The organism is Archangium primigenium (assembly GCF_016904885.1).
GTDB classification, from domain to species: Bacteria; Myxococcota; Myxococcia; order Myxococcales; family Myxococcaceae; genus Cystobacter; species Cystobacter primigenius.
This window is the reverse complement of sequence record NZ_JADWYI010000001.1, coordinates 6239494-6295918: the sequence shown is the minus strand read 5'-3', so window position 1 is coordinate 6295918 and position 56425 is coordinate 6239494. Positions and strand designations below refer to the sequence as shown.

At 69.9% G+C, this 56425-nt stretch carries 47 protein-coding genes, 2 tRNA genes, 1 pseudogene and 1 riboswitch (2 of these 51 running past the window's edge); of the genes and pseudogenes, 27 read left to right on the top strand and 23 right to left on the bottom strand.

Going from position 1 to position 56425, the window contains the following annotated elements; all coding sequences use genetic code 11:
- Positions 1 to 408 carry the final stretch of a lipase family protein gene (locus I3V78_RS25720; RefSeq protein WP_204491079.1) on the top strand. It extends 564 nt beyond the left edge of the window, so the window shows 408 of its 972 coding nt (coding positions 565-972); its start codon lies off the left edge, out of view; the stop codon is at positions 406 to 408.
- Between the two features lie 14 nt (positions 409 to 422).
- Here the strand turns inward: I3V78_RS25720 and I3V78_RS25715 are convergent, their stop codons facing one another.
- The 3 genes from I3V78_RS25715 to I3V78_RS25705 all read right to left on the bottom strand — a co-directional run bounded on the left by I3V78_RS25715 (position 423) and on the right by I3V78_RS25705 (position 2513).
- Complete coding sequence (locus I3V78_RS25715; protein ID WP_204491078.1) at positions 423 to 824, bottom strand: MAPEG family protein; 402 nt, start codon at positions 822 to 824, stop codon at positions 423 to 425.
- Positions 825 to 884: 60 nt separating this feature from the next.
- Positions 885 to 1100: a hypothetical protein gene (locus tag I3V78_RS25710; RefSeq protein WP_204491077.1), complete on the bottom strand. Its 216-nt coding sequence runs from the start codon at positions 1098 to 1100 to the stop codon at positions 885 to 887.
- 366 nt (positions 1101 to 1466) lie between these two features.
- A complete protein-coding gene (locus I3V78_RS25705; RefSeq protein WP_239576605.1) occupies positions 1467 to 2513 on the bottom strand; it encodes a helix-turn-helix transcriptional regulator in 1047 nt (348 codons plus the stop codon).
- Positions 2514 to 2738: 225 nt separating this feature from the next.
- Between I3V78_RS25705 and I3V78_RS25700 the strand changes: the two genes are divergently transcribed.
- A complete protein-coding gene (locus I3V78_RS25700) occupies positions 2739 to 3749 on the top strand; it encodes a hypothetical protein (protein ID WP_204491075.1) in 1011 nt (336 codons plus the stop codon).
- Positions 3750 to 3799: 50 nt separating this feature from the next.
- Here I3V78_RS25700 and I3V78_RS25695 read toward each other — a convergent pair whose 3' ends face one another.
- From I3V78_RS25695 to I3V78_RS25675, 5 genes are all read right to left on the bottom strand, one after another.
- On the bottom strand, positions 3800 to 4531 hold the full coding sequence (locus tag I3V78_RS25695) for an alpha/beta fold hydrolase (protein ID WP_239576602.1): 732 nt from the start codon (positions 4529 to 4531) through the stop codon (positions 3800 to 3802).
- Positions 4532 to 4741: 210 nt separating this feature from the next.
- Positions 4742 to 5962, bottom strand: coding sequence for a cytochrome P450 family protein (locus I3V78_RS25690; protein WP_204491073.1), 1221 nt, complete (start codon positions 5960 to 5962; stop codon positions 4742 to 4744).
- A gap of 67 nt (positions 5963 to 6029) precedes the next feature.
- Positions 6030 to 6785, bottom strand: coding sequence for a hypothetical protein (locus I3V78_RS25685; RefSeq protein WP_204491072.1), 756 nt, complete (start codon positions 6783 to 6785; stop codon positions 6030 to 6032).
- A gap of 67 nt (positions 6786 to 6852) precedes the next feature.
- Positions 6853 to 8784 carry an FG-GAP-like repeat-containing protein gene (locus I3V78_RS25680; protein WP_204491071.1) on the bottom strand — a complete coding sequence of 644 codons (1932 nt, stop codon included), beginning with the start codon at positions 8782 to 8784 and terminating at the stop codon, positions 6853 to 6855.
- A gap of 157 nt (positions 8785 to 8941) precedes the next feature.
- The gene (locus tag I3V78_RS25675) at positions 8942 to 10072 is read right to left on the bottom strand and encodes an oxidoreductase (protein WP_204491070.1); all 1131 of its coding nucleotides are present in this window, start codon (positions 10070 to 10072) and stop codon (positions 8942 to 8944) included.
- A 148-nt stretch (positions 10073 to 10220) separates the two neighbouring features.
- Here I3V78_RS25675 and I3V78_RS25670 point away from each other — a divergent pair, with 148 nt between their 5' ends.
- The gene (locus I3V78_RS25670) at positions 10221 to 11186 is read left to right on the top strand and encodes a cupin domain-containing protein (protein ID WP_204491069.1); all 966 of its coding nucleotides are present in this window, start codon (positions 10221 to 10223) and stop codon (positions 11184 to 11186) included.
- Between the two features lies 1 nt (position 11187).
- Entirely contained in the window at positions 11188 to 11745 is a 558-nt protein-coding gene (locus I3V78_RS25665) for a hypothetical protein (RefSeq protein ID WP_204491068.1), read from the top strand.
- Here I3V78_RS25665 and I3V78_RS25660 read toward each other — a convergent pair.
- The 6 genes and pseudogenes from I3V78_RS25660 to I3V78_RS25635 form a co-directional block, all read right to left on the bottom strand.
- Entirely contained in the window at positions 11703 to 12458 is a 756-nt protein-coding gene (locus I3V78_RS25660; protein WP_204491067.1) for a DUF5953 family protein, read from the bottom strand. The two genes, I3V78_RS25665 and I3V78_RS25660, sit on opposite strands and share 43 nt — an antisense overlap.
- A pseudogene (locus tag I3V78_RS25655) lies at positions 12455 to 13380 on the bottom strand (DUF6310 domain-containing protein). The gene I3V78_RS25660 and the pseudogene I3V78_RS25655 overlap by 4 nt, the downstream one beginning before the upstream one ends.
- A gap of 345 nt (positions 13381 to 13725) precedes the next feature.
- Positions 13726 to 15477, bottom strand: a complete 1752-nt coding sequence (locus I3V78_RS25650; RefSeq protein WP_204491066.1) for a tyrosinase family protein — start codon at positions 15475 to 15477, stop codon at positions 13726 to 13728.
- Positions 15474 to 16175 carry a YebC/PmpR family DNA-binding transcriptional regulator gene (locus I3V78_RS25645; RefSeq protein ID WP_204491065.1) on the bottom strand — a complete coding sequence of 234 codons (702 nt, stop codon included), beginning with the start codon at positions 16173 to 16175 and terminating at the stop codon, positions 15474 to 15476. Before I3V78_RS25645 ends, I3V78_RS25650 begins: the two co-directional genes overlap by 4 nt.
- Before the next feature lie 33 nt (positions 16176 to 16208).
- On the bottom strand, positions 16209 to 16715 hold the full coding sequence (locus I3V78_RS25640) for a prepilin-type N-terminal cleavage/methylation domain-containing protein (RefSeq protein WP_204491064.1): 507 nt from the start codon (positions 16713 to 16715) through the stop codon (positions 16209 to 16211).
- Between the two features lie 55 nt (positions 16716 to 16770).
- Entirely contained in the window at positions 16771 to 17637 is an 867-nt protein-coding gene (locus I3V78_RS25635; protein ID WP_204491063.1) for a hypothetical protein, read from the bottom strand.
- A 243-nt stretch (positions 17638 to 17880) separates the two neighbouring features.
- Positions 17881 to 17942: riboswitch (guanidine-III (ykkC-III) riboswitch) on the top strand.
- Between the two features lie 16 nt (positions 17943 to 17958).
- Between I3V78_RS25635 and sugE the strand changes: the two genes are divergently transcribed.
- Both sugE and I3V78_RS25625 read left to right on the top strand, forming a co-directional pair.
- The gene (sugE, locus tag I3V78_RS25630; protein ID WP_204491062.1) at positions 17959 to 18285 is read left to right on the top strand and encodes a quaternary ammonium compound efflux SMR transporter SugE; all 327 of its coding nucleotides are present in this window, start codon (positions 17959 to 17961) and stop codon (positions 18283 to 18285) included.
- Between the two features lie 84 nt (positions 18286 to 18369).
- Entirely contained in the window at positions 18370 to 18990 is a 621-nt protein-coding gene (locus tag I3V78_RS25625) for an SET domain-containing protein (protein ID WP_204491061.1), read from the top strand.
- Here the strand turns inward: I3V78_RS25625 and I3V78_RS25620 are convergent.
- Positions 18960 to 19991: a hypothetical protein gene (locus tag I3V78_RS25620; RefSeq protein WP_204491060.1), complete on the bottom strand. Its 1032-nt coding sequence runs from the start codon at positions 19989 to 19991 to the stop codon at positions 18960 to 18962. The genes I3V78_RS25625 and I3V78_RS25620 overlap by 31 nt on opposite strands.
- Positions 19992 to 20191: 200 nt before the next feature.
- Between I3V78_RS25620 and I3V78_RS25615 the strand changes: the two genes are divergently transcribed.
- From I3V78_RS25615 to I3V78_RS25605, 3 genes are read left to right on the top strand one after another with little or no spacing between them, the layout of a single operon-like run.
- Positions 20192 to 22102: a sensor histidine kinase gene (locus I3V78_RS25615; RefSeq protein WP_204491059.1), complete on the top strand. Its 1911-nt coding sequence runs from the start codon at positions 20192 to 20194 to the stop codon at positions 22100 to 22102.
- Between the two features lie 38 nt (positions 22103 to 22140).
- The gene (locus tag I3V78_RS25610; RefSeq protein ID WP_275583505.1) at positions 22141 to 22668 is read left to right on the top strand and encodes a helix-turn-helix domain-containing protein; all 528 of its coding nucleotides are present in this window, start codon (positions 22141 to 22143) and stop codon (positions 22666 to 22668) included.
- Positions 22646 to 23155: an IS630 family transposase gene (locus tag I3V78_RS25605; protein WP_204496801.1), complete on the top strand. Its 510-nt coding sequence runs from the start codon at positions 22646 to 22648 to the stop codon at positions 23153 to 23155. The genes I3V78_RS25610 and I3V78_RS25605 overlap by 23 nt, the downstream gene beginning before the upstream one ends.
- Positions 23156 to 23170: 15 nt before the next feature.
- Here the strand turns inward: I3V78_RS25605 and ppk1 are convergent, their stop codons facing one another.
- The 3 genes from ppk1 to I3V78_RS25590 all read right to left on the bottom strand — a co-directional run bounded on the left by ppk1 (position 23171) and on the right by I3V78_RS25590 (position 27242).
- On the bottom strand, positions 23171 to 25327 hold the full coding sequence (gene ppk1 / locus I3V78_RS25600; protein ID WP_204491057.1) for a polyphosphate kinase 1: 2157 nt from the start codon (positions 25325 to 25327) through the stop codon (positions 23171 to 23173).
- Between the two features lie 75 nt (positions 25328 to 25402).
- Entirely contained in the window at positions 25403 to 25993 is a 591-nt protein-coding gene (locus I3V78_RS25595) for a hypothetical protein (RefSeq protein ID WP_204491056.1), read from the bottom strand.
- Between the two features lie 178 nt (positions 25994 to 26171).
- Positions 26172 to 27242: a Kelch repeat-containing protein gene (locus tag I3V78_RS25590; RefSeq protein WP_204491055.1), complete on the bottom strand. Its 1071-nt coding sequence runs from the start codon at positions 27240 to 27242 to the stop codon at positions 26172 to 26174.
- Between the two features lie 229 nt (positions 27243 to 27471).
- Between I3V78_RS25590 and I3V78_RS25585 the strand changes: the two genes are divergently transcribed.
- The gene (locus I3V78_RS25585) at positions 27472 to 28728 is read left to right on the top strand and encodes an L-type lectin family protein (protein ID WP_338023745.1); all 1257 of its coding nucleotides are present in this window, start codon (positions 27472 to 27474) and stop codon (positions 28726 to 28728) included.
- 114 nt (positions 28729 to 28842) lie between these two features.
- Positions 28843 to 29727, top strand: a complete 885-nt coding sequence (locus tag I3V78_RS25580; protein ID WP_204491053.1) for an NAD(P)-dependent oxidoreductase — start codon at positions 28843 to 28845, stop codon at positions 29725 to 29727.
- A gap of 21 nt (positions 29728 to 29748) precedes the next feature.
- On the opposite strand, the gene hutH is transcribed toward I3V78_RS25580, so the two are convergent.
- A complete protein-coding gene (hutH, locus tag I3V78_RS25575; RefSeq protein ID WP_204491052.1) occupies positions 29749 to 31275 on the bottom strand; it encodes a histidine ammonia-lyase in 1527 nt (508 codons plus the stop codon).
- Between the two features lie 193 nt (positions 31276 to 31468).
- Between hutH and I3V78_RS25570 the strand changes: the two genes are divergently transcribed.
- The 4 genes from I3V78_RS25570 to I3V78_RS25555 all read left to right on the top strand — a co-directional run bounded on the left by I3V78_RS25570 (position 31469) and on the right by I3V78_RS25555 (position 36630).
- Positions 31469 to 32695 (top strand): aspartate kinase, encoded by a 1227-nt coding sequence (locus I3V78_RS25570; protein ID WP_204491051.1) that lies wholly within the window; start codon positions 31469 to 31471, stop codon positions 32693 to 32695.
- A 3-nt stretch (positions 32696 to 32698) separates the two neighbouring features.
- A complete protein-coding gene (locus I3V78_RS25565; protein ID WP_204491050.1) occupies positions 32699 to 33082 on the top strand; it encodes a ComEA family DNA-binding protein in 384 nt (127 codons plus the stop codon).
- Positions 33083 to 33118: 36 nt separating this feature from the next.
- Positions 33119 to 35350 carry a zinc-ribbon domain-containing protein gene (locus I3V78_RS39980; protein ID WP_204491049.1) on the top strand — a complete coding sequence of 744 codons (2232 nt, stop codon included), beginning with the start codon at positions 33119 to 33121 and terminating at the stop codon, positions 35348 to 35350.
- A 95-nt stretch (positions 35351 to 35445) separates the two neighbouring features.
- Positions 35446 to 36630 carry a glycosyltransferase family 2 protein gene (locus I3V78_RS25555; protein WP_204491048.1) on the top strand — a complete coding sequence of 395 codons (1185 nt, stop codon included), beginning with the start codon at positions 35446 to 35448 and terminating at the stop codon, positions 36628 to 36630.
- A gap of 13 nt (positions 36631 to 36643) precedes the next feature.
- Here I3V78_RS25555 and I3V78_RS25550 read toward each other — a convergent pair whose 3' ends face one another.
- Positions 36644 to 37411 carry a CHAP domain-containing protein gene (locus tag I3V78_RS25550; RefSeq protein WP_204491047.1) on the bottom strand — a complete coding sequence of 256 codons (768 nt, stop codon included), beginning with the start codon at positions 37409 to 37411 and terminating at the stop codon, positions 36644 to 36646.
- Positions 37412 to 37533: 122 nt separating this feature from the next.
- On the opposite strand from I3V78_RS25550, the gene I3V78_RS25545 reads away from it, so the two are divergent.
- The 6 genes from I3V78_RS25545 to I3V78_RS25520 all read left to right on the top strand — a co-directional run bounded on the left by I3V78_RS25545 (position 37534) and on the right by I3V78_RS25520 (position 41865).
- Positions 37534 to 39231 carry a tetratricopeptide repeat protein gene (locus I3V78_RS25545; RefSeq protein WP_239576600.1) on the top strand — a complete coding sequence of 566 codons (1698 nt, stop codon included), beginning with the start codon at positions 37534 to 37536 and terminating at the stop codon, positions 39229 to 39231.
- Between the two features lie 60 nt (positions 39232 to 39291).
- Positions 39292 to 40926, top strand: a complete 1635-nt coding sequence (locus I3V78_RS25540; RefSeq protein ID WP_204491046.1) for an Hsp70 family protein — start codon at positions 39292 to 39294, stop codon at positions 40924 to 40926.
- Positions 40927 to 40934: 8 nt separating this feature from the next.
- Positions 40935 to 41363 carry an SCP2 sterol-binding domain-containing protein gene (locus tag I3V78_RS25535; RefSeq protein ID WP_204491045.1) on the top strand — a complete coding sequence of 143 codons (429 nt, stop codon included), beginning with the start codon at positions 40935 to 40937 and terminating at the stop codon, positions 41361 to 41363.
- Positions 41364 to 41388: 25 nt separating this feature from the next.
- Positions 41389 to 41643 carry a hypothetical protein gene (locus I3V78_RS25530; RefSeq protein WP_204491044.1) on the top strand — a complete coding sequence of 85 codons (255 nt, stop codon included), beginning with the start codon at positions 41389 to 41391 and terminating at the stop codon, positions 41641 to 41643.
- Between the two features lie 52 nt (positions 41644 to 41695).
- A tRNA-Val gene (locus I3V78_RS25525) sits at positions 41696 to 41767 on the top strand.
- 26 nt (positions 41768 to 41793) lie between these two features.
- Positions 41794 to 41865: transfer RNA gene (locus I3V78_RS25520), tRNA-Val, on the top strand.
- Between the two features lie 107 nt (positions 41866 to 41972).
- Here I3V78_RS25520 and I3V78_RS25515 read toward each other — a convergent pair.
- Complete coding sequence (locus I3V78_RS25515) at positions 41973 to 42971, bottom strand: TerC family protein (RefSeq protein WP_204491043.1); 999 nt, start codon at positions 42969 to 42971, stop codon at positions 41973 to 41975.
- A gap of 277 nt (positions 42972 to 43248) precedes the next feature.
- On the opposite strand from I3V78_RS25515, the gene I3V78_RS25510 reads away from it, so the two are divergent.
- The 3 genes from I3V78_RS25510 to I3V78_RS25500 all read left to right on the top strand — a co-directional run bounded on the left by I3V78_RS25510 (position 43249) and on the right by I3V78_RS25500 (position 47172).
- A complete protein-coding gene (locus tag I3V78_RS25510) occupies positions 43249 to 44853 on the top strand; it encodes a Rieske 2Fe-2S domain-containing protein (RefSeq protein WP_204491042.1) in 1605 nt (534 codons plus the stop codon).
- A 123-nt stretch (positions 44854 to 44976) separates the two neighbouring features.
- Positions 44977 to 46437: a hypothetical protein gene (locus I3V78_RS25505; RefSeq protein WP_239576598.1), complete on the top strand. Its 1461-nt coding sequence runs from the start codon at positions 44977 to 44979 to the stop codon at positions 46435 to 46437.
- Positions 46438 to 46572: 135 nt separating this feature from the next.
- On the top strand, positions 46573 to 47172 hold the full coding sequence (locus I3V78_RS25500) for a CAP domain-containing protein (RefSeq protein WP_204491041.1): 600 nt from the start codon (positions 46573 to 46575) through the stop codon (positions 47170 to 47172).
- A 53-nt stretch (positions 47173 to 47225) separates the two neighbouring features.
- Here I3V78_RS25500 and I3V78_RS25495 read toward each other — a convergent pair whose 3' ends face one another.
- Positions 47226 to 48086, bottom strand: coding sequence for a hypothetical protein (locus tag I3V78_RS25495; protein WP_204491040.1), 861 nt, complete (start codon positions 48084 to 48086; stop codon positions 47226 to 47228).
- Positions 48087 to 48405: 319 nt separating this feature from the next.
- Between I3V78_RS25495 and I3V78_RS25490 the strand changes: the two genes are divergently transcribed.
- The 3 genes from I3V78_RS25490 to I3V78_RS25480 all read left to right on the top strand — a co-directional run bounded on the left by I3V78_RS25490 (position 48406) and on the right by I3V78_RS25480 (position 55372).
- Positions 48406 to 53121, top strand: coding sequence for a metallophosphoesterase (locus I3V78_RS25490; protein ID WP_204491039.1), 4716 nt, complete (start codon positions 48406 to 48408; stop codon positions 53119 to 53121).
- A gap of 108 nt (positions 53122 to 53229) precedes the next feature.
- The gene (locus tag I3V78_RS25485) at positions 53230 to 54597 is read left to right on the top strand and encodes an MATE family efflux transporter (RefSeq protein WP_204491038.1); all 1368 of its coding nucleotides are present in this window, start codon (positions 53230 to 53232) and stop codon (positions 54595 to 54597) included.
- Between the two features lie 214 nt (positions 54598 to 54811).
- Entirely contained in the window at positions 54812 to 55372 is a 561-nt protein-coding gene (locus I3V78_RS25480; protein WP_204491037.1) for a hypothetical protein, read from the top strand.
- A 55-nt stretch (positions 55373 to 55427) separates the two neighbouring features.
- On the opposite strand, the gene I3V78_RS25475 is transcribed toward I3V78_RS25480, so the two are convergent.
- Positions 55428 to 56425, bottom strand: partial view of an adenosine deaminase family protein gene (locus tag I3V78_RS25475; RefSeq protein ID WP_204491036.1) — the 3' portion only. The gene runs 478 nt beyond the window's last position; the window shows 998 of its 1476 coding nt (coding positions 479-1476); its start codon lies beyond the right edge, outside the window; its stop codon occupies positions 55428 to 55430.

The window sequence follows — 56425 nt, the reverse complement described above, 5'->3', positions numbered from 1 at the left end:
GCCCTGGCCACCCTGGCGCTGCCGGACATCGTGAACTTCCTGCGGAGCCAGCCCGAGGTGCCCGCGGGGTTGAAGGTCCTGCTCTACAGCCTGGCGAGTCCGCGCGCGGGCCACGCGGACTTCAAGACCTTCTTCAACGCGTGGCTGCCGTGCTGGCGCATCGTCAATACCTGGGACGTGGTGCCCAACGTGCCCCCGGAGCTGCTGGGCTACGCGCACGTGGGCATGCAGTCCACGGTCGACAGCGGGTTCCATCTGAACGCCGCGAGCAACCACGTCCTCGACACCGGCTACCTGCCCGGCATCGAGACGTGGAACCACCACGACCATCCCACCGGGGCCGTCCTGGCCGCGCATCTGGCCACCGCCGCCGAGGGCCGCTACGTGCCGCCCGGCGTCTGTGACTAGGACGGCGCCTGCCGTCAGCCCAGGCGGGAGAGCATCATCATCAGGCCCGCGAGCGACACGCCGAAGGCCGCCGAACGCACCCACGGCACGCCGAGCAGGTAGAGCGGGAGGTAGACGACGCGCGCGCAGAACCACAGCCAGGCGCCCGTCTCGCCCGCCCCGCCGCCGCGACCGGTGACGACGAGCGCGAGCGCCAGCGCGATGAAGGCGGGATAGGTCTCCTTGAAGTTGTCGAGCGCGCGCTGCGCCCGGCCCGCGTACGTGCCGAGCGGCGACGGGAGCGCGTCCCGTGCCCCCGCGCCCCAGGCCACCCCGCGCTGGCGCGCGCTCAGGCCTCCCTGGAAGGCGATGTGCACCAGGAGCAGGACGACGGACCAACCAAGCAGGGTGATTTCAGGGGGCAGCGGCGTGGGCAATGGCGTTCTCCTCGTGCCAAGGATGTGTCAGGCGGACGCGCCTGGCAAAACACCGACGCTTCATCGGGCGAGGTCGAGGACGGCAGAGAGCCGCAGGTCGGTGGCCGACATGGAGGGGCCCGCCATTCCGACTTCGGTCGTGATCTTCTGGAGGATGAGCACCTTCGAACCCTTCAAGAAGGCGCCCAGCACTTCGACCTCGGCACTTCCCGCGGAGGCGCCTCGATAGACGCGCACGCTCTCGTGGAACTGCTCGCCTTCGGCCAGGAAGGTCAAGGTGGACCTGGGCGAACGCGGCCTTGGCCTGGGCCAGACGCGCCTTGGACACAGCCGGCGCCGTGCACTTCTCGTGCGGGGGCGCATAGACCTCCCAGGAGCCCGTGTCGTCCGCCCCGGCGTGCATCAGGGCGAGCGTCACGCCGTCCAACGGCGTCTTCTTCATGCCCGCGTAATCACAGCTCGAGGGCTTGACGTGGACCGCTCCGATGGCCGAGTGGTCATCCTCCGTGTAGGGCTTCACGGTCGCGACGACCTTGAACCCCAGGAGACCTCGTTCCACGTCGACGCCCAGCAGCGTCAGTGACCGGAGCTCGACCGCGCCCCGGGTGGCGGCGATCTCGACATCCTTCGGATGGGGGCCGTCTATACGCGCTCCGCGTTCTGCTCCTGCGCCAGGAGAATGAGCTTGGCGCGGCTGGGCACGGCCAGCTTGACGAAGATTCGCTTCAGGTGCGTCTTCATCGTGTTCATCGAGCTGCCCATGTCCTCGGCGATGGTCTGGTTGTCCCAACCCTTCAGGACCCGCTCCACCACGTCCATCTCGCGCGGAGTGAGCCGCTTGCGCCACTCCCCTGGCGCCGACACCGCGTGCGACACCTCCTGCAGCAACAGCGCCCACGGCCTTCTGCCCTGCTGGAGGGGGAGCGCAAGGAAGGTCACCTTCAAACTTCGCTCGGGGCGCCGGAACATCAGGACGTCCTGCGCGCAGAGCCCCAGCGTCTCCGCGCGAACGAGCCGCTCCAGCGCGTCCAGGAGCACCACGGGCAGGCCCAGGCGGCCACACGGAGCGCCCTTGAACCACCGGTGGAGCAGCCCGGTGGACCGGGGCGTGCGCATCAGCTCGGTGGCGGGAGGACTCAGCACGATGCTCTCGAGCCCACCGTGCTGGAAGAGCCCGTCCATGAGCGTCGCCCGCTGGACGGCGTCTTCCATCAAACGGCAATTGCGGACCGTTCTCGCCAGGATGGGCGTCAGGCGTTGCAGGAACGCCCTTTCCTGATCCGAGAAGGACCGACGGCTCTCCCGATACAACGTGAAGCCACCGTGCCAGCCGAGTCCCACGTCCAGCAGCACGGACATCACGCGCTCCACCGGCATGTTCATCTCCCGGCAGTGCGCATACATCGCGCAGTTCCTCATCGCTTGGCGCGACATCATCTCGGAGTCCCGCAGCACGGTATTGGGCCGCTGGATCACCGCGGCGCTCACGAAGCACTCGTCCGCGATCTCCGGGTAGCGCTCGAAGAAGACCGGGGGCATCTCATGCACCATGGGCCAGTCGTATTGGCCGGGCGCTCCGGGCCTGGACACGCAAAGCCCTCCAAAATCCGCGGCCAGCACCCGGGACAGGACTTTATGGGACTCGGAGAAGACCTCCGCCAGGTCGAGCGAGCTGGTCAATGCCGCCATCACATCCAGGAGAACCTGCTCTCGCGATCCGGAGTTCTGATGATGTCGCATGCACACCCCCTCGGGCTTGGACTCCACGCCACCCGCGAAATCTAACCCCTTCCAGCGACCGCGGTCCCGTCCCCTGAGTCAACCCACGCTCATCACCCTTATGGGTGATGCCTGCCTTTCGCGAGTTCCCTGTACCTTCCGCCCTGTATTTCCCCAACATCCGGAGAAACCATCATGGTGTGTGCATTCACGAAGACAGAAGGTGGGCGAGGCATTGCCGCGAGAAGAGGCGCGCTCCTCCTGACCGCGGCGGCGCTGCTGGCGGGACTTCCAGGACAGGCGTTCGCGCAAGGCGTTGGAGTCATTCCGGAACGCGCCGGGGCGTGCCCTCGGCACAGTGATTACGTCTCGTTCTACATGGATAACGAAGACTCGTCTCCCATCTCCTCCGCGGGTGGCTGGACGGGCGCCATCACCCTGGAGAACGGATTCGACACGAACATGGGGTTCTGCCGGGTGGACGGGAGCGCGTTCCGCGGCCATCCCTATGCTGATTTCGCGGTCTTGTCGCTCGACACGCGCTGTCCGGAGGGCTCGTATCGGACCTCCCGGTTCTTCGACAACGAGGACACCCGCAACAGGAATGGGCGCCAGGGGAACATCTTCCCGAACTCCAGCGGTTCCGACACGTTGCTGTACTTCTGTGTGTTCCGGGCCACGGGGGTGATGTTGTATCAATTCCCCAACTTCCACCTCCCTTACGGCGTGTTCTCCAACATCGGTACGTCCTCTGCCATAGGCGAGGCCGTGGCTCTCGCCACCGGTGTCATGTTCACGGATGACGAAGACAGCAACAACCGGGATGAGGGCTATGTCCCCAACCTCATCTATGGCTCCGACGGAATCGGGCTCATGGGCAGGAACTCCTATCTGAAAATCGCGAAGTTGCGGGAGGACACCCTCCGCCTGAACTGTCTTCATGGCGGGAGCCTCGTGGGAACGAACTGCAAGATCCTGGCGTTCCAGAATTCACAGGTCATCCCGGGCATCAACTACTGGGTGTCCACCGATCAGCGCTGGCCCGGGGTCTATTACGCCCAGGTCAATGGGGGGTGTCCCCATGGGGGGACCGTGGCCGGCTACAATTGTGCTGTCTACAGTTTCTCGTCGGGCACGCTCATCCCGGGCGTGAACTACTGGGTCGACACGAATCCCCTGGCACCCGGCGTCTACTACGCGAACTGACGCCCTCCGGATGGAGATGAACGCGGCGCCCCAGGTGGCCGGGCCGGGACTCAGTGCTCGTGCTTGCAGCGGCCAAGGAATCGCACCAGTTCCGTATGGAACCACTGCGGTGCGTCCAACATCGGCCAGTGACTGGTGTGGGGCGCCAGGGCGTGGGACAGCTCGGGATGCTGGGCCACCAGGGTTTCCGGACCGGTGGCGGCCACCACGGCGTGCGTGGGCCCCGTGAAGCGCGCGAAGGCCTCGTTGGGATCATGACCCAGGAGGGATTCGAGGTTTCCGGCGATGGCCTCCCGGCGGGACGTGCGCAGCGTCTTCATCACCAGTGCGCGTGTCTTCTCCTTCGCGTTGATCAGCAGGGGCTCGGGCCAGTGCTCGTGGAAGGCGCCATACTTCGCCAGGCTGAAGTTCTCCAACCATGCCTCCCTTTCGGCCTTGTCCCGGAGGCGCATGTCTCCGGCCGCCTCGACGTAGAGAAGCCCGGCGAGCCGCTCAGGGTAGTAGGACGCGAAGGCCCCCGCGACCGCCGCTCCGAAGCCATGTCCCACCAGGACGAACTTCTGCTGGGGCAGCTGTGCATCGGCCACGGCGGCGACATCCTCCACCGCGGCCTCCACACCGAAGGGGCCATGGTAGCCCCCGCTCTCGCCCAGTCCGCGCAGATCGAACGCGACGCTGTGGGTCGTCAGCCCGTGTTGCGTCTCGGCCCAATGCGTCCGGTCCGCCGAGACGTCATGCACGAAGAGGAGGGGGATTCCTCCGGCGCCTTCCGTTGTCGCCATGAGGCGTCCCACGGGTCCGGATACGGTCACTGTCGTCGGGCCTTTATGCACCATCCCGCCACTCTGCGCGATTCACTGCGAGTGTGACTGTCGCGCCAGGCGCTCACGCCCACCTTTGAACAGACCCGTCCTCTCCGACCCTCCCACCGGGGCCGGCCTGGCCGCCGCCGCCGGGGGCCACTGCGTGCCGTCCGGCGTCAGCGACGGACGTCAGAAGGCCAGGGGCAGGCTCACCAGGCCCCGGGCCTGGGCACTCGGGCGCCACTCGAGCTTCTCGGGCGCCAGGGTCAGCCGCGGCGCCGGGATGCGCTCCAGCAGCAGCTCGAAGGCGAGGATGGCTTCCAGGCGGGCCAGGGGCGCGCCCAGGCAGAAGTGGATGCCATGGCCGAAGCCCACGTGCTTGTTGGGCGTGCGCCCCACGTTGAAGCGGTCCGGCTCGGGGAACGCCAGGGGGTCCCGGTCCGCGGCGAGGTAGTTCACCCGCACGGCCTCGTACGCGGGGAGGTGCTGGCCGTGCAGCACCATGTCCTCCTTCGCGAAGCGCAGGATGCTCAGCTCGAACGTGCCGCAGTAGCGCACCATCTCCTCCACCGCCGAGGGGATGAGGGCCCGGTTCTCCCGCAGCCGCTGGAACTGCTCCGGGTGGCGCAAGAGCTCCAGGAGGCCGTTGCCCAAGAGGTGCGCGGTCGTCTCGTACCCGCCGACGAGCAGCAGGAAGACGATGCTCCGCAGCTCGTCGGCGCTCAGCCGGTCTCCCTGCTCCTGCACGGTGATCAGCGCGCTGATCAGGTCGTCCTGGGGATCCTGCCGGCGCCGCTCGAAGAGGGCCTCCAGGTACTCGAAGAAGCGCTGGTAGGCCTCACGGGCCTTCTCCTGGGAGTCCTTGGACGGCGGGGCGAAGAACGTCTGCGTCCACGCGCGGAACTGGTCGCGGTCCTCGGCGGGAATCCCCAACATCTCGGCGATGACGATGATGGGCAGCGGAAAGGCGAACTCCTTGAGGAAGTCGGCGCCCGAGCCCTGGGCCTTCATGGTGTCGAGCAGCTGCGCGCAGATGGCGGTGATGCGCGGGCGCAACTCCTCGATGCGGCGCGGGGTGAAGGCCTTGGCCACCAGCGAGCGCATGCGCGTGTGATCCGGCGGATCCACGCTCAGCAGGTGCCGGGTGAGCGTGCGCGGCCGGTGGCCGAAGAAGCGCTGGCGGACCTCGTCGGGCAGGCGGGTGGGGTCCTGGGTGAAGCGGGGGTCGCGCACCATCGACACCACGTCGTCGTAGCGCGTCAGCAGCCAGAAGTGCATCCCGAGCTGCGGGTCGGTGATGCGGGCGAGGGGGAACTCCTCCCGCATGCGCTTGTAGAGCGGGAAGGGGTTGGCACGCACGTGGGGAGACCACAGCGTCTCGCCTTCCGCGAACAGGGGACTGACCGTCATGGATGGATGGATCCTTCGAGGGAAGGCGGGAGTCTAGAACTTCGAGGAGCAGGGGGGCCAGACGGTATCAGGGCGGGTTGTCGCCCACGCGCCGCAGCCGTTCTCCATGGGCGCGCGTGGCCTCGCCCAGGTCGGTGAGCAGGGCGTTGAACCGGGTGCGTCGGGCATCGATGTCCGCGCTCCAGGGCTTGTCGCTTGGGCGCAGCGGGGCATCCCACAGGCAGCCGTGCAGCGCGGAGAGCAGCGTGTGCAGGGGGTATTGCTCCACGGCTTCCTGGGGCGAGAGCACGCGCGAGTCCGCGAGCCGCCGCCGGAACTGCACGTAACGGTCGACGATGTCCCAGGTGCCCATCATGTCCACACGCACCAGCCGGCCATCGGTGAGCGCGTAGAGCGTGTGCGAGGCCACCGCGCCCGTGTCGTCGGGCCGGGCGCGCAGGAAGCCGCAGGTCGTGAGCTCCAGCGTCAGGGCAACGGCCGGGACCTTGAGCCAGTCCACCTGCCGCATCCGCTCGCCGATGGAGCCCGTCCAGGCCTCCGGGTTCGTCTCCGCGCGGGCGGGCAGGTTCTCGTCCTCGGCGATCAACGTGAGCAGGGGCCTGGCCTTGCGCGCCAGGTCCGGCACGGCCAGGTCGAGCAGCTCGGCCAGCAAGGCCGCCTCGGCCTCGTGCACGCCCTCGTGCACCTGCATCATCGTGCCGTACACCTCGAAGCCGGGCGCTCCGGGTGGGGCCGCGTCGAGGAGCGTCTGGAGCTGCCGGGCGGTCTCCAACACCCGCGCGTTCGCTTCGTTTTCGGGGGACGGCTTTCGGGGTGGGGCCATGCGCGCCAGCCTAGGCGGGAGCCTGTCCGGTGTCACCGGGGGCTCCCACCACGGTGGGGCGTCCGCCTCAGAGTCCGTTGGGGACCACGGTCACGGTGCCAGAGCCCCTGTTGGTCAAGATGAGATCGACGTATCCATTCGCGTCCATGTCCGCGGTGGCGATGGCGTTGAGGCCAGGCGAGGCGCCGGTCGTGACGACGCTGCCCGCGGTGAAGCCTCCGGTGCCGTTGCCGGTCATCGGGCGGACACCGCCCGTGGTCGTCGTCACGAGGATGTAGGCGTCGAGCTTGCCATCGCCGTTGAAGTCATTGGCCACGACGCCCAGCGCCGAGTTGCTGACCGCCGAGCTCCCGGTGGTGGACTGAACGCCGTTCGCGAAGGTGCCGTTGCCTTGGCCCTTGAAGAAGAAGAGGTACGCACCGGCCGCGCCGTTCGAGAGGATGTCGAGCGTGCCATCGCCGTCGGCGTCGCCGAAGGCGATGCCCGCCGTCTGGCCGTTGACGGCGTTGGTGTAGGAGACGGGCGCGGCGAACGAGCCATTGCCCTGGTTGAGGAGGATCGACAGGCGTGCGCTGGCGGGGCTCGTCACCACGAGATCGGAGAAGCCATCGCCGTTCAGGTCACGGCAGGCGATGGTCGACTGGACGCCGCCCGTGCTCGGGATGCCGATGAGCGTGGGCGCACCGAAGCTGCCCGCGCGGGTGCCGAGGAGCACACTCACCTGGTTCTGGCTCACGCTGGTCGTGGCGATGTCGGCCACCCCGTCAAGATCGAAGTCCGCGGTGCACAGGTGGATGGAGCCCGGAGTGCCGGTGGTGAAGCTCGTCGGCGTGCCAAAAGTCCCGGGCGCGCTCGGGCCCAGGTTCTTGTAGACGCTGATGGTTCCGTTGCTGGAGGACAGGTTGGTCTGACCGTTGACGGTGACGGCGTCGAGCCACCCGTCGCCGTCCACGTCCACGGCCACGACCGCGTTGCTGGAGAGCGAGGCGCCCCCGTGGTGGACCTCGGACTGGACGCCGCCCTCGCCCTTGCCCAGGAAGACGGAGAGCGAGCCGGAGGGGGTCGCGGCCGATCCGGACTCGGCGTTGGCCACCAGGATGTCGAGCTTGCCGTCGCCATTCACATCGGCGACCGCCGGGGCCAGCGGGTTGTGGCTCGCGGGAGAGCTGATCGGCGTGCCGGGGACCTGACCGGTGGGGGGGCTCTGGCAGGTGCCGTTCGAGCAGATCTGGCCTGTCGTGCACGTGATGCCGCAGGCGCCGCAGTGGGTGGCGTCGCTCTGGAGGTTCACCTCACAGCCATCGGAAGAGTTCCCGTTGCAATCCCCGAGGCTGCCGGAGCAGGCCTGGCAGTTGCTCCCCGTGTAGGTGGGCGCGCACGCGCACGTGTAGGCATTGATGCCGTCGGTGCAGGTGCCACCGTTCAGGCAGGGGCTCGCGGCGCACTCGTCGATGTTGGTGCAGGTCACGCCGTCGCCTTCGTACCCCGCGTTGCAGGCGCAGGTGAAGGCGTCCACGGTGTTGGTGCAGGTGGCGTTGTCGTCGCAGGTGTCGGTCCCGGCGGCGCACTCGTCGACCTCGACGTCGCCTTCGCCGCAGGTGCCGTTCTGGCACGTGAGGCCGTCGCAGCAGGGGACCGTGGCGTCGCACGGCGCTTTCACGGGCAGGCAGCCCAGGCCACCGCACGTCGGGTCGTAACTCGGCGAGGTCGGGTCGAGGCTGGTGACGTAGTCGCCGACGTGAGCGCTGTGCGCGTCGATACACGCCTGCTCGCTCACACGGACGATCGTGTAGGGATGGGTCGTCGAGGGCGTCTTGTGACAGATCTGGACCGTCCCGGTGACCTCGAAGTCATCGCACTGCGCGGGGGGCGGGGCGGGGGGGGGCGAGTCGACACCCGCGTCGTTCTCTCCGACGGAGGTCTCTCTGCAACCGCCCACGAGGCCGAGCAGACTGGCTCCCACGAGCATGGCGAGGAGCGGTGAGGTTTTACGTTTCATTGCGAATCTCCTGGGAGGGACATGCCCCTTGGACGGCAAGTCCCTCTCCCGTCACTCTACGTGGTGGCGCCAGGAGTTGCGTGTCGCGACGTTCGGACAGGCGAGGAGAACCCGGCAACCTTCACCCCCCACGTGCCGGGATGCTGACGCAGGAGGGTCAAGTCGTGGGCAGCGTGCCGCCGTCGATGACGTAGTCGGCGCCGTGGATGGACGCCGCACGGTCGGAGGCGAGGAACGCGATCAGCTCCGCGACCTCTTCGGGTCGGCCGGGGCGGCCGATCGGGATGCCGCCGAGCATGTTGATGATCTCCTGGCGGGCGGCGGCGGCGTCGATCCCGCGGCTCTGGGCGAGGCTTCCAATGAAGTCCTTCGTGGCCAACGTTTCGATGAAGCCGGGCGACACCGTGTTGACGCGCACGCCCTTGGGACCCACCTCGCTGGCGAGTCCCTTGCTGTAGTTCCGCATCGCCGCCTTGGCGGCCGCGTAGGCGAGCGTCGAGTCGGTCAGCGGCAGGCGGTGCTGGATCGAAGCGACGTGAAGCACCACGCCCTTGCCGCGCTCCAGCATTCCGGGCACCAGCGCCCGGTCGAAACGGACGGCCGACAGGAGGTTCAGATTCAGGGACTTCTCCCAATCGTCTTCCGACAACGCCGCGAACCCGCCGCTGGGCGCGTCCGAGCCGCCGACGCAGTTCACGAGCACATCGATGCCGCCCCAGTCGGCGAGGAGCTTGTCGGCCACGTGCTTCACGCCGCTCGGGGTGCTCACGTCTGATTGAATGAGGAGCGTCGGCCGAGGCCCGTCTTTCGGCACCGATCGCCCGGTCGTGGCGACCTCGCCGCCGGCGGCCATCAGTCGGCGGACGATCGCCTCGCCAATGCCTTTCGTGCCGCCGGTGACGAGGACACGCTTGCCGCGAAACTCGCGCTCGTCGATTCCGAAGGCGGCGTCTGGCTTGAACGAGGTGATCTTCAACGAGGTGATGCGCGCGTCGGACACGACGAACTCGTTGCGCAGGTGGGCGACGCCGCCGGGGAAGTCGCCGGTCAGTCGGGTGCGGATGACGACGGTCTGGCCGTCGATCGACGCGCCGAGCGGCTCGACCACGCACCGGAATTTCGCGAAGACGTCGCCATACAACCGCCGAATCGCGCTGACGCCGCGGTACTCATGCCCTTGGTCAAGGACGACCGCATCCGGCGCGAAGCACTCCGCGAGCTTCTCGCTGTTTCTTGCCTGCTCCGCGGCCAGATAGGCATTGATCACGCGGGGGATTTCCATGTTCATACAGTCTCCGGTTCTGGGTTCGGTTCGCCGTTGATTTCCGACCGCTGCTGTGTTTCAACGATGAACGAAGATTAGGCCGGGCGTTCTGGACTATCCATGCTCGATAGGCCGGTTCTTTGGTCCGAAACGCCAGGCACAGGGAGGGTTCGTGGACGTTCTCGCCGAAGTCATGTCGCTCCTCCGCACGCAAGGCCAGCTCTACGGCCGCTTGGATTTGTCCGCGCCGTTTGGGTTGGAGTTCCCCGGGGACAAAGGGGTCTGCCTCATCGTGACGCGCGGTTCGTGCCTGCTGATCGTCGACGGCGGCAAACCGATTCCGCTCGTCGGTGGGGATTTCGTTTTCCTCCCTTCGCCCAAGACGTACACGCTGGTGAGCGGGCCGAGGGAGCCGGTCCGGTCGGCGACCGACGTCGTGTCGGCCGAGGCGTTTCATCGAACGCGTCTTTTCTCGTACGGCGGACAAGGCATTCCCGTGTCGGTGATCGCCGGCTGCTTCACGTTCGAGTCGCCGGAGAGCGAGATGCTGGTCAAGCATCTGCCCGCGATCGTGCATCTGCCGGCGTCGTCGCACGAGTCGCCGTGGTTCGGCGCGACGCTTCAACACCTCGCGGCCGAGACGATGGGCGACCAGCCCGGCTCGGCGGCGATCGTCGACCGCCTGGCGGAGGTGCTGTTCGTTCAGGCGATGCGCAGCCAGATCCACTCGATGATCGGCAGCGACAGCCCGAGCTGGTTGCGCGCGCTCGTCGACCCGCAGATCGGCGAGGCGCTGCGGCTGATGCATGCCGAGCCGGCGCGGAACTGGACGGTGCCCGCGCTCGCTGAAGGCGTCGCCATGTCGCGGTCGGCGTTCGCCGATCGATTTCGCAAGCTCGTGGGCGAAACGCCGCTGGATCACCTGACGCGGTGGCGGATGGTCCGCGCCGCCGCCATGCTGCGCGAGCGCCAACCCATCAAGATGGCGGCGATCGCGAACGCCGTGGGGTACGAGTCGGAAAGTTCGTTCGGCAAGGTCTTCAAGCGCGTCATGAACGTCTCGCCGGGCGGCTACCGGCTGTGTCATCAGGGCGCGGAGACCGATTCGGAGTCGAATCGACCGTCCCCGGAGGCTTGAGTTGGAAGCCCCAGCCATCCGGGATCCGGCGGTCATCGAGCGCCTCGCCGAGCTCGTGTGGGCGAGGAAGACGGAGACCCGCGCCCTGTGCGCCGTCTCGCTCGGCTGCGCCCAGGTGTCCGAGGCGCGCGCGAGCGAGCTGCTCGGAGTCCTCGCGATGGACGCCGAGGAGCGTGTGCGCCTGGCCTCGGCTCAGGCGCTCGGTCGGATCGCCTCGCACTCGCCCCTCGCGCTGCCTGTCCTCCAGCGCCATGCCCCGCCCGCTCCCATTCCCTCCCTGGGGCTGGACGCCTCCGCCCACCTCGAGACGCTGCTCCCCCTGGACTTCCTCACCGGAGAGGATCAACTGCTCGACGCGCACGGCGGGCTCTATTTCCCTTGGGTGAAGGCGGACGCACCGGCACCCGGGGACGTGCGGGACCCGCGACGCGACACCTTGGGACTGGCGCGGCTTCGACTGGGGCCCAAGGGGCCCGAACTGGACCTGTGCACGGTTGGCGCGAGCCATGCCGAGTCTCAGGGGGCTGTGCGCCCGCCAATCTCCGGGAAGCGCTCGTAGGCCCGTTTGAGCGCGTCCAGGTGGGCGGGGTTGTCCAGGTCGAGCGGCGCCTCGGTGAGCTGCACGACCCACCCGCCCGATGCCGTACGCCGTGAGCGCAAGCGCAGATCCGCGTCGCGAGCAGAATCCGGGAACTGGATGGCCTTCGCGGCAGCGGCGGACCAATAGTTCAGCCACCCAAGGAAACAGGGAATCTCAGGCGCGGGGAGCTCCTCTGGAAGGTTGAGCATGGGAAGCCCACGGGGTGAGCGCTCCGGTCCATGAGGCGAGCGGCGAAACTGCTGCGCGACTTCCGAGCCGTAACCATACGGCGACGCGTGCCCCCAAAATGCGCGCGCCCCTTCCGCCATTCCTTCCAGCACATTCGCTGCTGCCGCAATCACGGGCTCGCCTAGTGGCAGTTTCGCATGCACTTCAAACTGGTCCTGACCGCCTGCGCTGAGGAGTCCCGATTTTCCCATTCCCCAAACCGTCACGGGGTAACTCTCGTCCCCGTTGCACACGAGAGGGAATCCCCCGTCCTCAATGCTTTCCACGAGCCACGTGTCGCGCTGCGGCAATGTGATGGGGTGCCCGCCTTCGGAGATCCGCCACTCCAGGCGCAAGCCGGGGAGCGCCTTCTCCATGCCATGGACGACATCGCGCGTGCGTCTGTCTTTGCCCACGAGAGCAGGCGCGTGAACGATGAGGGTGAGGGCTTTACGCTTGGTCATCGAGTGCACCCCGTGACAACAACATCGAGAGTGGGACTTTCTTCGAGCAGCGCGGCTTTGTGCGCTTCAGTGCTCACCCCAACGACATAGCCATATCCGCATGCCGCCGCAGCTTTTGCTGCTTTTCTACTTGAATCATTTCCCTCCTGATTTCCTTGTCTTGAACAAAATCAGGGTATGCGTCAAATCGATGGGTCTTGATTTCCCACAGCACACGAACACCGACTTGCAGCGCATCGAAGCTCACACCGCCCACGAGCACATCCATTCCGGGATAGCGGTTGGGCGGAACCTGGTCTGCGCACCTGTCATGCGCGTCATCTTTGCCCTCATGCGGCACTGGTATGGGCTCGCACCTGCGACGGCGCTCTCGCTCCGCGACCTCAATTGGCCCCACGGGAGGAAAATCCGGCCCTTTTGGCTCTGGCTTGGACTTCTTCTCTGGAGCGGGCTTCGGCGGGGCGGTCTTCGTGACAGGCACCGGGCGCGGCTCTGTCACGGGGCGCGTTTCAGGGCGACCCCTCCGCAGTTCGTAGAGATGCAGGGCCTCCTTGATGAGGTAGCCCGCCACCACCACGCCCGTCACCACCACCGCCCCCGCGGCAATCTCCGGCGCCGCCAGCACGCACAGTCTGAACCCCACGGTAGCGGCCGCAGCGGAGGCCACCGCGCATCTTCCCGTGAGGTCGTGAAACTCAACGCGGTCATGGTCCAGGGCGTGATAGCACCGCTCCGCGAGGACGGGCCACGGCCGCGATGCCTCTTGGACCACGCACCGTCCTCCATCCGTCCAGGGCAGCGCCGCCGCTCGCTGGAGGTTGGCGTACCCCGGATCCCAGTCCACGGTTTCTTCTGGGCCCGGCGCTGACGTCGCGCAGGCAGAGGCGTAGATCAGAAGTGCGAGGCACGCTCGAAGGCGCATGGTGGGGTCCTCTCTCAGAGCAAGAACCCAATGGGTCCTGGCGGGTCCGGTCGAAGTATGGAGTTGCCACCCGACAGCTACGAACGAGCGCGCCGGGCTCGCGGTTGGGCGCCGGGGTCAGCAGCCGAAGAGCGGGCCAAGCAGCGCCAACGCAGCGAGCACTCCATTCTCGGGCGGGGTGGGATTGCCACAGTGGCGCTCCCGCACTTTGTGTGCACGACGCGCGTACGACGCTCTCTGCTCATCGGGGTGGCGGGCGTCCTTTCCCTCTGAGCACATAAAGTGCGGGAGAGCCGCACGGCAGTGCATCAAGCCCACCCGTTCGGATGTCGTCGGGGCTCCGCGTCACTCCACGTGGTGGATCCAGATGTTGCGCGTCACTACGTGCGGCAGGGCGAGCAGATCCACCGGGCGCTGGCCCCGGGGCATGAGCCGGTTGAAGGGATAGCCCTCCTCGCGCGCTTCCAAGGCCGTGTCGGTGACCATCATCTGGAGGCGGAAGAGCATGCCCTCCCGGCGGCCCCGGGGCAGCAGCAGGTGCGCGGGCCAGCCGAGCTCGTGCACCACCGACGACAGCCGCGAGGGCCGGTGGATGACCGCCCGCTCCCGGGGCCCGAGCGTGTGGACGAAGCGGTCCAGCTCCATCCACAGCCGCCGGTCATCGGCGAAGGCGTCCGCCACCAGGTGCAGGCGCACCGTCACCGTGTGCGCCCGCTCCAGGGTGTTCTCCACCCGCAGGAAGTACGCGAAGGGCTCGTGCACCAGGCGCGGCGTGAACGCCTCCGTGCCGTCCGGCAGGCGCACCGCGTGCTGGCCCAGGTGCGTGCGCAGCGTGTGCGTGCTCACGAAGAAGGACGGCGGCGGCTTGTCCCAGTGCTCGCCCCCGAAGGTCGCCTCGCCCCAGCGCTGGCCGTCGAAGTCCGGGGCGTCCGCGCCGGGCATGTCCTTCTCGAAGCACAGGAGGATGTCCGGGCTCTGGTGCGCGGGGTAGGGGCCCTCGCCGATCCACTTGCGCAGCAGCACCGGGGGCGCGTCGGACAGGTCGTGCGGCAGCAGGTGCGAGCACTGCCAGGAGTCGAGCAGGTCGTCCACGTGGCGGTGCCACCGGTAGAAGAGCGGATCCCGTCCCGCCGTGGCCGGGTTCCCCAGGACGCCCAGGCGACCCGAGGTGTCGCGCGGGGCCCGGAGGTTCGCGAGCATCACCTGGCCCATGTGGTGGAACGCGCCATGCGGGCCGAGCGGCTCGCGCCAGGCCTCGCCATCCAGGGAGTCCGGCGTGGACTCGGCCGTGTCGGCGAGCTGCTCCAGGTGCTCCAAGTCCAGGGGCGTGTCCCCATGCCAGAGCAGGCCCGAGGAGGCCCCGGCGAACAGCCGGTCGCGGCGCGTGGCGTGGTCCGCGATGTCGTAGCCCGGCAGGCCCTGGAGGCTCACCCCGGGCGGGCGGGGCGCGAAGCCCGGCAGCCGGGAGTCATAGCCCTCGTTGAGCGGCGCCGTGTAGTCCTGCAGGGGCGCCACCCGGTGCATGCCGAACGCCAGCCGCTCCGTGTCGTAGCGCGCGAGCAGTTGCCGGTGCGCGTGCCAGTAGCGCTCGGTGCGGCGCGCGGGCCGCACGCGGCGCGAGGGCTCGGCGGGGTCCGGGTGGCCCGCGGCGGGAAAGCGCACCCGCCACGTGTCGAGCATGTCGTTGAGCCCGGCGTCCTCGCGGAAGTAGTCCACCCATACCTCCGCGCCCGGCAGGCCCGGAGGCGCCTTGCGCGGCGGCTCCGGCCGGCGCGAGGACAGCACCTGGTGCGGCGCGCGCTCCTCCAGCGGCGGCACGGGGACGTCCCGGCCCTCGGGGTGGTGGGCGAGGAAGATGCGCAGCGCGTGGGCCGTCTCCTCGGCGTGTCCCTCGCGCGCCCGCCGCTCGGCGTCCTCGGCGATGGCGAGCAGTCCGGCCTCGCCGGGCGTGGCGTTGGCCAGGGCCATGAAGTGGGCCGCCACGTCCAGGGCCCGCTCCAGGTGGGCGGGCAGGGCGGGCTGGAAGCGCGGCGCGGCCGGCGGCTCCGGCTGACAGAGCACCGCCCGCAGCCGGGCATGCGACGCGGGGGGGCTCACTTGAGCCCGACGTAGATGTTCTGCACGTCGTCGTCCGAGTCCATCGCCTCGAGGAAGGCCTCCACCTCGGTGCGCGCCTCGCCTTCGAGTTCCACCGGGTTCTTGGCGATCCACGCGAGGTTCTGCGCGCTCACCGTCCAGCCCAGGCCCGCGAGCGCCTTGCCCACCGTGTCCACGTCCGTGGGGCCCGTGAGGAAGCGCGAGGCGCCCTCGTCCCCCGGCTCCACGTTGTCCGCCCCGGCCTCGATGGCGGCCTCTTCCGCGTCGGCCCCACCCTCGGGCGGCGTGGCCTCGATGACGCCCATGCGGTTGAAGTCCCACGACACCGCGCCCGTGGTGGCGATCTGCCCCTTGCGGAAGAGCACCCGGATGTTGGTGGCCGTGCGGTTCTTGTTGTCCGTGAGGCACTCGACGATGACGGGCACCTGGTGGGGCGCGAAGCCCTCGTAGGTGACGAGCTCGTAGTTGACCGGCTCGTCCAGCAGGCCCGCGCCCTTCTTGATGGCGCGCTCCAGCGTGTCGCGCGGCATGGAGGCCTTCTTGGCCTGCTCCACCGCCATGCGCAGCCGGGGGTTGGAGGCCACCTCCGCCCCGCCCGCCTTGGCGGAGATGATGAGTTCCTTGACCAGCTTGGTGAAGAGCCGACCCTTCGCGGCCGCGTGCTCCGTGCGGCCCTTGTGTTTCCACTGAGCGCCCATGTCCGGGCTCCTACCTCCCGGACGGCCCCGGGTTCAATACAGATCCGCGCTCTCCGTCTCGGACAGGCGCTGGAAGGTGCCGCCGCGGCGCCGATAGGTGATGGACTTGACGTTCACCCGGCCGTTGCGATCCAGGTCCGCCTGGGCCGTCACCACGAAGGTGTCGGGGGTGGGGCTGGTGACGTCGTAGCGGTAGTAGAGCGGGGCCTCGGGCCGCCAGCCCAGGGCCGCCCAGCGGCCCACGTCCGGGGAGAACCACTGCCGGGAGCCATCGGGGGCGTGCGAGGGGTTGCGGGGCAGATCCGGCAGGGGTCCGCCGGGAAGCATGCCCTCGTGGTGCAAGGCATAGTCGTTCACCGCCTGGGCGATGGCGTTCATCATCACCTCGCGCTCGCCCTGCTTGGTGCGCAGCACGACGCCGGAGAGCTCCGGCAGCGCGAGCGCGACGATGAGCCCGATGAGGGTGACGGCGATCACCAACTCGATGAGCGTGAAGCCCCGACGCGGGGCGGGGTGGTACGGCCTGGACGAAGACAGCATGGAGACATCCCCCCTGGTGCTGCGTGTGAAAAACCCCGAGGCGCGCCGAGGGCGCCTACGGCATGGTGGGCCCGGGCCCCGAGGCATCCGCCCGGAGCGCGGGGGCCACCAGGTAGCTGCCCGGCCCGAGCATCGTCACCCGCATGCCCTTGGCCTCCTGGAAGCGCAGCCAGGCGCGCTGGGCCTCGGTCTCCGGCCCCGGCAGGGTCGAGCGCACCAGCAGGGCGCCCGTGCCCGCGTGAGGTGTGACGAAGGCATCCGGCGCGCTGTCCTCGGACCCCTGCGCGCGCGCCTCCACCGGACCCTGGAGCGCGGCCATGGCGGCCACCGTCAGGGTGAGCACCAGCGCCGCGGAGAGCAGGGGCGAGGCCGACCAGCGGCGGGCCTCCGGAGGCAGCGGGGGCTGGGGCGCGAGCGCGAGACGGGGCACGCGCCGGGGCGGGGTGCGCCGCACCTCGGCCACGGCCTTCACCGAGCGCAGGAAGGCGGTGACCTCGGCGTTGAGCTTCTCGCCGGCGGCGTCGAGCGCCAGGGCGAGCTCGGCCGAGGGCGGCCGGGCGGCCCGGAGCGCGCTCGTCATCTGGTTCACCTCCACGAGCAGGGCGCGCAGGGCCACGGCGCTGCGGCGGGACCCCGCGGCCGGCAGCAGGTCCGCCGCCGCCGCCAGCCGCCAGCGCACCACGGTGGCCTCCCTCAACAGGGGGCAGAAGCCGCTGCCCCCCACGGCGGCGCGCTCGGGCGCGGACAGCCGCTCGCGCACCCGGCGCGCCCTCGGCAGGGGCCGCACGAAGAGCTGCCGGTCGCGCAGCGCTTCCAGCGCCTGGGTGCGCGAGGGCACGTTGCCCGGCCAGGCGACGTCGTCGTCCGTGTTCCAGCGTTCATCGAGTACCGGGGGGAGGGGTCGGTTCGAGGGGTTGTCCATGGGCCACGCCGGGGAGAAGGGGGTGACCCAGAGATGAGGCCGGGGCGAGGGAGCAGCCATCGCCCCCAAGTCTGAATTTTACGCTCTCACTGTTCTTGAGAGCTGAGCGGGTTGGGCGGGGTTCAACGGCGGGAGATGGGAGGGCCTGGGAGAAAGGGGGGGACGCTGGCCCTGGACGACGAGCGAGCGTGCGTGGACAGCGGTGGGGTGGGTGGCTAGTCTTCTCCGTGTCCGACGGGTTCAAGAACGCCCGCCGGGCCCGGACGAGAGGTGCGCCGTACCCGGTCACGACAAGACGACGCCTACGAAGGAGTCTTGTCCATGTCGTGGATTCTCCTGGTCGTCGCCGGGCTACTGGAGGTGTGCTGGGCCATTGGCCTCAAGTACACCGAGGGTTTCACCCGGCTCGTCCCCAGTGTCCTCACCGTCATCGCCCTGGCCGCCAGCGTCGGTTTGCTGTCGATCGCGGCGCGCGGCCTGCCCATTGGCACCGCCTACGCCGTCTGGGTGGGCATCGGCGCCCTGGGCGCGGCCCTGCTCGGCATCGTGCTCTTCCACGAGCCGGTGACCGCGGCGCGCCTGTTCTTCCTCGTGCTGCTGTTCGTCGCCATCGTGGGCCTGAAGTTCACCGGGGGTGGGACGCACTGAGAGCCGACCCCGGGACGGGCGGGGGAGGGTATATAGGCGCGCGCGCCGGGTCCGCCCGGCGTGCCTTCCAGAGGACTCCCCCGCATGTTCCACCCCTCGGCCGAGCTTCGTTTCGTGAACGCCCAGGTCGGCCATGGCGTCTTCGCCACCCGACGCATCCCGCGCGGCACCATCGTCTGGGTGCGCTGCGCCCTGGACATCGAGCTCACGCCCGAGGCCGTGGTGGCCCTGGGCCCGGCCTACCAGCACATCGTCCCGCACTACGGCTACCCGGAGGCCAACGGCCACTGGATCATCTGCTGGGACAATGGCCGCTACCTGAGCCACTCGTGCGAGCCCACGTGCCTCAAGCCGGGCTTCGACTTGCAGATCGCCCTGCGGGACATCGAGGAGGGCGAGCAGTTCACGTACGACTATGGCGCGCTCAACCCGGATCCCGCGGATGAGCCCTTCCGCTGTCTGTGTGGCGCGCCGGGCTGCCGGGGGCGGGTGACGGCCGAGGACGCCGAGCGCCTGGCGCCCGACTGGGACGCCCGGCTCGCCGCGGCGTTCCCGGACGTGCTCGGGGTGGAGCAGCCCCTGTGGCCCTTCGTGCGCGACCCGGCCGCCGTGGAGGCGTGTGCCCGGGGCGAGCAGCCGCTGCCCTCCTGCCGCCTGCACTTCCGCCCGCCGGCTCAGTCCAGGTTCAGCTCCAGCATGCCGTAGGCGACGTGGGTGTGGCCTTGCGCGAGCAGCTCCCGCGCGAGCGCGTCGTAGGCCCGCTCGACCCCGGGATCCCGGGGCGTCACCGCGTACTGCGAGGCCGCCAGGTCCCGCAGGGCATCGGCGATGGGCGTGGGGTTGGGCATCTCCTGGCCCTCGTACTCCTTGAAGATGGACCACGCGAGCGGCCGGCCGGCGAACATCTCCCGGCAGATGCTCACGGCCTCCCATTCGTCGCGCTCGACCGAGCCCACCGTCCAGATGAGGAAGCAGGCGCGCACGGGCACGGTGTTCTCCTGCCGGAAGCGGCGCACCAGCTGGAACGCGGCCACCTGGAGGTCCGCCCCCGTCTTGCCTCCGGCGGAGTTGAGCGCCAGGTCGCCCTTGCGCGCCGAGGGGGCGAAGGGGACGTTGGTGAAGAACAGGACGTTGCCGTCGGGGCGGAAGGTCGGCGGAAGCCCCCGGGTCATGTCGTTGAACACCGCCTGGAAGCGGTCGGGCCCCAGGCCGTTGAGCCGGGCGTTGAGCGAGGCGTAGAGGATGGCCCGGGCATTGGCGTCACAGGACAGCCGACGGGCCCGGCCCGGAAAGCCGATGGGCGTGTGGCCGCAGCCCGCCGCGGGATCGACGACCCAGTCCGCCCACTCGAGGAGGCCCCGCTGGCGCGCGTGGCCCAGGAGGATGAGCGCCTCGTCGGGATCCGGGAAGACCCGCAGCACGTGGGACACCCAGGCGCCGTCCGTGATGAAGAGCCGCTCGCCAATCCGGTTCACCTTCACGCCCAGGCGCCCCTCCTGGACGAGCCCCGCCCGCTGGAGGCAGTCCAGGCCCGGCACCTCGGCGGCCCGCGCGAGGGCGAAGGGCTCGCGGCTCTCCCCGCGCAGCCAGTGCTGATACGCCTCGGAGCGGTGGAGCTGGTCCAGACAGGTCCGCAGGGCGGTGAGGAAGGGTTCGTCCTGCGCGACGTCGAGCCAGAGGAGGTTCAGGTGTTCGGTCGGGATCACGGCGGGCATCAAACACCCGTGCGCCTGTCCACCGGGCGAGGTCGCGCGGGCGCGGGCCATGACTGTCGATGACAGGACAGGGTCGCCGCCGCCTCCCGGAGGGGGGACAAGCGGACGGTCCCGGACACCTGGCGCGCGAAAGCCATTGTGGGGTTCTGATCCAACCCCGTAGATCTCCTGCAATAGGTGGGGAGAGGATCATGAGCCAACTGGCGGACGTGCTCGAGGCACGCAGTCAGGAACTGCTCCAGCGGTGGGGGAGCGCCGTGCGCGAACACCCGGCGCCGGGCGGCCCGTCCGCGGCGGAGCTGGAGGAGCTGCTTGCGCGCCTCCTCCAGCGGCTCCAGCGCGCCCTGCGGGGACAGGACCCCACGGGCCCCGAGCAGGGGGCGCGGCGCTCGCGGGGGGACTTCGAGCTGGGCGGACGGGTGCGCGCGTACGGCCTGCTGCGCGACCTGGTGTGGGAGCTGATCGAGCGGGAGGGCCTCCCCGTCTCCCTGTCCGAGGCGCGGCGGTGGACCGACGTCGTGGCCCTGGCCGTCGCGGAGGCGGTGGAGGAGATGGACGGCGCGGGGAGCCGGGCGGAGGACGAGCGGGCCCGGCTCAACGCGCTCTTCACGCAGGCCCCCATGGCCATCGCCGTCATCCGCGGCCCCGAGCTCGTCGTGGAGGTGGCCAACCCCGGCATGTTGCGCCTCTGGGGCCGGAGCGCCGAGGAGGCCGTGGGCAAACCGCTCTGGGACGTGCTCTCCGAGCTCAAGGACCAGGCCTTCGATGGGCTGCTCCGGGGGGTGCTGGCCACGGGCAAGCCGTTCGTGGCCACGGAGATGGAGGTCCGGGTCGCGCGCGGGGCGGCGGGCGCGCTGGAGACGGGCTATTTCACCTTCGTCTACCAGCCGCTGCGCGACGCGCGGGGCCGGATCGACGCGGTGCTCACCATCGCCACGGAGGTGTCCGAGACGGTGCTCGCGCGCCAGCTGACCGAGAACCTGCTCGTGCGCTCCCAGGAGGCCGAGCGGGCCCGGGGGGCGCTCCTGGATGCGCTCGCGGACCAGAGCCTCGTGGGCGTGGGCTACCAGCGCGGCCCCGAGCTCGCCTTCGAAACCGCCAACTCCGTCTACCAGCGGCTCGTGGGGCGGGAGGTGGTGGGCCAGCCGGTGCGGCGGGCCCTGCCGGAGCTGGACGGGCAGGGGTTCCTCACCCGGATGCGCCAGGTGTTCGAGACCGGCGCCCCCGACGTGGGCCGGGAGGTGTCCACCGCCTTGTCCCCAGCGCCCGGCGAGCACCCGCGGGAGCGGCTGCTCGACTTCGCGCACCAGCCCGTGTGCGCGTCCGATGGGCACATCGACGGCATCCTCACCCTGGTGCTGGACGTCACCGAGCAGGTACGCCTGCGCCAGGAGGCCCAACGGCTGGAGGCCGAGCAGCGCCAGCGCAGCGACTTCGAGCAGTACCTCATCGGCATCGTCAGCCACGATCTGCGCGGCCCTCTGAGCACCATCTTGTTGGGCCTCCAGGTGCTGCTGCGGCGCGAGCTGGACGCGCCCACCACCGAGGCCCTCGTCCGCCTGCGCTCGAGCACCGAGCGGGCCGTGCGCATGGTGCGCGACCTGCTCGACTTCACCCAGGCGCGGCTGGGCGGTGGGTTGCGGATTTCTCGCGAGCCCATGGACGTGCATGCCCTGGTGCGCGGCATGGTCGAGGAGCACGCGCGGACCCACCCCGAGCGGGAGTTGCGGCTGGAGCAGCGCGGGGACGGGCTGGGCGCGTGGGACGCGGATCGGCTCGCGCAGCTCGTGGGCAACCTGCTGGGCAACGCGCTCAAGTACAGCCCGCCCGACAGCCCCGTGACGGTGCGCGGCGTGGGCGAGGACGGGCAGGTCTCCCTGGAGGTGCACAACGGGGGCACGCCCATTCCCCCCGAGGCCCTGGCGCGGCTGTTCCAGCCCCTCCAGCGGGCGGTGGACGGCCCGGATCCGGCGGGCCGGAGCGTGGGCCTGGGCCTGTACATCGTGGAGCAGATCGTCCGGGCGCACGGCGGCGACATCCGCGTGGCGTCCTCCGCGCCCGAGGGCACCACGTTCTCCGTCCGGCTGCCGCGCGGGCCCTGACGCTAAGCCCCCGGACATGAATGTTGTACACCTGAGGCATGGCGCTGCTGAAGGTGACGGAGCAAGAGCGTCGGCGGCTATGGGAGATAGCCCGGGCCGCTGACGCTGGGTGGAGAGAGCGCGAGCGCGTGGACATGGTGCTGCTGGCCGATGAGGGCTGGAGTGCACCGCGCATCGCTCGGCACCTGGGCCGGTGCGCGGCCACGGTGCGCCGGGTGTTGCGCTCCTTCGTCCAAGACGGCCCAGAAGCCCTCTTCGCGCGTCTGGCGGGCAGGAAGCCCGACAGGGCGCACCGCCAGCGGGTGGAAGCCTCGCTGCATGCGTTGTTGTCCCAGCCTCGCTCGTGGACAGCCGGGCAGTTGGCCAGCGCACTCGAGGGCGAGGGTCTTCACCTGGGGCCGCGGCAGGTGCGTCGCTATCTCGGGAGCATGGGCGCGGGCTGGCGGCGCACGCGGCTGACGCTCACGCACAAACAGGACGCCCAGGCCGTCGCCCAGGCACGCCAGGCGCTCTTCCGGCTCAAAAAAAGCCCGCGCTCAGAGGATAAATCTCTACTTCCTGGATGAGTGCGGGTTTTCGCCCACCCAAGCCGTGGGCTACAGCTGGGCAGAAGTCGGCAGCCGTCGAGACGTCCCCTACGAGGCGCCTCGGCGCCGACGTGTCAATGCGCTCGTCGCCTACTGCCCGACAGGCCGTCGACGCGGTTTACGCTTCCGACGCTGGGCACGCACCATCACCGCGCGAGATACCCTGGACTTTCTCTTGTCGCTCGCCGACCCGGGCGGGGTCCCCACCTGGGTGGTGCTCGACAATGGGAACATCCACCGCTGCCGCCTGGTATGCCGCGCCCTGCCGCGCTTGCGACGGCTGGGCGTCCATCTCTTCTACCTGCCGGCCTATTCTCCTGAACTCAACGACGTGGAAGCTGTCTTCGGCGTCATCAAGGCTCAGGAGCTTCCCGAACGCAGCTACCGCACTCTCGATGCTCTGCTCACCGCGGTGCAGCAGGCCCTGCGCCGCTACCACCATCGGCTGCGGCGCAGGTGTACATAATTCATGTCCGGGGGCTTAGAGGGGCCGGCCGGTGGAGGCCTGGGACATGCGCACCGCGCGCTCCATGAGCTCCGTCTGGGCCCAGCGCTTGTCGGCCTCGTGGGGCCGGCGCTGCCACTCGCCCTCCGCGCCGAGCGTCCACGCGTGGGTGTTCTCCGCGAGGCAGCGCTCGAGGATGTCGCGCACCTGGGCGATGAGCGGCGGGTCCTCCACGGGGGTGAGCGCCTCCACGCGGTGGTCGAGGTTGCGCGGCATGAGGTCCGCCGAGCCGATGTAGCAGCGCGACTCGCCGCCGCGATCGAAGAAGTACACGCGCGAGTGCTCCAGGAAGCGGCCCAGCGTGGACACCACCCGGATGTTCTCCGACACGCCCGGCACCTGGGGCCGCAGGCAGCAGATGCCCCGGATGTTGAGCTCCACCTTCACGCCCGCGCGCGACGCCTCGTACAGCGCGCGGATGAGCACCGGATCCACCAGCGCGTTCATCTTGAGCACGATGCGCGAGGGGCGCTCGGCCGTGTGCGCCGCGATGGTGCGGCGGATCTCCTCCTGCAGGCCCTCGCGCATGTTGATGGGCGCCACGAGCAGCTTGCGGAAGGACTTGGGCCGGGCGAAGCCGGTGAGGAAGTTGAACAGGTCGGCCACGTCCGCGCCGATGTCCGGATCCGTGGTGAACAGGCCCAGGTCCGTGTAGAGCCGCGCCGTCTTGGCGTTGTAGTTGCCCGTGCCCACGTGCACGTAGTGGCGCACCTTCTCGCCCTCGCGCCGGACGATGAGAATGGCCTTGGCGTGCGTCTTGAGGCCGGGGATGCCGTAGACCACGTGCGCGCCGGCCTCCTCCAGGGCGAGCGCCCAGCGGATGTTGGCGCGCTCGTCGAAGCGGGCCTTGAGCTCCACCATGCACACCGCCTGCTTGCCGCGCTCGGTGGCGCGGATGAGCGCGGGCACCAGCGGCGACTTGTCCGACGTGCGGTACACCGTCTGCTTGATGGCCAGCACGTCCGGATCCTCCACCGCCTCGGTGACGAAGCGCTCCACGGACGTGGCGAAGGACTCGTAGGGGTGGTGCACCAGGAGCGCGCCCCGGCGCATGGCGGACATCACCGTCGTCACCTCGCCGTCGTCCTCGGCCTGCAGCCGCGGCTGGGTGACGGGCGTCCACGGCGGATCCCTCAGCTCGGCGAAGCCCGGCGTGGCCACGAGCGACATCAGGTCCGACATGTCCAACAGGTCCTGCTCCTCGTAGAGCTGCCGGGGCTCGAGCGACAGGGCCTCCATGAGCGGCTCGAGCAGCTTGGGGTTCATCCCCGCCTGCACCTCCAGGCGGATGACGTCGCCGAAGCGCCGCTGGCGCAGCTCCGTCTGCACCGCCACCAGCAGATCCTCCGCGTCCTCGGACACGGTGTAGTCCGCGTCCCGCGTCACGCGGAACAGGCCCCGGTCGAGCACCTCCATGCCGGGAAACAGGTCGCCCAGGTGGTTGGCGATGACGTCCTCGAGCAGCACGAACGTGGTGCCCCCCTTGAGCGGCACGAAGCGCGAGAGCAGCTCCTTGGGCACCTTCACCCGCGCCACGTTCTCCGTGTCCGTGACGGGGTCGCGCAAGAGCACCGCCAGGCTCAGGGACAGGTTGGAGATGTAGGGGAAGTGCCGGCCGAGCCCGATGGCCAGGGGCGTGAGCACGGGGAAGATCTGCTCGCGGAAGCGCTGATCCATCTGGGCGCGTGAATCCGCGTCCAGATCCTTCATGGCGAGGATGCGCAGGCCCTTCTCCGCGAGCGCCGGGCGCAATTGCCGCTCGAAGCAGTCCGTGTGGCGCTTGCCCTGCTCGAGGATGCGCGTGTGCAGCGTGTCGAGCGTCTCGCCGGGCGTGGCCCCATCCGGCACCAGACGCGCCACGCGGTTGCTCACCTGCTCGTGCAGGCGCGCCACGCGGATCATGAAGAATTCATCGAGGTTGCGCGCGTAGATGGCGCAGAACTTCACCCGCTCCATGAGCGGCACCGAGAGATCCTCGGCGAGCTGGAGCACGCGGTTGTTGAAGGCGAGCCAGGACAGCTCCCGGTTGAAGAACAGCGCGTTGTCCTGGGGATCCGTGCCGGGGGGGAGGACGTCGCGCTCCGCCGGGGGTTTGTGGTGGGTGGCGTTCTTGCTGGCTGCTCGCTTGGGCATGTCCGCTCTTTCGAGGAGTCGGAGCCATCTAACAGAACGCAACCCGGCAATTTGTGAACTCTGGGGCCTCCGTGTCTAGGAGGCGACGAGCCGGGGGCCCCGGGTGCGCCGCGGGTGCACCGCCACCGCGTACTGGTTGCCGTGCGCGTCCTGGCGGATGACGGACCAGCCCTGCCGCGAGGGCATCCCCCGCGATTCCACCGTGTAGGAATGCTTGGAGCCGCGAGCTTCCAGCATCCGGCCGAGGCACTCGGCGTGCTCGCGCAGGGGCAGCACACACTGATCCTGCCGGTCGCCGCGCGCGTCCACGCGGACGATGGTCCAGCCCTCCAGGGAGAGCGGGTGCTGCACGTCCGCCCGCCACACCACGTCGCTCGGGGTGAGGCCCAGGTGCGCGAGCGCGTGCTCCACCTCCAGGTGCTCCATCCAGAGCGAGGCCTCGGAGGGCTCGTTCGCGCCGGCGTGCACGGGCAGGTCCACGAAGAGCTCCAGGCCGCAGTCGCAGGTGGACTCCCAGCGGTAGCGGGGCCCCAGCCCGTCGCCGTCCTCCTCGTGGCGCGTGGGCTTGCCCAGACGCCGTTCGAGGACGGCGCGCGACACGCTCAGGGTGCAGGCGCGCTTCTGCGGGCTGAGGGAGATCGGTCGGCGGGAGGCGAGGGGCTTCATGGATTTCTCCTCTTTCGGGGAAGAAAAATCTAGGTCTCGTCTCCCAGGCCGCCAGGGGGGCGGGCGGAGATCGCGCATTTCCCGCCCGCGACCGGGGGCCATGTGTTGGGTGGCGGAGACGCTGTCCAGAAAACAGACGGCGTCTGTCCTCGCGCGGACGCGCGGCGGCCCACGGGTACTAGGGCGTGAAGACCTCGGCGAAGCCCTGATCGCGGCTGGTGCGCAGGACCTGGCCGGAGTGCAGGAGCACGGCGCCGCCCGTCCGGGTCGGCGTCGCGCTCGCCGCGGGCCGCCACGCGTTGTGGGTGGGCGAGTAGAGCGCCGCCTGGCCCGCGTCGTTCACCGCCAGCACCTCGCCCGAGTAGAGCAGGGTGGCGGAGGTGGGATCGGGGAAGGGCAGCGAGGGGCCGGCGCTCCAGCGGGCGTTGTAGGGGTCGTACACGTCCACCAGGGTGTCGCCGGGGACCGCGCCGCCCAGGACCATGACGGAGCCCGAGTAGAGCCGCACCGCGAGGTGGCGCCAGCGCGGGTGGGGCACGGGGGGCACGGCCGTCCAGGTCCGCGTGGCGGGATCGTAGAGCTCGGCGGTGTCCGGGAACGTGCCCCCGACCACGAGCACCTGACCCGAGTAGAGCCGGGTGGCGGTGTGCTCGGCGTGGATCGAGGTCATGTTGCCCACGGGCACGGCGGTGTCCGTCTCCGGGTCGTACTCGTACGCGAGCGCGGTGGCCCTGAAGCCGGTGGCGGACTCGTAGACGATGCCTCCCGCGTACAGGACCCGGCCCGAGTCGAGCAGGGTGGCGCTGCCCCGGTTGTAGGGCACGGCGGCGTAGCTCCAGGTGTCCGTGGCGGGCGCGTAGCGCTTCACCACGGGCTGCCCGCCCATGCGTCCCGGGTGGAGGATCATGGCCAGCACGTCGCCCGAGGGCAGCGCCACGGTCGAGAGCGTGTCGCAGTAGCCCTGCGGGCACGAGAAGGACGGGGCGGACCAGGTGTTGGCGTAGGGGTCGTAGCGCTGGGTGCCGGCGTTGGAGGGATCCAGCACCTCGCCGGTCGCGCGCAGCAGGACGGGCGCGGTGCTGGGGAAGAGCTTGGGCGCCGTGGGGCTCCACGCGCCGGGGGACGTGGCCAGGGCCTCGGCCCGCTGGCTCCGCGACGGCGCGGGCGGCTCGGCGCCGGTATCGGGTTGGCAGCCCAGGGCGAGACACGACAGGCCCGCGAGCCACAGGCAAGACAGCACACGCTTCATGGTGGAGGCTCCCCACATTCAAAGGCCCACCCGTCACTGGGTGGGTCACGCAACGGTAGGAGAAGTTCCGCGCGTGAAGTGTTCCATCCGAGGGCGCGGCGGTGGGATTTCGTCCTGAATAAGACGTCCAGGCGGGGCGTCCCAGCGCGCACTGCGGGTCTCCAACGAGGCCCGATTCGGGAGACACATCATGTGGTCGAAGAGGGGTAGTCGCGGGAGTGCGGTGGGGGTGGGCGGAGCGCTCGCGCTGGTGGCGATGCTGGCGGCGGGCGAGGGCCGGGCGCAGGACGTGGAGAGCGCGTGGGCGCCGCCCCTGCGCGAGAGCCCCTCCCTGCGCTGGGAGGACTCCTCGCAGTTCACCTTCCTGTCCACCCGCAACGCGGGCTTCCCCCGGGTGGAGGGCAACCGCATCGTCCTCGTGCCGGAGAACCGCTCCAACGCCGCCGGGGCCGTCTTCCTCAACGAGCCCGTGCGCGCGCCCTTCGCGGTGCAGTTCGAGTACTCCACCTACAACCGCCGCAGCAACACCCTCTGGTCGGCCGGTGACGGGCTGGTGGTGATGTTCGGCCGCCGCACGCCGGGGCGCCGGGACAACCTGCCCACGGGCGGCAGCCGGGGCTTCGCGCCGGACGGCTCGGGCTACGGCGTGCACGTGGCCCTGTATGGCGAGGAGCGGGGCCTGCTCCTCACGGACGGCTCGGGCCGCGTGCTGGCCAGCAAGCGCAACCCGGCGGTCTACACCCACGAGCGCTGGGCCACCCTGCGCGTGGAGGTGGAGCGCGACGGCATCCAGGTCTTCCTCGACGGCACCCGGCAGCTCGACTGGCGGGGCCCGGTGAACCTCTCCGACTCCGCGCTGGGCATCAGCGCCGCGACGGGCGATGCCAACGCGATGCATGCCATCCGGGACCTGCGCGTCTCGCGCGCGCCCTCGCGGCCCACGCCCCAGCCGCCGCCTCCGCCCATGCCGCCCCCGGGCCCGCCGTCCGACGGCAACCTGATCATCAACGGCGACTTCGAGCAGCCCGCGCTCGGCCGGGGCTCGTTCCGCAACGTGCCGTCGCTGCCGGGCTGGAACCGCGCCGCGGGCCGCTCGGTGGAGGTGCAGAACAACGTCGCGGGCAGCGCGGCCCAGGGCCAGCAGTTCCTGGAGCTGGATGGCGAGGACAACACCGCCATCGTGCAGGACATGATCCCCACGCGTCCGGGCGCCGAGTACGAGCTGCGGCTGGCGTTCGCCGCGCGGCCGGGCACGGAGCAGCGGGACAACGCGCTGGAGGTGGTGTGGAACGGCCGGACGCAGACGGTGCTCGAGGGCTCGGGCAAGAAGTCCTCCGACACCGTGTGGACGTACGTGACGTTGCGCGTCCGGGCCGAGGGCCCCACGTCACGGCTGGAGCTGCGGGACGTGGGCCAGTCCAACGGCGTGGGCACCTACGTGGATGACGTCTCGCTGCGCGAGGTGTCGGGCCGCCCCCGGCGCTGAGCTTCCTGCGCCGGACGCTCCCGTGAGGCCCGCCTTGACCCGGCGGGCCTCGGGCGACCCAATGGGGCGGGCCCCTCGCGGCCCGCACCTCACCTCGCCGCATCGGGAGACGTCATGAAGATTGGATTCGCCGGACTGGGTCCCCTGGGCAGTGCCATGGCTGGCCACCTGTTGAAGGCGGGCCATGCGCTCACGGTCTGGAACCGCACCCCGGAGAAGGCCGAGCCGCTGCTCGCCCAGGGCGCCCGGCGCGCGGAGTCTCCCGCCGCGCTGGCGGCCGAGGCCTCCGTGGTCATCACCTCGCTCGCCCACGACGAGGCGGTGGAGCAGGTGGTGTTCGGGGAGCGGGGCCTGCTCGAGGGCCTGGCCGCCGGGGCCACGCACATCGCCACCAGCACCCTCTCTCCGGCGCTCTCCGCCCGGCTGGCCCAGGCGCACGCCCAGAAGGGCCAGCACTACGTGGCCGCGCCGGTGTTGGGACGCCCTCCCGCCGCGGCGCAGGGCAAGCTGTTCGTGATGGCGGCGGGCGCGCCGGAGGCCGTGGCCTCGGTGCGGCCGGTGCTGGAGGGCCTGGGGCAGCGCCTCTTCCTGCTGGGCGAGCGCCCCGAGCAGGCCCACCTGCTCAAGCTCGCGTGCAACTTCCTCATCATGTCGACCATCGAGCAGCTCGGCGAGGTCTTCGCGCTGACGGAGAAGGGCGGGCTCGACCGCGCCCAGGTGTTCGAGGTGCTCACCGGCAGCTTCTTCACCGCGCCGGTGCACAAGAACTACGGCCAGCTGATCGTCGACAGGGCGTTCGATCCGCCGGGCGCCACGGTGAAGCTGGGCGCCAAGGACACGCGGCTCCTGCTCGAGGCGGCGGACGCGCTGGCGGTGCCGCTGCCGTTCGCCTCGGTGGTGCGCGATCGCTTCGTGGCCGCGCGGGCCCAGGGCGAGGAGGGCCTGGACTTCGCCGTCCTCGCCCGGCACGCCGCGCGGGATGCCGGGCTCGGGGACTGAGCCCGGGCCCGGGAGCCAGGCTCACGCCGTGGCGGCGCGCACGGCCTGCAGGAGCTTGCCCGAGTCGATGAGCTCGCAGACGGCCTCGATGTCGCGGTGGATCTCCCGGTCCTTCTCCAGGGTGGGCACGCGGCTGCGCACCAGCTCGTGCGCGGCGCGGGGCCCGCGGCCGGCCTTCACCGGCAGCCGGAAGTCCAGCGCCTGGCTGGCCACGAGCAGCTCGATGGCCAGACACGTGCGGGCGAAGTCCGCCACCTGCCGGCCCTTGAGCGCCGCGGTCATGCCCATGGACACGTGATCCTCGCGGCCCGCGGACGAGGGGATGGAGTCCACCGAGGCGGGGTGACAGAGCACGCGCGACTCGGCGACCAGGGCGGCGCTCGTCACCTGGGCGATCATGAAGCCCGAGTTGAGGCCCGGGTTCTTGGCGAGGAAGGGCGGCAGGTTGGACAGGGCGGGGTTGACGAGCTGCTCCACGCGCCGCTCGCTGATGGAGGACAGCTGGGTGAGCGCCATGGCCACCACGTCCATGGCGAGCGAGATGGGCTGGCCGTGGAAGTTGCCGCCCGAGACGATGTGGCCCGAGTCCACGAAGACGAGCGGGTTGTCCGTGGCGCTGTTGACCTCGGTCTCCAGGATGCGCCGGGCGAAGGCCAGGCCCTCGCGCGCCGCGCCGTGCACCTGGGGCATGCAGCGCAGGGAGTAGGGGTCCTGCACCTTGCTGCAATTCACGTGCGTCTCGACGAGGTCGCTGCCCGCGAGCAGCTTGCGCAGGTGGGCGGCGCACGCCTTCTGGCCCTCGTGGGGGCGCACGTCCTGGATCTCCGGCACGAAGGGCTTGTGGCTGCCGAGCAGGCCCTCGAGCGACATGGAGCCGGCGATGTCGGCCACCTGGGCGAGCGTCTCGGCGCGCAGCTGCAGGAGCGTGCCCACCGCGCACATGGCCTGGGTGCCGTTGACGAGCGCCAGGCCCTCCTTGGCCTCGAGCACCACGGGGCGCAGCCCGGCGCGCTCCAGCGCCTGCCGGGCCGGCATCCGCTGGCCCTGGTAGAAGGCCTCGCCCTCGCCGATGAACACCAGCGCCAGGTGCGCCAGGGGCGCCAGGTCTCCCGAGGCGCCCACGCTGCCGCGCTCGGGCACCACCGGCACCACGCCCTTGTTGAGCATGTCCAGGGCCAGCCGCAGCGTCTCCAGGCGGATGCCGGAGTAGCCCTTGGCCAGGACGTTGCAGCGCAAAAGAAGCAGGGCGCGGGCCTCGGGCAGGGGCAGGGGGGTGCCCACGCCGGCGGCGTGCGAGAGGATGAGGTTGCGCTGCAGCTCGGCCAGGTCCTTCTTGTCGATGCGCACCTCGGCCAGGGTGCCAAAGCCGGTGTTGATGCCGTAGGAGGGGGCGTCGCCGGCGGCCACCTTCTCCACGAGCTCGCGCGAGGCGCGCACACAGGCCTCGGCCTCGGGTGAGAGTTCCACGGTCGCCTCGTCGAGGGCGACCTGGAGGATGTCCTCCAACCGGAGGGTGTCTCCATCGATCTGCAGTCGGGGACGATACATGTCGGGATGCTCCAGGATGAGACGTGGGGCGGCGGGGTGGCCGCCTCACGGGGGCCTCCTCTTACCGCAACCACCTATCGCAACAAACCGCGCACCGCGCCCTGTCCCGCGCCGGGAGCTTTTGACACGGGGTGTCTGCGTCATTACGGTGCCGCACCGCTTCACATGGAAGCTTCAGGAGGAAGCAGCCAAGGTGGCCTTGATCGTTCAGAAGTACGGCGGCACGTCCGTCGGTGACACGGAGCGGATGAAGAACGTGGCCCGCCGTTGTATCGCGGCCCAGAAAGCGGGGCACGACGTGGTGGTGGTGGTGTCCGCCATGTCGGGCGAGACCAACCGGCTGCTCAAGCTCGTCTCCCAGATCACCGACCGGCCCAACGAGCGCGAGCAGGACGTGGTCGTGGCCACGGGCGAGCAGGTGTCCATCGGCCTGGTGGCGCTCGCCATCCAGGCGCAGGGAGCGCTCGCCACGAGCTTCATGGGCCACCAGGTGCAGATCGTCACCGACAGCACCTTCGCCAAGGCGCGCATCAAGCGCATCGAGGCGGAGAAGATCGTCGAGGCGCTCAAGCAGAAGCACATCGTGGTGGTGGCCGGCTTCCAGGGCCAGGACGAGCAGGGCAACGTCACCACCCTGGGGCGCGGCGGCTCGGACACCACGGCGGTGGCGCTCGCCGCGGCGCTCAAGGCCGACGCGTGTGAGATCTACACGGACGTGGACGGTGTCTACACGACGGACCCCAACCTGTGCCCGGCGGCGCGCAAGCTCGACCGGGTCTCCTACGAGGAGATGCTGGAGCTGGCGAGCCTCGGGGCCAAGGTCTTGCAGATCCGCTCGGTGGAATTCGCGATGAAGTACAAGGTGCCGCTCTGGGTGAAGAACTCCTTCACCGAGGACCCGGGCACGCTGGTGTGTGAGGAGGACAAGTCGATGGAGAACGTGGTTGTCAGCGGCATCGCCTACGACAAGAACGAGGCGAAGCTCGCCATCAGTGGCGTGCCGGACATGCCGGGCGTGGCGGCGAAGATCTTCGGCGTGCTCGACGCGCAGAACATCGTGGTGGACCTGATCGTCCAGACGGCGTCGCGGGACGGGCGCACGGACGTGTCCTTCACCGTGGGCAAGACGGACCTGGGCAAGGCGCGCGAGGTGGTGGAGCGCGTGGCCCGGGAGATCCAGGCCGGCGGCGTGGAGACGGACGGCGACGTGGCCAAGATCTCCATCGTGGGCGTGGGCATGCGCAACCACTCGGGCGTGGCCGCCAAGATGTTCCAGATCCTCTCCCAGGAGGGCATCAACATCCAGCTCATCTCCACCTCGGAGATCAAGGTCACCTGCCTCATCCACTCGAAGTACACGGAGCTGGCGGTGCGCGCGCTGCACACCGCGTTCGGGCTGGACAAGCCCACGGCGGGCTGAGCGATGAACCGCACCGGCGTGCTCGCCCTGGCCGCGCTCGGGCTGTTGGGCCTGGGGGTGGGGGCGCGGGCACGTGGGGTGGGGGGCCCTCCGGCCCTGGCGTGTGGGCCGGACGCGGTCCACCTGGTGGACGGCGTGGCCCACTGTGGCGCGGGGCGGGCGCCGTCCGCCGCGCAGCGCCGGGTGCTCGGAGGCAAGCTGGACCTCAACCGGGTGTCCGAGGAGGACCTCGCGCGGGTGCCCGGCGTGGGGGCTCCGCTGGCCCGGGCGCTCGTGCTCCGGCGCGAGCAGCGGGGGCCTTTTGGTGCCTGGAGCGAGGTGGCCACGGTATCAGGCGTGGGTCCGACACGGCTGCGGGCCCTGCGAGCGGCGTTGGAACTCCGGTAGGAGCCAGGGCCCCGAGCCGTGTGATAAGCACGCGGCGTGGAGATCGCCTGTCCTCAGTGCTCGATGAAGTACGCGCTCGACCCCCGGCTGTTGCCGCCTGGCGGGGTTCCGGTGCAGTGCACCCGCTGCAGTCACGTGTTCATCGCGGGAATGAGCGAGCCTGTCGCGCCCCGGCCCGCGGCGAAGCCCGCGCCCAAGCCCGCGCGCCCCGCGGACGCGATGAACTCCACCCTGCTGTACGGCGGCTCGACCGGTCCCTCGGCGGCTCCCATCCCCACCGGCACCCAGGTCTTCGGCGCGCTGTCCCCGCCGCCCCAGGTGCCCGCCATCGCGCCGATGGCGGCGCCTCCCGAGCGGCCTTCCCAGGCGACCCAGGCCTTTGGCGCCGTGCCCCAGCCCGCGGCCAAGGCCCCCATGGGCAAGCCGCCCGCGGGCAAGCCCCCCACGGGCAAGCCCCCCACGGGCAAACCCCCGGCGGGCAAGCCGGCCACGGGGGCGACCCCCGCCGTGCAGACGACCCAGGTGTTCGGGGCGGTCCCCGTGCCTCCGGCGGGCAAGCCGGCCACGGGGGCGACCCCCGCCGTGCAGACGACCCAGGCCTTCGGAGTGGTCCCCCCGCCGCCGGCCGGGACGCCGAAGCCCGCGGGTAAACCCCCGGCGGGCAAGCCGGCCACGGGGGCGACCCCCGCCGTGCAGACGACCCAGGCCTTCGGAGTGGTTCCCCCGCCGTCGGCCGGGACGCCGAAGCCCGCGGGCCGTCCCGCCACCGCCCCGGCGGTGCCCTCGCCGCCGGGAACGCCTCCGCCGCCGGGAGCGCCTCCGCCGACGGCCCGGCCCCCCGCCACGGCGGACGTGCCCTGGGGACCCGAGCCCGCGGGTTCCTCGCTGTTCACGGTCTCGACCTCGCCGCTCATCGGGCTGCCCAAGGCCGCGCTGCGCACCGACGTGCCCGAGGCGCCCGCGGCTCAGCCGTCCCTGGCCCAGCCCCCCGGGATGGTCCCCCGAAGCGCGCCCCCGGAGCGCGCGCCCCCCGAGCCCCTGTTCCCGCCCACCGCGCCGCTCCTGGGCGTCGCGGCGACCACGCCCATCGAGCTGCCGGACGAGATCCTCAACCAGCTCAACCGCCCGCTCTCGGAGTTGATGGACGAGACGCCCGGACCCGCGGCGTCTCCGGGAGGGCCCACACCCGCCCTGTCCAAGCCGCTCGAGCTGCCGCCGGAGTTGATGGAGGACGACGGGCGATTGTCCCAGGACAAGCCCCTGAACACGCTCAAGATCCGCCGGTGGCGGCTCCGGGCGATGCTCGTGGGGGGTGGGATGATCCTGATCGGCCTGATGGTCGCGCTGTCGGCCTCCTGGCGCGCCAAGCCCACGGGCCTGTCGCTCGCCGAGCAGGAGACCCGGGAGAAGGCCCTGGCGCTGCTGCGGCGTGACGATTCCGCCGCCCAGGCCGAGGCCCTCACGCAGCTGAAGATCCTCTCGGCCGAGCACCCCCAGAGCGTGGAGCTGCTGGCGGAGATGGGCACCGCGCTCGCGCTGCACCTGGACGACACCCAGGTGCAGGTGAAGATCCTCCAGGCGATGGCGCAGCGCACGGGCGCGCACGTGCGCCGGCTCACCATCACCCAGACCCCCGTGGACTGGCTCAGCCGCGTGAACACCCGCAAGGAAGAGCTGGCCGCCCTCGAGCGACGGCTCTCGCCGCTCGAGACGAGTGGCCGTGCGCTGTCCGCCGAGGCCGTGGAGGTCATCAAGAAGCTGGACGCCGGTTTCCCGCAGGAGCCGCGCGAGGCGGCGACCGCCCGGCTCCGGGGGCTGGCCCTGATGAATGGCGTGATGGGGGGACTGGATGCGCCCGCGCAGGCCATGAAGCTGGCCCAGATGGAGCAGCGCGAGTGGAGCGCCCTGGCCCTGGCCGAGTTCGCCCTCCATGAGTCGCCGCCGTCGCGCGTCCAGATCCAACAGTCCTCCGCCGCCATGGAGCGCATGGTGGAGAGCAACGGCTCCTCCCTGCGCCCCTACGTCCTGGGGGCGCGGCTGGCGCTGCTGCGCCACCAGCCGGCGGCGGCGCGCGGCCTGCTGGAGACCGTGCTCACCCTCAACCCCAAGCACGAGCTGGCCCAGCTGCTCATCGACTACTCGCGCCTGGTGGAGGAGCCGGATCCCGAGCCGACGCCCGAGCCGACGCCTCCGCCCGGGCGCTCGCCCGAGCCCGACACGCTCCCCGCGCCCACGCCCGAGTCCCCGGCGAGTCCTCCCACCCCCTGATCGGGGGGCGCCGGGCGGGCGACGGTACGCTCCTTGCTAACAGTCCCGGCAGGAGGAACGCGCAGGGTCGCGTTCCCGGTCGGGAGGCACAGGTGATGGCGGAGCTGATCTTCTGGTGTGCCGCGGTGTTGTTGGTGCACACATACTTCTTGTACCCGCTGATGCTGTTCGCGATGGACGGCGTGGCGCAGGTCTTCCACAACGTGCGCTACATGCGCTCGGGCGCCAGCCAGCGGCGGGAGGCCCCGGCGGAGGACGCGCTGCCCCGGGTGAGCCTGGTGGTGGCCGCCTACAACGAGGCGAGCTGCATCGAGCAGAAGCTGAGCAACAGTCTGGCGCTGGACTATCCAAGCGGGCGATTCGAGGTGCTGGTGGGCTCGGATGGCTCCTCGGACGGCACGGACGACCTGGTGCGGGCGTGCCTGGACTCGCGGGTGCGCCTGTCGGCGGCGCCTCGGGGTGGCAAGACGTCGGTGCTCAACCGCTGCATCCCCCTGGCCCAGGGGGACATCGTGCTGCTCTCGGACGCGAACACGATGATCGAGCCGGAGGCCGTGCGTCGGCTGGTGCGCCACTTCGAGGATCCCGAGGTGGGCGTGGTCTGCGGCCAGCTGCGGCTCTACAACCCCACCAAGGCGGAGTACGAGGAGAGCACGTACTGGACGTACGAGTCGCTCATCAAGTTCTACGAGGGCAAGCGCGGGGCGGTCATGGGGGCCAACGGCGGGCTGTACGCCATCCGCCGCTCGCTCTTCGAGGCGCTGCCGGCCTCGACCATCGTCGACGACTTCGTCATCCCCATGCGCATCCTGCAGCAGGGCTACAAGGTGCTCTACGAGCCGCTGGCCGTGGCGCACGAGGAGACGACGGAGGACTACGACAAGGAGTTCGGCCGCCGGGCGCGCATCGCGGCGGGCAACTTCCAGAGCCTGCGCATGGTGCCGGGCCTGTTGTCGCCCACGGCGGGCTTCGCCGCCTTCGCCTTCTGGTCGCACAAGGTGCTGCGCTGGTGCGCCCCGGCCCTCATGGCCCTGGCATTCCTGGCGAACCTTTTCCTGATGAACAGTATTTTCTACCGGGTTACCTTGGGGGCGCAGGTCCTCTTCTACACGCTGGCGTGGCTCGGGAAGAAGGAGGCGCTCCGGGGTTCGGCGCGGCGGGTGGCCTCGGTGGCCTACTACTTCGTGACCATGAACCTGGCGATCGCGGTGGGCTTCTGGCGCTTCCTGCGCAACTCCCAGCGCGCCGCGTGGGATCGCACCGCCCGCGTGTCGTCCTGAGCCGGGCCGGGGTTCAGCGCCGGGCCACGGTCCTGGCGCTGGACTCCGGGAGCACCGAGCCATAGGCCACGAAGAGCTGGCCGGTGAGCACGGGCATCTTGTTGCCCTTGGACACGCGCAGCATGTCGTTGAGCACCACGCCCGTGCGGGGATCCTTGCCCAGGCCCGGCCGGGCGAGGTTCATCCGGTAGCGCACCACGCCGCGGCTCACGCGGTGGATGACGACGACGGTCCCGTCGGCCTCCACCGCGTCCACGAGGCCCACGTGGGTGAGCCCGTCATTGCGCCGGCCATCCTTGTTCCGATCATACGTCTCGCGAAAGAAGACCAGGTCCCCGGGGCGGGGCTTGCCCTTCGTGTACACGCGACCCTGGGCGCGGGCGTAGCGGTAGAAGGCCGTGACGCCGTTGTCCCCGGCCTGGGCCGCGCTCCGGAAGGAGACGCCGGCCTCGGAATACACGGCCTCGACGAAGCCGGTGCAGTCCGATGGCCACGTCCGACCCGCCACCCGCACCTGCTTCTGGCCCACGAGCCCCCGCGCCGCGGCGAGCACGTCCTCGCGCGTCCCGGACGGCGGGGCCGGCCGCGCGGCGAGCCGGGAGGGAGTCTTGCCCGGCGCCGACCCGGGCGCCTCGGGGGGCGGGGGAGCGGGGCGGGGCGCGGCCACGGGCGTCAGGGCGCGGTGCTGGTAGGTGGTGGCGAACAGGCGTCCCCCCGGGGGGCTGCCCGTGGCGCACCCTCCGAGCAGCACCAGTCCCGCGAGCATCATGCCGAGCCTCATGTCGCGACCTCCCTGTAGCCAGTCCGGAGCCGATGGTCGGCCCGAGGCGGTGTGTGGTCAAAAAAACCACCCAGGCGGGCGGACGGGGAGAGGCGGGTTGGGCCCGGCGGGAGGGGGTGGTAATGCTGACGGGGATGCGTGAGCTCAAGGCCCTGTCCCTGGTGGTATTGCTGACCGGTTGTGGTGTGCCCCGGGCCTATCAGCGGGCGGCGGACGCGGACACGCTGGAGGCCTACCGGACGTTCCTGCGCGAGTACCCGGAGGGGGAGGAGGCCGAGGCGGTGCGGGTGCGCGTGGCGGAGCTGGAGTTCGAGGAGGCCTCGCGGCTGCACACGGTGCTCGCCTACAAGCGCGTCATCGAGGCCCATCCGGACACGACCCAGGCGCGCCGGGCGCGGGTGCTCTTGGAGGGCCTGCGCTTCAACGCGGCCCGGGACGCGGGCACCGCCGTGGCGCTGCGCCAGTTCGTGGCGGACCATCCGGACGGGGTGCACCGCGACGAGGCGCGGCGGCTGGTGCAGGCCGCGGAGCTCAAGGAGCTGGCCACCACGGACGACACGGCGCGCCTGCGCGAGTTCCTCCAGGAGGCCCCGGAGGATCCCCGGCGCCTGGAGGTCGAGGGCCGGCTGGACGACGAGAGCTTCACCCGCGCGCGGAAGGAGGGGGCCTCGCGCCTCTTCGGCTACCTGCGCGACTTCCCGGCCGGACGTCACCGGGAAGAGGTGAAGCGGCGGCTGCTCGCGCTGGAGGTGGAGGGGCTCTTGGTGTCGGGCGAACTGGAGGAGGCCGAGGCCCGGGTGGCCGCCCATCCGCTGGGCGCCGGGCTCCAGGACTTCCCGGCCCGGCTCGCGCGGGCCCGGGCCGAGCGCGAGGCGATGGGTTCCCCGGAGCCCCTGGCCCAGTCCGCCCAGGTGGACCACTACCTGCGCGGCATCGCGGACCTGCGCCAGTCCCTGGGGGCGCCGGACCCCATGGATCGCTGGCAGGCGGCGGAGGAGCTGGGCCAGTACGTGTCGGTGAAGGTGCTGGATCCGCTCCTGGACGTGCTGCGCGGGGGCCGCAACGCGCTGGAGCGCCAGCGGGCCCTGGACAGCCTCCTGGCCGTGCTGCGCGCGCTGCCCCGGCCGGTGGCGGACTACGAGGTGGCCGCGCGCCTGGAGGCCCTGCGCGAGAAGGCGGGCAGCGCGGAGCTCTACCTGCGCATGGCGGTGCTCCTGGACGCCTCGGGGCGCCTGGGCGAGGCCTCCACCGAGTACCAGCGGGCCTTCACGCCGGAGGACCCCGACCCGGTGGTGCTCTGGCGCTGGGTGACCATCCGCGAGGAGCGGGCACAGGCCTTCTCGGCGGCGGTGGCGGCGCGGCAGCTCGCCGTGTGGGCGCTGGGGTCGGCGCGCGAGGAGACCGTTTCGGCGGAGGGCGGAATTCCGCTGGCGGCGGCCCGGCGCCTGTGCGCGACGGCGCGGCTGGCACGTTTCGCCTCCCAGGCGGTGGAGCGGGCGCGGCAGCGGGGCACCGAGTTTCCCGAGGATTTGAACGGCTTCGGGCTGATGGCGTCCGACGCGCTCAAGCTCGCCGAGGCGCGGCTGGCGGACGCGGAGCTGCTCCTGCGCGAGAAGAAGCCCGGGGCCCGCACGTGCGAGGACGAGGCCGTGCACGAGCGGCTGACCCACGGCGTCACCGAGCGCCGCGAGGCCCTGCGCGCCCTGGGCACGAAGCTGCCGCGGCTGGCCCCGCTGCTCTGGGAGTCGGCCCTGCGGCGCGACCCCTCCGAGGAAGTGCGCGCCGAGGCCCGTCGGCTCCTGGCCCGGGGAGACCCCTGAGGTCCAGTACGAGAAGTGCGCACGACGCCTCCTGACGTGATACAGAGGGGGGACTCCACCATGGCGGAAAGACCTCGCATCATCGGGATCGATCTGGGGACCACCAACACCCTGGTCGCGTCCGTGAAGAACCGCATCCCGAAGATCGTCCCCACGGACCGGGGCAATCTGGTGCTGCCCTCGGTGGTGGCCCTCTCCGCCAAGGGGGAGCTCCTGGTGGGCGGCGTGGCCAAGGATCAGATGGTCACCAACCCCACCAACACGCTCTACGGCACCAAGCGCCTCATTGGCCGCAAGTACGAGTCCCGGGTGGTGGAGGATCTCAAGGGCTACTTCAAGTACGAGATCGTCGAGGGCCCCGAGGGCGACGCGGCGGTGACGCTCGGGGGGCGCGTGTACACGCTCGCCGAGGTCTCCAGCTTCATCCTCAAGCAGCTCAAGACCATGGCCGAGCAGTTCCTCGGCGGCCCCATCGACGAGGCCGTCATCTCCGTGCCGGCCTACTACACGGACAGCCAGCGCCAGGCGGTCAAGGAGGCCGGGCGGCTCGCGGGCTTCAACGTCAAGCGCATCGTCAACGAGCCCACCGCGGCGGCCCTGGCCTACGGCTTCAACCGCGGGCTGGAGCAGAAGATCCTCGTCTACGACCTGGGCGGCGGCACCTTCGACGTGTCGGTCCTGCACCTCACGGGCAACGTCTTCGAGGTGCTCGCCACCGGCGGAGACACCTTCCTGGGCGGCGTGGACTTCGACAACCGCGTGGTGGACTACGTCCTCGAGAAGGTCTGGGAGGAGAGCAAGATCGATCTGTCGGGCAATCCCATCGCCCTGCAGCGCATCAAGAACGCGGCCGAGGCGGCCAAGATCGATCTGACGCTCATCCCCAACGTGCTCATCGACCTGCCCTTCCTGGAGGAGCGCAAGGGCAAGCCGGTGGACGTGCGCATCCCGCTCACGCGCGAGAACCTCAACGCGCTCACCATGGACCTGGTGGACCGCACCTTCGAGCTGTGCGACCGGGTGCTGGCCGAGAAGGGCATCAGCCGCTCGGAGATCGACGAGATCATCCTCGTGGGTGGCCAGAGCCGCATGCCGCTCGTGCAGCAGCGGATCCAGGAGCACTTCGGCAAGCCGCCGCGCAAGGGCGTGCACCCGGACGAGTGCGTGGCCCTGGGCGCCGCGCTGCTGGCCGAGTCGCTCGGCAGCCTCGACGCGGTGACGCTGCTGGACGCGGTGTCCATGCCCATCGGCTACGCGCTGCCCAACGGCCGCGTGCGCCGCGTCATCGACAAGAACACCATCATCCCCGTGGTGAAGAGCTTCCGCCTGCCTCCGCCCAAGGAGCCGGGCGCGCCCTTCATCGAGATCGACATCTTCCAGGGGGACAGCGATCTCGTGGTGGACAACGAGTACCTGGGCACGCTGAAGGTGCCCGCGGAGGCCGCGGGCAGGAAGATCGACTTCCGGCTCAACGAGGAGTGCCTGTTGCAGGTGCTCGTCGACGAGCCCGGCGGTGGACCCCGGCGCATCGAGCTGGCCACGCGGGACACGCCCGAGCTGCTCAAGAAGGAGCTGGCGCGGGTGGCCGAGGAGCGGGCGCACAAGGCCCGGCAGACCGCGGGGACGCCGGCCACGCAGCCCGAGGGGGGCAGTGGCTTGTTCTCCAGCATCAAGAGCATCTTCCGGAGAGGGTAGCCGGCGGCATGGCCACGTTCCCATCCAAGGAGTGGTGCGAGGAGGCGGTGCGCCTGGTGAACGCGGACCCCGAGCGTCCGCTGGCCGCCCGGGGCTGGAAGGGGGACGTGGGAGTCATCGTCGACGCGGAGCCGGGCCGGCTCGCGCGCCCCTTCGTGGTGCACGTGGTGACGCACGACTGCCTCATCGAGCCGCCCCGCGTGCTCGAGGACCCCGACGATCTGGACGAGCTGGACCCCGCCTATCTGGCGCGCGCGCCCTACAGCGTCTGGAAGCAACTGCTGCAGGGCAGCCTGGATCCCGTGGAGGCCGTGCTGCGCCGGCGCATCGCGGTGAAGGGGGATCTGCAGCAGCTCATCGAGCGCCTGCGCTTCAAGGGCCTCGCGGACCGCGTGCTCGCGGGACTGCGGACCGACTACCCCGACGAGGGGACCTGAACCCCCGCACGAAGGGAGGCCCCGCGTGGGCATCCGTCACGTGGTGAAGACGCGGGCCCTGGCGTGGCTGGCCGAGGAGCGGCGTGCCCAGGGGCTCGCCGTGGCGCTCGGCTCGCTCCAGCGCGGCAAGCAGGCCTGGGATCGGCACCAGGAGGAGCTGCTGCGCACGCTGCACTACGCGCCGCGCGGCGACTTCCAGGCCGTGGGCAAGAAGCTCTCGGGCCTCAAGCGCCGCTTGCGCGAGCTGGACAAAAAGCTGGGACGACTCGCGGGTGAATAGGCGTTGACAGGGGCCACGGTGGGTGGCATTTAGCCCCCCGTCGCTTCGTCGGGGGCGCATAGCTCAGCGGTAGAGCACTGCCTTCACACGGCAGGGGTCCCAGGTTCGAATCCTGGTGCGCCCACTCCCTACGGACGCGATACGGCAGTCGGGCGCATAGCTCAGCGGTAGAGCACTGCCTTCACACGGCAGGGGTCCCAGGTTCGAATCCTGGTGCGCCCAACACGATGAAGGCCGTGAGTCCCTCGGGGCTCACGGCCTTTGTCGTTTCCGGGCCCGACTTCCGCGTCCCACGTCCGGGCCCCCACGGGGCCCGGCCTGGCCCGACGCTAGCTCCGGCTCGGCTGGCGCGACGTCTCGGAATTCAGCGGAGCCGCGGGCGGCTTGGGCCCCGCCGACTGCTCCAGCGCGCGCGCCTTGCGCAGCGACGCCACGATGGAGGCGCCCAGCAGCAGCGCGATGACGCCCAGCGACACCGCGGGGGGCACGTGCACCACGTCCACCAGCGTCATCTTCGCGCCCACGAACACGAGCACCGCGGACAGGCCGACCTTGAGGTAGGAGAACTTCTCCACCGCCCCCGCCAGCACGAAGAAGAGCGAGCGCAGGCCCAGGATGGCGAAGATGTTCGAGGTGAAGACGAGGAAGGGGTCCGTCGTCACCGCGAAGATGGCGGGAATGGAGTCCAGCGCGAAGAGCACGTCCGTCAGCTCCACCAGCACCAGCGTCATGAACAGCGGCGTGGCCAGCCAGCGCCCCGTGTCCCGCGTGAAGAAGTGCGGGCCGTGCAACTGGTCCGTGGACGGGATGAGCTTGCGCGCCCACACGAGCATCCGGCTCTCCCCGGGGTTCTCCTCCTCGTTGCGGTGCATGAAGAGCCGCACGCCCGTGATGATGAGGAACGCGCCGAACACGTAGATGAGCCAGTGGAAGCGGTTGATCATCGCCACCCCGGCGAAGATCATCCCCGCGCGCAGCACCAGCGCGCTCAGGATGCCCCAGAAGAGCACCCGGTGCTGGTAGAGCTGCGGAATCTTCATCGCCGAGAAGATGACGACGAAGACGAAGATGTTGTCGATGGAGAGCGACTTCTCGATGAGGTAGCCGGTGAGGAACTTCACCGCCGGCGTGGCGCCGAACTTCCACCAGATGCCCAGGTTGAAGACGAGCGCGAGCGAGATCCACACCCCGCTCCAGCCCAGCGCCTCCTTGAACTTCACCGCGTGATCCTTGCGGTGGAACACCCCCAGGTCCAACGCCAGCATCACCAGCACGAACACGATGAAGCCCGCCCACAACGCGGGACTGCCCACGCTTTGCGTTTCCATGACGCCCCTGTCCTTCGAGCCCCGAAAAGTCTTCCCCCCTAGATAGAAGGCGCCCCATCCTTCGGCAAATAGGAAATCAGTGCGTCACCCTTCGGGAAAACCGAAGGATGAGCCCTCCACCTGCCGCCCGGTGAACCCCGCACCGGCACCCCGAGGCCATGGCGGCCAGCCCTGGGCTACCCCAGCCTTCCTGCTTCCCGAACGAGTGGCGCCACCGTTCGGGAATCCACTCCGGCCGGGACCTCCGTCGGCCGGACTTCTTGGGGGGAGTCCATCCATGCAGATTACGTTCCTGGGGCACGCCGGCTTCTTGATCGAAACCCAACACGCCCTGGTGGTGGCCGATCCGTGGCTGACGTCCCAGGGCGCCTTCGACGCGGCGTGGATGCAGTTTCCGCGCAACCACGACCTGGCGCCCCTGGTGCGCGAGAAGCTGGAGCACTCGCCCAAGGAGCGCTTCCTCTACATCAGCCACGAGCACAAGGATCACTTCGACCCGGACTTCCTCTGGAGCCTCACCCGACGCGATTTCACCGTGGTGCTCGGCCGCTTCCGCCGCACCGCGCTCCACGAGACGTTCCTCGCCTATGGCGCCCGGCGCGTCCTCACGTGCGAGGATCAACAGGAGGTCGCCTTCCGGGGGGGCTACCTCAAGCTGTACCTCACGGACTCGGGCACCAACCGGGACTCGGCGCTGCTCGTGCAGGCCGACGGCCGCACCTTCCTCAACCTCAACGACTGCAAGGTGCACGACCGGCTGCCGCGCATCCTCGCCGAGGAGGGCCCGGTGGACGTCTTCACCGCGCAGTTCTCGGGCGCCATCTGGCACCCCACCTGCTACGACTACTCGCGCGAGCTGTACACGGAACACTCGCGCCAGAAGCGCGCGAGCAAGTTCGAGGCGGTGGCGCGCGCCATCGAGACGATCCAGCCCCGCGCCTACCTGGCGTCCGCGGGGCCCGCCTGCTTCCTGGACCCGGCGCTCTTCCACCTCAACCTGGAGCCGGTGAACATCTTCCCCCGCGCCCCCGAGCTCTTCGCGTACCTGAAGAACCGGCTGGGCACTCGGGCGCCGCGGCTGCTCGAGCCCATGCCCGGGGACGTGGTGGACGCGGGCTCCGGGGACTTCTCCGCGCAGGTGCCCGAGCGCGTCACCGACGAGAACGTGGCGCGCTACCTCGCGGACTACGCGGCCCGGCAGGCGCACGTCTTCCGCGAGCGGCGGCGCAACATCCTCCTGGAGGAGGTGGACCGCATCCACGTGCGGCTGCGCGAGGAGCTGCAGAACAAGCTGGACGCCTTCTCGCTCGCCGACCGGGTGACGATGCCGCTCTACCTCGGCCTCACCGAGCTGCCCACCCAACTGCTGCGCGTGGACTTCCGCACCCGGCGCGTGGAGGTGGTGGGCGAGGTGCGTGACCCGCGCCGCTACATGCTCACGGCCAACGCGGTGGACCTCGGTCGGGTGTTGGATCGCAAGCTCAACTGGGAGGACTTCCTGCTGTCCTTCCGCTTCCGGGCCTCGCGCGCGCCGGACGTCTACGACGCCACCCTGCACAACTTCCTCGCCGCGGAGGTGGAGGACGTGCGCGCCATGTGTGACACGGTGCTCGCCGCCGAGGCGCGCAAGGAGCGCACCGTCGTGTCCACTGGCACCCAGCGCTACACCGTCAACCGCTTCTGCCCCCACCAGGGCGCGGACCTCAAGGAGGGCTGGATCGAGGAGGGCCGCTACCTCGTGTGCCCGCGGCACCGCTGGCGCTTCGACCTGGAGGCGGGCGGGGTCTGCGACACCAACGGCTGCTCCATCAAGGCCGAGCCCAAGCAGGAGGACAAGCGCGAGGCGCCCGCCGCGCCGCGGGCCGACGCGACGCCCACCTGAGGCACGCGGGCGCCGTGGGGTGGGACGCCGGGTTCCCATCCCCCCGCGGCCTTCATCCACTTCCCGCCACCGCGCCCGGTATGCGCCTTGCTGTGCTCCTGCCTCGCGCTCGGGGAGGCGCGGATGATGCGGAAATGGTGGGGAGTGGGGGCGGTGCTCGTGGGCGTGGTCGCCGCGTGGGCGTGCGGGGACGCGATGCGGGAGGGCGAGCCGCTCGAGACGCAGCCGGTGCCGCCCGGCGGTGTCACCGAGGGCGGAGGCGATGCCGGTGGAGGCGATGCCTCCGCCGACGCGGGAGCGGCCGGGCCGGATGCCGGGACGGACGGAGAGGGGAGGACGCCCGCGCCGGACGCCGGGACGGAGGCGGACGCCGGGACGGAGGCGGACGCGGGCCCGCCGCCCGAGGTGCCAGACGGGGGCTCGGGCAACACCCGGGGCGTGGACCTGTGGCCCCAGGAGGCCGTGGTCGACTACACGCAGCGCTTCGGCGTGGGCAGGCCCCAGGGCGTGGCCGTCGACGACGACTTCAACCTCTGGCTGCTCCAGGGCAACCGCATCGGGGTCATCCGCTCGGGCGAGCTCCAGCCCACCTGGGCGAGCGACATCGGCCAGGCGGGGCGGGGCTTCTCCTCCACGGTCATCTGCGGCGGCGCGGGCGGCCGGGCCTACGTGGGCTACTACGCCAAGGAGCTCGTGAACCCCGAGCGCGCCTCGGCCGAGGATCCCGTCTACGCCGAGGGGGACCTGGACGCCGTGCGCCTCACCGCCCAGGGCATCGAGCTGGAGGAGCACCTCACGCGCTCCTTCCGGCGCGGCAAGAGCGGGGGCCTCACGTGGAACCCGCCCGGCAACACCGGCCTGCGCAACTCCAATGACTGGCACTACGACGAGGACCGGGCGGTGCTCGGCTGCGCCAAGGTGATGCGGGGCCGCGACCAGGGCGACGTGTACGTGAGCACCAACCACGGCGTCACCCGCATCAAGGGGCTGGACTACAACAGCCACCGCCACCCGACGTGGTTCGACGAGCGGGGCCACCAGCACATCGGCTACAGCTACGCGGTGGGCATCGCCCAGGACGGCGACGTGCTCATCGGCACCGACTGGACGTTCGGCATCGTCACGCCCAACGCGGACCTGGGGGTGTGGGACTGGATGGATCCCAAGGAGCTCAACCCCATGAAGGTGGAGTCCTCGTTCCTGCCCGAGCTCAACTCCCTCGAGGAATTCGACGACTGGCGCGCCTTCCAACAGACGCGCGATGGCCGCTACTACCTGGCCAGCGCCACCTACGGCCTCTGGGAGCTGACCCTCCTCTCGCCCAAGGAGCGCGCGCAGAAGGGCACCCCCGTGGCGGGCCTGCCCACGCCCCGGCTCACCTCGCTCGCCGCCACGGATGACGGCTCGCTCTATATCGGCACCGCGGGCGGGGGCTTGTGGCGCCTGGACAAGGACAAACAGCTCGCCCCGGTCCCGGCCGTGGGGGGGCGCACCGTCCTCCAACTCCTCTATGATCCCTCCACCACGCCCGCGATGCTCCACGTCCTCACCGACCAGGGACTCACCGTGCTGCGCGGCCCCTGAGCGCTCCCGAGGGATGACACGTTTCACCTACAGCGGCAAATTCCGCCAAATACCTGGATTGACAGGTATTCTTGTTTTGTGGCTTAAGGGCGGAGTCCTTGTTTGGACGCATTTCCAACCCCGAGGGGCCAGACCATGAAGCGAGCCATGCGCGCGATGTCGTTGCTGTTGGGTGCCACCCTGTTCGTGGGCTGCGGAGGCGATGTCTCCGCGCCGGAGAGCGAGGAGGCGGTGGACGAGGGCATGCGCACGGAGGAGCCGAGCGGCGTGGTGGCCCTGGCCTACTGTGACGACCAGAACTCCTGGCCCTCCGCCTCGACCACCTTCGAGAACGAGGTGCTCACCCTGGTGAACCAGAAGCGCGCCGCGGGCGCCACCTGTGGAGGCGTGGCCAAGGGCAAGGCGGCCGCGCTGACCCTGGACACCCGCCTGCGCTGTGCCGCGCGCCTGCACTCCAAGGACATGGGGACCAAGAACTTCATGAGCCATACGGGCTCCAACGGCTCCTCGCCGTGGGATCGCATGGCATTGGCCGGCTACTCCTACCGGCAGGCAGCGGAGAACGTCGCCGCGGGCCAGAGCACGCCCGCCGCGGTGGTGGACTCGTGGATGAAGAGCAGCGGCCACTGCAACAACATCATGGAGCCCAACCTCAAGCACCTGGGCGTGGGCTACTTCTACGCCGCCAGCAGCACCTACAAGCACTACTGGACCCAGTCCTTCGGCGCCCAGTAGTCAGCCCCGCGGGACGTCGTCCAAGCGCACCTGCCGCCAGTCAGGGGACACGCTCACGACCGCTCCGGCGGGGACGCCGTCTCGCGGTGCTGGAGGCGTTCGAGGAAGCCGCCCAGCTCGTCGGGGTGCCTTCGAACGTCCAACGTCCTTCGGGCCTCCTCCACGGCGGAGAGGAACGCCCGGGCCAGGGCGCGCTCGCGGCCTCGGGCCTCCTCCAGGCGGAGCGTGCCCGCGAGCGCATGGAAGTCCTCGCGCTCCTGGAGGCCCAGGGTGTGCTGGAACTCGCGCGGCAGGTACAGGGACTGGTAGCCCACGCGGGTGAGCTGCAGGAGCCGGGTGAGCCGACCGAGCGCGAGGTTGTACTGGAAGTAGAAGGCATAGGCGTCGAGTCTGGCGCGCGCGCCGACGCAGGCCTCGAAGGCCACCAGGAACTTGTCGATCTCCCGCTCCCCGCGCTCGCGCCGTGGCCGCGCCTCGGTGCCAAGGCAGGGAAGGGCCGCGCGCTGGAGCAGGTCCATCACGTCGGGCGCATCCACCGGCCAGGCACTGGTCAACCGAGGGGCGGGCACGTCTCGCGCATCGGCCAGCCACGCGAGCTCTCCCGCCGCGCGTCCCAGCACGACATCCAGCTTCGTCAGGGCCTCGCCGAGCCAGACCGAGAGGCGCCGCTCCTCCGGATCGAGGACGTGGTACGCCACGGGCATGTCCCCCGCGCGCAGGTGGGCGAGCAGCGCTTCGGCGATCGGGGAAATGTCCGGGGTGGGACGCAGGAGCAGGGCGGCGTCGAGGTCGCTGTGGACGGAGAGCCGACCGTAGCCATGGCCGCCGTACCAGAACAGCGCGCGGACCTCCGGGTTCGCCTGCGCCCAGTCCTGAAGCGCTCGCGCGAGGCGCGGGATGGACGTCTGGCTCACGGAAGCGCGCCTCCACGCCACGCGGCGAGGTGACGGAGCGCGGCGGAGACCTGCTGCGCCACGGGCGCCAGCCGTCCGCGCGGATTGCCAACGACAACCACTTGGCCGGGTGGTCTCGCGTCCATGCGCGGTGTTCTAGCATTTCCCCTTCGGGCGGGGCCCTTCTCAGGAGGCCTCGGGTGGACTTGACGCAGCCGTGCCCGGTCGCGTTCGCTCCGCGAGAGACGCTCAAGGGGGCGCACGCATGCATCAGGAGCGCATGGGGATGGTCACGGGCCGACAGCGGGGCATGGGCTGGCTCCATCTCTCGGATCTCACCATGGCACCGCGGAGCTCGTTGCTGCTCAAGCCCGAGGTCCGGGCGGAGCTCGAGCGAGACCTCCGGAAGACCCACGCGCTCTCGGGCCCGTGGGATCTGGTCCTCATCTCGGGGGATCTCACCTCGACGGGCACCGGACGGGAGTTCGAATTGCTGGACGCCACCTTGGATTCCCTGTGGGACGTCTTCCGCTCCCTGGGGTCCGAGCCCTGTTTGTTGGTTGTCCCCGGCAATCACGACTGCATGCCTGTCCGGCATGGCATCCGCTACCCGGTCGAGCAGCTGCGAGCGGAGTTCCGGACCGGGACCGACGCGTCGAGCGACCTCGTGAAGCACATGAAGGGCGCCTTCGCTCCCTTCTCGGAGTGGTTCGCGGACTGGCGTCGCCTGCATGCCATGCCGGGGCTTCGCGACTTTCGCGCGGGACTGCTGCCGGGAGACTTCGTCGCGACGCTGGAGCGCGACGGGACGAAGGTGGGAATCGTCGGCTTCAATTCCATCTTCCGCGGCGACCTCAGGGCGGACGATGGGAACCTGTGTGAAGTCCACCTGGAACAGGTCGAGCACGCCATGGGCGTTTCCGCGGAGGACTGGGCGCGGGCACACGACCTCGTGCTGATGCTGACGCACCATCCGCCTCGCAAATTGAATCCTGGACCCCTGGCGCGAATCCAGGAAGCGCTGACGCCCCCCAGCGGCCTCCTGCTGTATCTGTGCGGCAGTCTGTATGACGAGCTGGCCACCCCCTCGCTCCTCGTCAACGCCGCGCCCTCGCTGTTCGGTCAAGCCACGACGACGCGCGGACGGGCGGGGTACATCGCGGGACGGATTGACCTCGAGGAGCAGCAGTGGGGCGTGCGGCTCCTTCCGCGCATGGCCTTGGCCACCAAGGGACGGCTGCTCCTCGGTCCTGACGAGCGATGTGAACCGGATGAATGGCTCGAGGCGCCCCTCGACGCCCTGCGCGGACAGTCCCTGGTCACCCCGTCGATGTCGGCGATGGAATCGCTCCCGTGGCGGGAGGCGAGGGGTGTATCCACCGCTCGGCTCGATGGGCGACTTCGCTCGGCGCTCCGTGTCTCCCCTCCCGCACCGATGGAGCGCGGACCGCCGGGCGTGGCGCTTCGGAAGGTGCTCGAGACCGGTGGCCGCCGCATTGGCTCCGTGGCCTGGTCTTCTTCTGGAGATGCATTGGGGGTGGGCTTCTCCGATGGCCACCTCCTCTGGTGGAGCGTGGGAGAAGACGCCCCCCAGTGGGTGGGTCGCGCGCATGAGTCCGAGTGCGTGGGCGTGTGCTTCTCCCCGGATGGCGAGACGTTGGCCTCCCGTTCCCGGCAGAACATCCGTCTGTGGATGAGCGATGGACGCCAACTCAAGACCCCCCAACGGATGCAAGGCAGGGGCTCGTTGCTGGGCTGGTCTTCCAAGGGTCGACTCGCGGCCGAGGTCGCGGGCGATGCCCTCCAGTTGTGGAATGACCAGACCTGGGCGCCTTCCCACTCGTTGTTGCCACGCCATGGGCCGTACGGGCTGAGCTGGTCTCCGGATGGCCGGAGGCTGGTCTGCGCGGGCGATCGAGCAGCCGGTGGTGCTCTGTCGGTCTGGGACATCTCGGATGACGGACAGTCCGTCGTCGAATCCTTCTTGCTCGACGATGTGGATGCCCTCGATGTGGCGTGGATGCCGGGGACCTCCCGAGTCGCGGTGGCGGGCCGGGACGGAAACGTCTACGTCGTGGATCTCCAGGACGACCCCGTGGAGAACCGCGTCCTGGAGGGACACACGGATGCGGTGGCGAGCGTCGCCTTCTCCTTCGACGGGCAATTGCTCGCCTCCAGGAGCCTGGAGGGCCTCATCCGGCTGTTCCGCACGGATACCTGGGAGCCCGTGGCGCAGTTCGGACAGGCCGTCGCGCGCCCCTGGTCCTATATGGGGCTGACGTTCTCTCCCCGAAGTCACGTCCTGGCCGTGCCTGGGCCGGATGGGCGGAACATCGGCTTCTGGGGACTCGACCTCGCCGTGATTCTCGGTGCGCCCACGCCTTCACCCACGGTCCACGAGGTCAGCGCCAAGGTCGTCCTGGTGGGCGAGGGCCGCGCGGGCAAGAGCTGTCTGGCCTTGCGCCTGGTGAAGGACGAATACCAGGAGCTCGAGTCCACGCACGGCATGCGGTTCTGGACCCTGCCCATGGCGCCCGCCACGCCGGACAACCCCCGGCGGGAGATCATCCTGTGGGACCTGGGCGGGCAGAGCGAGTACCGGCTCGTGCACCAGCTCTTCCTGCGGGAATCCTCCGTGGCCCTCATGGTGATGGAGCCGGGACGGGGCGCACCCGCCGTGGAAGAGGTCGAGGGATGGGAGCAGCGTCTGCGCGTTCAACCCGGCGGACAGCGGATCCGCAGGCTCCTGGTGGGCACCAAGGTGGACACGCCGGAGTCTCCGGTGGATGGACCCGCGCTCGAGGGCCTGGCGCGTCGACTCGACCCCTCGCTTTCGTATGTGTTGACGAGCGCGAAGAACGGGCAGGGGATTTCCGAGCTGAAGCGGCGCCTCGACGACACCATTGATTGGAAAAGCCTCGAGCAGGTGAGCCGCCCCGAGTTGTTCCAACGGCTCCGACAGCTCGTTCTGCGCCGTCGCCAGGAGAAGCGCGTGGTCATGAGCTTCTGGGACCTGGAGAGCGAGCTGCGCCGGGAGGTGGGAGGACCCTTCGACTTCGCGGCGCTCGAGGCCGTGGTCGGTCATCTCACCCGACAAGGGTTCGTGGCGGACACCCGGATGGCGGGCGGAACGCGCATGCTCATCCTGGAGGTGGAGCAGATCGAGCGCTACGCGGGCTCCCTCATCGTCGCCGCGCGGGACAATCCGCACGGCGTTCCCGCATTGGAGGAGCGAAAGGTCTTGGCCCCGGACATGACCTTTCCTCGGCTCAGGTCCGAGGACCGGCTGCCCGAGGATCAAGAGGCGACGGTCCTCAACTGCGTCATCAAGTTGATGCTCGAGCATGGCATCTGCCTGCGTCACGAGGGGCGGCTCATCTTCCCGTCTCTCTTCCGTGCCACTGAGGCCAGAGCGGGAGTGGAATTCGCCCATGCCATTTCGCTGCACTACGACTTCCTGGGACCCATCGACAACATCTATGCCTCGCTGATCTGCGCGATAGCCCTCGCCAAGCGCTTTGGTGTCATGCGCTTGTGGGAGAGCCGTGCCGAGTTCGGGCAAGCGGGCCATAACTCGGTGGGCGTGCGCCGGAGCCAGGTCAAGCGCGAGAGCGCGAAGGAACGCGCTCGGCTCGATGTCTATTTCGATACCGGAACGAATCAGACGACACGTGAGCTGTTCGTGGGCTTTGTCGAGGAGCATCTGCGCGAGCACGGAGTAGACGTGTTGGAGCGGCTGTCCATCACATGCGTCTGCGGAAGGGTTTTCTCGGACGAGGTCGTTCGCGGTCGATTGCTCCAGGACAAATGGGATGTGGGTTGCGAAATGTGTGACCGCAGGATCCCCATCACCCGGAGTGCACAGCAGGTTCAGGCCTCCGATCCGGAGCAGCGGATGCGCCTCGTGGCGCTGCGCGAGGACGTGGACGCACGGCGCGTGGAGAGCATCAACGAGACGGGGACGGTGGTGACCAGAGCGAAGCGGCTCCGCTCAAGCCAGGAGCAACCCATCCGCATCCTCCACCTCAGTGATTTGCACATCACCGCCGGAGACGACCCGATCGGACTGCTTCAGCCCCTGGCCGCGGACCTCCAACAGCGGAGCGAGGACCTGAGCGTGGAGCAACTGGACTATCTGGTGGTGTCCGGAGACATCACTCAACGGGCGACGCCCGAGGAGTTCATGAAGGCGTACGAGTTCATCTCCGCGCTCCTCAAACGCTTCAGCCTGACCCCGGAGCGCTGCATCATCGTGCCTGGCAATCATGACTTGTCCTGGGAACCGGAAGTGTACACCTGGCGAGCAAAGCGTCACGTGGACATGCATAAGTACCCCGAGGACAGCGTCCTCAAACAGGGGCAGGGCTATCTTGTGCGCGACGAGGCGAAGTACCCGGAGCGCTTCAAGAATTTCTCCAAGCACTTCTACGAGTCGCTCTTCCTGAAGGAGTATCCCCTCAAGGCCGAGGAGCAGTGCATCCCGTTGCTTTTCAGCGAGACACGCCTCCAGTTCCTGGCCATGAACTCGGCCTGGCAGATCGACGAGTACCACCAGAACCACTCCAGCATCTCCAGCAGTGCGCTCTCGCGAGGTCTCGACCGCGCCGAACTCGACCTTCACGAGGCCCGGAAGAGTGGAGACCTGCCCGAGAACACCCCAGTCCTGCGCCTGGCCGTCTGCCACCACCCCATTACCGGCAACGAGAAGATCCAGGAGGATGCCTTCGTGGAGCGGCTGGGGCAGCAAGACTTCGGTGTCTTCCTTCATGGGCATGTCCACGAGGAGCGCGCGGACCTGCTCAACCCGCACGTGCCTCATCGGAGCCTCCACGTGATCGGCGCGGGGAGCTTCGGGGCTTCCGCACGCGAGCGTCCAGAGTCGACGCCACGCCTGTACAACCTGCTGGAGGTGCAGCAAGACCTTCAGTCCCTCCGGGTCCACACGCGGCACCAGCGCAAGCACGGTGGCCCATGGGAGGGAAGGGCGGTATGGCCGAGCGAGAAGCCAACGGACAAGCGCACGTACTACGACATCCTGCGGCCCCGGTTGAAGTGACCGCCCGCGCCAGGAGCGTGGAGGTCATACGACTCTCCGTCCGCACGGTTCGTGTGGGGAAAGGGCGGGGCTCGACAGCGGGTCTCCCCCGTGCGACATGCGCTGACCATGGACGCCCCCCGGCCCACCCTGGGCCTGTTCCGGTTGACCTGGCCCCTGTTCCTGGAGCTGTTGCTGTTCATGCTGATGGGCACGTCGGACACGCTCATGTTGAGCGGCGTGTCGGACGAGGCCGTGTCCGCGGTGGGGGTGGTCAACCAGTACACCAACCTGTGCATCTTCATCATGAACGTGGTCAGCCACGGCGCGGGCATCGTCGTGGCACAGTACCTCGGGGCGCGCCGCAGCGCCGAGGCCGCGCGCATCTCCGCCCTGGCGCTCACGCTCAACCTGATGATGGGCCTGGTGGTGAGCGCGCTCCTCTTGTCCCTGGGGGACTTCATCCTCGGGCACATGAACCTCGAGGGCGAGGTGCTGGCGCATGCGCGGGCCTACATGCGCATCGCGGGCGGGTTCATCTTCCTGCAGGCCCTCATCAACGTCTGCGCGGGCCTGATCCGGACGTATGGCTTCACGCGCCAATCCATGTACGTGTCGCTGGGCATGAACGTGCTGCACGTGCTGTGCAACTACGCGCTCATCTTCGGCCACTTCGGGCTGCCGGCGATGGGGGTGACGGGCGCGGCGGTGTCCACGGGGGTGAGCCGGGCCGTCGCGCTCGTCGTCTTCGTGGGGATGCTCTACCGGGTGATGGACGTGCGGATGGCGCCGCGCGACTACGTGACGTTCTCGTCCGAGTACCTCGGCAAGCTCCTGAAGGTGGGCGTGCCGGCGGCCATCGAGCAGGTCACCTACCACTGCTGCCAGACGACGTTCCTGTACTTCATCACCTTCCTGGGGCCGGTGGCGCTCGCATCGCGGCAGTACGCGGTGGCCATCTCCCAGTACATCTACCTGTTCAGCCTGGCGGTGGGCATGGGGACGGCCATCCTCGTGGGTCGCCTGGTAGGCGCGGGCCGTCCCGAGGAGGCGCTCCGGCGGACGGTGGACAGCCTGAAGTGGGCCGTGGCCGTCACCGTGGGGGTGGACCTGGCCGTCATCCTGGTGCGTGAGCCCCTGCTGGGCCAGTTCACGCTCAACGCGGAGGTCGTGGCGCTGGCCTCGCAGGTGCTCGTGCTGAGCCTGCTCCTGGAGTCCGGGCGGTCCTTCAACCTCGTGCTGGTGACGTCCCTGCGCGCCGCGGGGGACGCCCGCTTCACCGTGTACATGGCCTTCGTGTCCATGGTGTGCATGAGCCTGCCCCTGGGCTACGTGCTCGTCTTCCGCTTCCACCTGGGACTGCCCGGCATCTGGCTGGCGATCGCGGCGGACGAATGGACGCGGGGGCTCGTCTTCTGGTTCCGCTGGAAGAGCCGGGCCTGGGAGCGGCAATCGCTCGTCGCACCCCAGGCCGCGGCGGTCGCCCTCGCGGAGTGAAGCGGCCAGGCGCCATCCGTTGAGGCTCCATCCGTCGCGGGTCGAAGCAATCTCATGCGGGTGCAATCACTTGCATGGATTCCCAACGACACGCCTTGGAAAAGCATGGGGAAATGCGAGCGCATAAGCGGGCATCGGGTCGACTCTTCCCATTGAGAGGGGAACATGTGGTTGCCCTCTCGGTGACAAAGACATCCCTGGATTGGGGTACACGATGAACTTCGGTAAGTGCGTGGTCGGTCTGGTTTCCTGCGTGTGGCTCATGGGCGCGTGCGGTCCCGCGATGGAGGGCGAGACGCTCGAGGACACCGGTGAGGAGACGTCGCTGACGCCGGCGAACAAGAAGCCCCGGAGCACCGAGGCCGATCCGACCGCGGACCTGGAGCCAGGGCGCGTGTACCAGCAGACGCTGGTGGGAGACCTGGGGGGCATCGTGGCCTCGCCCGCGGCCACCTACCCGACGACCTGCTCGGCCTCCAACCAGTGGCGCACCACGTGCGGCTCCGGCTCGTCGCGCGACATCTCCTACGTGTGGAAGGTGCCCGAGACGGGCAGCTACACCTTCAGCACGAGCGGCTCGGCCTTCGACACCGTCATGGAGATCCGCAACTACAAGGCCACCTCGGAGGTCATGGGCTGCAACGACGACGTGGGCAGCAGTCTGCAGTCGCGCATCAATCTCTCGGGGCTCGTCAAGGGCGTGACGCTGTTGATCACCATCGAGGGCTACGAAGGCGAGTGCGGCGCGGCGCGGTTGAACATCACCAAGCGGTAGTCCCTTCGCCCCCCGCGCCGGAGGTCTCCTCCCCGGCGCGGAGGGCCGGCGCGGCCTACGGCGTGCTCTGCGCGGTGCGCACGGGCTTCTGGGCCCGGGCCTCGCTGGCGGCGATGTCCGCCTCGAACTTCGCGAAGCGCGCGTCGAGCTGCTTCTTGAGCCGCTGCTTGTCCGCCTCGGGCAGGAAGGCGTAGCGCAGGCTGTCGTAGGACAGCTTCTTCACCTCCGGGTACGTGGGCTTGTAGCGGCTGGCGAACAGCACGTACTCGTTGGACAGCGTGTGGCGGGTGACGCCCGAGTCATCCGTGGAGATGATGAATGGCACGCCGTGCTTGCGGTAGAGCTCCACGGGGTGCTGGGCGCCTTTGACGCCCAGGATGAACTCGTTGCTGGTGAGGTTCACCTCGATGGGGATGTCCCGCTCGCGCAGCGTCTGGAGCAGCCGCAGCGCGTCGCGCTCGTGGGAGATGTCGATGCCGTGGCCGATGCGCTGGGCGCCCGCCACGCCGACGGCCTCGGAGATGTGGAACGTGAGGCCCTCGGGCGGCACCATGCCCAGCGCCAGCTCTCCCGCGTGCAGCGCCAGCTTGACGTCGGGGTAGCGGGCCTTGACCGCCTTGAACATCTGCATGTGCAGGCGGTAGTCGCGCATGGCGACGTTGGAGTTCTCCGCGCCCACCAGGTTCACCGCCACCACCTTGGGGTGGAGCGTCGCGACCTTGTACGCGGTGGCGATCTGCGAGAACACCAGGGCGGGGGACAGCGCGCGCAGGACGTAGGCCTGGTAGCGCATCGTGAAGTTCTCGTCGTCGATGCCCTCGGTGGTCGTCCGCACGTGGGCGACGTAGTCCTGCACGCCCTTGTTGAACTGGGCGTCGGCGTCCAGCTTCGTGAGCTGCGCGGTCATCAGCGCCTGCAGCTTCGCGCCGTCCGTCCCCGCCGCCGCCAGGTCCCGCTCGAAGTCGGCGTCCGGCAGGCCCGGGGCCAGCTCGAAGATGGTCTCGATGTAGCCCAGGTTCTCCGCGATGGCGCGCTGCTTGAGCGTCTGCAGTC

Bases quoted from the DNA above. Each gene is read 5' to 3' on its own strand.
- I3V78_RS25705 (WP_239576605.1), bottom strand. From the start codon at position 2,513: ATGGCGGCATTGACCAGCTCGCTCGACCTGGCGGAGGTCTTCTCCGAG.
- I3V78_RS25700 (WP_204491075.1), top strand. From the start codon at position 2,739: ATGGTGTGTGCATTCACGAAGACAGAAGGTGGGCGAGGCATTGCCGCG.
- I3V78_RS25695 (WP_239576602.1), bottom strand. From the start codon at position 4,531: ATGGCGACAACGGAAGGCGCCGGAGGAATCCCCCTCCTCTTCGTGCAT.
- I3V78_RS25690 (WP_204491073.1), bottom strand. From the start codon at position 5,962: ATGACGGTCAGTCCCCTGTTCGCGGAAGGCGAGACGCTGTGGTCTCCC.
- I3V78_RS25685 (WP_204491072.1), bottom strand. From the start codon at position 6,785: ATGGCCCCACCCCGAAAGCCGTCCCCCGAAAACGAAGCGAACGCGCGG.
- I3V78_RS25680 (WP_204491071.1), bottom strand. From the start codon at position 8,784: ATGAAACGTAAAACCTCACCGCTCCTCGCCATGCTCGTGGGAGCCAGT.
- I3V78_RS25675 (WP_204491070.1), bottom strand. From the start codon at position 10,072: ATGAACATGGAAATCCCCCGCGTGATCAATGCCTATCTGGCCGCGGAG.
- I3V78_RS25660 (WP_204491067.1), bottom strand. From the start codon at position 12,458: ATGACCAAGCGTAAAGCCCTCACCCTCATCGTTCACGCGCCTGCTCTC.
- I3V78_RS25645 (WP_204491065.1), bottom strand. From the start codon at position 16,175: ATGGGCGCTCAGTGGAAACACAAGGGCCGCACGGAGCACGCGGCCGCG.
- I3V78_RS25640 (WP_204491064.1), bottom strand. From the start codon at position 16,715: ATGCTGTCTTCGTCCAGGCCGTACCACCCCGCCCCGCGTCGGGGCTTC.
- I3V78_RS25635 (WP_204491063.1), bottom strand. From the start codon at position 17,637: ATGGACAACCCCTCGAACCGACCCCTCCCCCCGGTACTCGATGAACGC.
- sugE (WP_204491062.1), top strand. From the start codon at position 17,959: ATGTCGTGGATTCTCCTGGTCGTCGCCGGGCTACTGGAGGTGTGCTGG.
- I3V78_RS25625 (WP_204491061.1), top strand. From the start codon at position 18,370: ATGTTCCACCCCTCGGCCGAGCTTCGTTTCGTGAACGCCCAGGTCGGC.
- I3V78_RS25615 (WP_204491059.1), top strand. From the start codon at position 20,192: ATGAGCCAACTGGCGGACGTGCTCGAGGCACGCAGTCAGGAACTGCTC.
- I3V78_RS25610 (WP_275583505.1), top strand. From the start codon at position 22,141: ATGGCGCTGCTGAAGGTGACGGAGCAAGAGCGTCGGCGGCTATGGGAG.
- ppk1 (WP_204491057.1), bottom strand. From the start codon at position 25,327: ATGCCCAAGCGAGCAGCCAGCAAGAACGCCACCCACCACAAACCCCCG.
- I3V78_RS25595 (WP_204491056.1), bottom strand. From the start codon at position 25,993: ATGAAGCCCCTCGCCTCCCGCCGACCGATCTCCCTCAGCCCGCAGAAG.
- I3V78_RS25590 (WP_204491055.1), bottom strand. From the start codon at position 27,242: ATGAAGCGTGTGCTGTCTTGCCTGTGGCTCGCGGGCCTGTCGTGTCTC.
- I3V78_RS25580 (WP_204491053.1), top strand. From the start codon at position 28,843: ATGAAGATTGGATTCGCCGGACTGGGTCCCCTGGGCAGTGCCATGGCT.
- hutH (WP_204491052.1), bottom strand. From the start codon at position 31,275: ATGTATCGTCCCCGACTGCAGATCGATGGAGACACCCTCCGGTTGGAG.
- I3V78_RS25565 (WP_204491050.1), top strand. From the start codon at position 32,699: ATGAACCGCACCGGCGTGCTCGCCCTGGCCGCGCTCGGGCTGTTGGGC.
- I3V78_RS25555 (WP_204491048.1), top strand. From the start codon at position 35,446: ATGGCGGAGCTGATCTTCTGGTGTGCCGCGGTGTTGTTGGTGCACACA.
- I3V78_RS25550 (WP_204491047.1), bottom strand. From the start codon at position 37,411: ATGAGGCTCGGCATGATGCTCGCGGGACTGGTGCTGCTCGGAGGGTGC.
- I3V78_RS25545 (WP_239576600.1), top strand. From the start codon at position 37,534: ATGCTGACGGGGATGCGTGAGCTCAAGGCCCTGTCCCTGGTGGTATTG.
- I3V78_RS25540 (WP_204491046.1), top strand. From the start codon at position 39,292: ATGGCGGAAAGACCTCGCATCATCGGGATCGATCTGGGGACCACCAAC.
- I3V78_RS25535 (WP_204491045.1), top strand. From the start codon at position 40,935: ATGGCCACGTTCCCATCCAAGGAGTGGTGCGAGGAGGCGGTGCGCCTG.
- I3V78_RS25515 (WP_204491043.1), bottom strand. From the start codon at position 42,971: ATGGAAACGCAAAGCGTGGGCAGTCCCGCGTTGTGGGCGGGCTTCATC.
- I3V78_RS25510 (WP_204491042.1), top strand. From the start codon at position 43,249: ATGCAGATTACGTTCCTGGGGCACGCCGGCTTCTTGATCGAAACCCAA.
- I3V78_RS25505 (WP_239576598.1), top strand. From the start codon at position 44,977: ATGATGCGGAAATGGTGGGGAGTGGGGGCGGTGCTCGTGGGCGTGGTC.
- I3V78_RS25500 (WP_204491041.1), top strand. From the start codon at position 46,573: ATGAAGCGAGCCATGCGCGCGATGTCGTTGCTGTTGGGTGCCACCCTG.
- I3V78_RS25490 (WP_204491039.1), top strand. From the start codon at position 48,406: ATGGCACCGCGGAGCTCGTTGCTGCTCAAGCCCGAGGTCCGGGCGGAG.
- I3V78_RS25485 (WP_204491038.1), top strand. From the start codon at position 53,230: ATGGACGCCCCCCGGCCCACCCTGGGCCTGTTCCGGTTGACCTGGCCC.
- I3V78_RS25480 (WP_204491037.1), top strand. From the start codon at position 54,812: ATGAACTTCGGTAAGTGCGTGGTCGGTCTGGTTTCCTGCGTGTGGCTC.